At 66.3% G+C, this 57,671-nt stretch carries 47 protein-coding genes and 1 riboswitch (1 of these 48 running past the window's edge); of the genes, 13 read left to right on the forward strand and 34 right to left on the reverse strand.

Going from position 1 to position 57,671, the window contains the following annotated elements; all coding sequences use genetic code 11:
- The coding region (gene uvrA, locus AC1D3B_RS26835; protein WP_478193712.1) for an excinuclease ABC subunit UvrA at window positions 1–4,732 on the reverse strand (4,732 nt) is incomplete at its 3' end.
- Window positions 4,733–4,953: 221 nt separating this feature from the next.
- Here uvrA and AC1D3B_RS26840 point away from each other — a divergent pair.
- Complete coding sequence (locus AC1D3B_RS26840; RefSeq protein WP_478193713.1) at window positions 4,954–6,249, forward strand: acetyl-CoA hydrolase/transferase family protein; 1,296 nt, start codon at window positions 4,954–4,956, stop codon at window positions 6,247–6,249.
- On the opposite strand, the gene AC1D3B_RS26845 is transcribed toward AC1D3B_RS26840, so the two are convergent.
- The 8 genes from AC1D3B_RS26845 to AC1D3B_RS26880 form a co-directional block, all read right to left on the reverse strand.
- Window positions 6,236–7,330 (reverse strand): DnaJ C-terminal domain-containing protein, encoded by a 1,095-nt coding sequence (locus AC1D3B_RS26845; RefSeq protein ID WP_478193714.1) that lies wholly within the window; start codon window positions 7,328–7,330, stop codon window positions 6,236–6,238. The two genes, AC1D3B_RS26840 and AC1D3B_RS26845, sit on opposite strands and share 14 nt — an antisense overlap.
- A gap of 329 nt (window positions 7,331–7,659) precedes the next feature.
- The gene (locus AC1D3B_RS26850) at window positions 7,660–9,354 is read right to left on the reverse strand and encodes an MFS transporter (RefSeq protein ID WP_478193715.1); all 1,695 of its coding nucleotides are present in this window, start codon (window positions 9,352–9,354) and stop codon (window positions 7,660–7,662) included.
- Window positions 9,355–9,519: 165 nt separating this feature from the next.
- On the reverse strand, window positions 9,520–12,765 hold the full coding sequence (locus AC1D3B_RS26855) for an autotransporter family protein (protein WP_478193716.1): 3,246 nt from the start codon (window positions 12,763–12,765) through the stop codon (window positions 9,520–9,522).
- Window positions 12,663–14,069: an ESPR domain-containing protein gene (locus AC1D3B_RS26860; protein ID WP_478193717.1), complete on the reverse strand. Its 1,407-nt coding sequence runs from the start codon at window positions 14,067–14,069 to the stop codon at window positions 12,663–12,665. Before AC1D3B_RS26860 ends, AC1D3B_RS26855 begins: the two co-directional genes overlap by 103 nt.
- A gap of 172 nt (window positions 14,070–14,241) precedes the next feature.
- Entirely contained in the window at window positions 14,242–14,880 is a 639-nt protein-coding gene (locus tag AC1D3B_RS26865) for a 2-hydroxychromene-2-carboxylate isomerase (RefSeq protein WP_478193718.1), read from the reverse strand.
- Complete coding sequence (locus AC1D3B_RS26870; protein WP_478193719.1) at window positions 14,877–15,131, reverse strand: DUF1289 domain-containing protein; 255 nt, start codon at window positions 15,129–15,131, stop codon at window positions 14,877–14,879. The genes AC1D3B_RS26865 and AC1D3B_RS26870 overlap by 4 nt, the downstream gene beginning before the upstream one ends.
- Window positions 15,128–15,616 (reverse strand): YbaK/EbsC family protein, encoded by a 489-nt coding sequence (locus tag AC1D3B_RS26875; RefSeq protein WP_478193720.1) that lies wholly within the window; start codon window positions 15,614–15,616, stop codon window positions 15,128–15,130. Before AC1D3B_RS26875 ends, AC1D3B_RS26870 begins: the two co-directional genes overlap by 4 nt.
- On the reverse strand, window positions 15,616–16,536 hold the full coding sequence (locus AC1D3B_RS26880) for a hydroxymethylglutaryl-CoA lyase (protein WP_478193721.1): 921 nt from the start codon (window positions 16,534–16,536) through the stop codon (window positions 15,616–15,618). Before AC1D3B_RS26880 ends, AC1D3B_RS26875 begins: the two co-directional genes overlap by 1 nt.
- A 174-nt stretch (window positions 16,537–16,710) precedes the next feature.
- On the opposite strand from AC1D3B_RS26880, the gene AC1D3B_RS26885 reads away from it, so the two are divergent.
- Window positions 16,711–17,424 (forward strand): Crp/Fnr family transcriptional regulator, encoded by a 714-nt coding sequence (locus AC1D3B_RS26885; protein WP_478193722.1) that lies wholly within the window; start codon window positions 16,711–16,713, stop codon window positions 17,422–17,424.
- A 16-nt stretch (window positions 17,425–17,440) separates the two neighbouring features.
- Here AC1D3B_RS26885 and AC1D3B_RS26890 read toward each other — a convergent pair whose 3' ends face one another.
- Entirely contained in the window at window positions 17,441–18,370 is a 930-nt protein-coding gene (locus AC1D3B_RS26890; protein ID WP_478193723.1) for a 2-hydroxyacid dehydrogenase, read from the reverse strand.
- A 102-nt stretch (window positions 18,371–18,472) separates the two neighbouring features.
- Here AC1D3B_RS26890 and AC1D3B_RS26895 point away from each other — a divergent pair, with 102 nt between their 5' ends.
- Window positions 18,473–19,930 (forward strand): NCS1 family nucleobase:cation symporter-1, encoded by a 1,458-nt coding sequence (locus AC1D3B_RS26895; RefSeq protein ID WP_478193724.1) that lies wholly within the window; start codon window positions 18,473–18,475, stop codon window positions 19,928–19,930.
- A gap of 4 nt (window positions 19,931–19,934) precedes the next feature.
- Here the strand turns inward: AC1D3B_RS26895 and AC1D3B_RS26900 are convergent, their stop codons facing one another.
- The 7 genes from AC1D3B_RS26900 to AC1D3B_RS26930 all read right to left on the reverse strand — a co-directional run bounded on the left by AC1D3B_RS26900 (window position 19,935) and on the right by AC1D3B_RS26930 (window position 28,644).
- Window positions 19,935–21,929 (reverse strand): acetyl/propionyl/methylcrotonyl-CoA carboxylase subunit alpha, encoded by a 1,995-nt coding sequence (locus tag AC1D3B_RS26900; RefSeq protein WP_478193725.1) that lies wholly within the window; start codon window positions 21,927–21,929, stop codon window positions 19,935–19,937.
- Window positions 21,922–22,593, reverse strand: a complete 672-nt coding sequence (locus AC1D3B_RS26905) for a DUF4126 domain-containing protein (protein WP_478193726.1) — start codon at window positions 22,591–22,593, stop codon at window positions 21,922–21,924. Before AC1D3B_RS26905 ends, AC1D3B_RS26900 begins: the two co-directional genes overlap by 8 nt.
- Before the next feature lie 124 nt (window positions 22,594–22,717).
- Window positions 22,718–23,506: an enoyl-CoA hydratase/isomerase family protein gene (locus tag AC1D3B_RS26910; RefSeq protein ID WP_478193786.1), complete on the reverse strand. Its 789-nt coding sequence runs from the start codon at window positions 23,504–23,506 to the stop codon at window positions 22,718–22,720.
- Between the two features lie 5 nt (window positions 23,507–23,511).
- Window positions 23,512–24,021, reverse strand: a complete 510-nt coding sequence (locus tag AC1D3B_RS26915) for a DinB family protein (protein WP_478193727.1) — start codon at window positions 24,019–24,021, stop codon at window positions 23,512–23,514.
- Window positions 24,022–24,031: 10 nt separating this feature from the next.
- Entirely contained in the window at window positions 24,032–25,642 is a 1,611-nt protein-coding gene (locus AC1D3B_RS26920) for a carboxyl transferase domain-containing protein (RefSeq protein ID WP_478193728.1), read from the reverse strand.
- Window positions 25,643–25,727: 85 nt separating this feature from the next.
- Window positions 25,728–27,431, reverse strand: coding sequence for an AMP-binding protein (locus AC1D3B_RS26925; protein ID WP_478193729.1), 1,704 nt, complete (start codon window positions 27,429–27,431; stop codon window positions 25,728–25,730).
- A 40-nt stretch (window positions 27,432–27,471) separates the two neighbouring features.
- Window positions 27,472–28,644 carry an isovaleryl-CoA dehydrogenase gene (locus AC1D3B_RS26930; protein WP_478193730.1) on the reverse strand — a complete coding sequence of 391 codons (1,173 nt, stop codon included), beginning with the start codon at window positions 28,642–28,644 and terminating at the stop codon, window positions 27,472–27,474.
- 127 nt (window positions 28,645–28,771) lie between these two features.
- Here AC1D3B_RS26930 and AC1D3B_RS26935 point away from each other — a divergent pair, with 127 nt between their 5' ends.
- A complete protein-coding gene (locus AC1D3B_RS26935; RefSeq protein ID WP_478193787.1) occupies window positions 28,772–29,824 on the forward strand; it encodes an AraC family transcriptional regulator in 1,053 nt (350 codons plus the stop codon).
- Window positions 29,825–29,887: 63 nt separating this feature from the next.
- Window positions 29,888–30,088 carry a hypothetical protein gene (locus AC1D3B_RS26940; RefSeq protein WP_478193731.1) on the forward strand — a complete coding sequence of 67 codons (201 nt, stop codon included), beginning with the start codon at window positions 29,888–29,890 and terminating at the stop codon, window positions 30,086–30,088.
- Between the two features lie 3 nt (window positions 30,089–30,091).
- Here AC1D3B_RS26940 and AC1D3B_RS26945 read toward each other — a convergent pair whose 3' ends face one another.
- From AC1D3B_RS26945 to AC1D3B_RS27010, 14 genes are all read right to left on the reverse strand, one after another.
- Window positions 30,092–31,471: a patatin-like phospholipase family protein gene (locus AC1D3B_RS26945; RefSeq protein ID WP_478193732.1), complete on the reverse strand. Its 1,380-nt coding sequence runs from the start codon at window positions 31,469–31,471 to the stop codon at window positions 30,092–30,094.
- Between the two features lie 10 nt (window positions 31,472–31,481).
- Complete coding sequence (locus tag AC1D3B_RS26950; RefSeq protein WP_478193733.1) at window positions 31,482–32,174, reverse strand: HAD family hydrolase; 693 nt, start codon at window positions 32,172–32,174, stop codon at window positions 31,482–31,484.
- Window positions 32,175–32,244: 70 nt separating this feature from the next.
- On the reverse strand, window positions 32,245–33,171 hold the full coding sequence (locus tag AC1D3B_RS26955; RefSeq protein WP_478193734.1) for a glycosyltransferase family 2 protein: 927 nt from the start codon (window positions 33,169–33,171) through the stop codon (window positions 32,245–32,247).
- Window positions 33,172–33,256: 85 nt separating this feature from the next.
- Window positions 33,257–35,143: a phosphomethylpyrimidine synthase ThiC gene (gene thiC / locus AC1D3B_RS26960; protein ID WP_478193735.1), complete on the reverse strand. Its 1,887-nt coding sequence runs from the start codon at window positions 35,141–35,143 to the stop codon at window positions 33,257–33,259.
- Window positions 35,144–35,225: 82 nt separating this feature from the next.
- Window positions 35,226–35,331, reverse strand: a riboswitch (TPP riboswitch).
- Window positions 35,332–35,358: 27 nt separating this feature from the next.
- Window positions 35,359–36,336, reverse strand: a complete 978-nt coding sequence (locus AC1D3B_RS26965; protein ID WP_478193736.1) for a rhodanese-like domain-containing protein — start codon at window positions 36,334–36,336, stop codon at window positions 35,359–35,361.
- A 9-nt stretch (window positions 36,337–36,345) separates the two neighbouring features.
- Entirely contained in the window at window positions 36,346–37,164 is an 819-nt protein-coding gene (locus AC1D3B_RS26970; protein WP_478193737.1) for a DUF3047 domain-containing protein, read from the reverse strand.
- A gap of 202 nt (window positions 37,165–37,366) precedes the next feature.
- A complete protein-coding gene (locus tag AC1D3B_RS26975; protein WP_478193738.1) occupies window positions 37,367–37,804 on the reverse strand; it encodes a YchJ family protein in 438 nt (145 codons plus the stop codon).
- A gap of 79 nt (window positions 37,805–37,883) precedes the next feature.
- Entirely contained in the window at window positions 37,884–39,401 is a 1,518-nt protein-coding gene (gene iaaH, locus AC1D3B_RS26980) for an indoleacetamide hydrolase (RefSeq protein ID WP_478193739.1), read from the reverse strand.
- Window positions 39,402–39,487: 86 nt separating this feature from the next.
- Window positions 39,488–40,618, reverse strand: coding sequence for an acyl-CoA dehydrogenase family protein (locus AC1D3B_RS26985; RefSeq protein WP_478193740.1), 1,131 nt, complete (start codon window positions 40,616–40,618; stop codon window positions 39,488–39,490).
- Window positions 40,619–40,628: 10 nt separating this feature from the next.
- A complete protein-coding gene (locus tag AC1D3B_RS26990; RefSeq protein ID WP_478193741.1) occupies window positions 40,629–41,876 on the reverse strand; it encodes a glutamate carboxypeptidase in 1,248 nt (415 codons plus the stop codon).
- A gap of 60 nt (window positions 41,877–41,936) precedes the next feature.
- Window positions 41,937–43,121: an acetyl-CoA C-acyltransferase gene (locus tag AC1D3B_RS26995; protein WP_478193742.1), complete on the reverse strand. Its 1,185-nt coding sequence runs from the start codon at window positions 43,119–43,121 to the stop codon at window positions 41,937–41,939.
- A gap of 24 nt (window positions 43,122–43,145) precedes the next feature.
- Window positions 43,146–44,957: a bifunctional isocitrate dehydrogenase kinase/phosphatase gene (gene aceK / locus AC1D3B_RS27000; RefSeq protein ID WP_478193743.1), complete on the reverse strand. Its 1,812-nt coding sequence runs from the start codon at window positions 44,955–44,957 to the stop codon at window positions 43,146–43,148.
- 28 nt (window positions 44,958–44,985) lie between these two features.
- On the reverse strand, window positions 44,986–45,696 hold the full coding sequence (gene can / locus AC1D3B_RS27005) for a carbonate dehydratase (protein WP_478193744.1): 711 nt from the start codon (window positions 45,694–45,696) through the stop codon (window positions 44,986–44,988).
- Window positions 45,697–45,742: 46 nt separating this feature from the next.
- On the reverse strand, window positions 45,743–46,138 hold the full coding sequence (locus AC1D3B_RS27010) for a MerR family transcriptional regulator (RefSeq protein WP_478193788.1): 396 nt from the start codon (window positions 46,136–46,138) through the stop codon (window positions 45,743–45,745).
- 91 nt (window positions 46,139–46,229) lie between these two features.
- Between AC1D3B_RS27010 and AC1D3B_RS27015 the strand changes: the two genes are divergently transcribed.
- The 6 genes from AC1D3B_RS27015 to AC1D3B_RS27040 all read left to right on the forward strand — a co-directional run bounded on the left by AC1D3B_RS27015 (window position 46,230) and on the right by AC1D3B_RS27040 (window position 52,902).
- The gene (locus tag AC1D3B_RS27015; protein ID WP_478193745.1) at window positions 46,230–47,291 is read left to right on the forward strand and encodes an MBL fold metallo-hydrolase; all 1,062 of its coding nucleotides are present in this window, start codon (window positions 46,230–46,232) and stop codon (window positions 47,289–47,291) included.
- On the forward strand, window positions 47,288–48,628 hold the full coding sequence (locus tag AC1D3B_RS27020; protein ID WP_478193746.1) for a leucine-rich repeat-containing protein kinase family protein: 1,341 nt from the start codon (window positions 47,288–47,290) through the stop codon (window positions 48,626–48,628). Before AC1D3B_RS27015 ends, AC1D3B_RS27020 begins: the two co-directional genes overlap by 4 nt.
- A 13-nt stretch (window positions 48,629–48,641) precedes the next feature.
- Window positions 48,642–49,541 (forward strand): pseudouridine synthase, encoded by a 900-nt coding sequence (locus AC1D3B_RS27025; protein WP_478193747.1) that lies wholly within the window; start codon window positions 48,642–48,644, stop codon window positions 49,539–49,541.
- Between the two features lie 81 nt (window positions 49,542–49,622).
- Window positions 49,623–50,243, forward strand: coding sequence for a response regulator (locus tag AC1D3B_RS27030; protein WP_478193748.1), 621 nt, complete (start codon window positions 49,623–49,625; stop codon window positions 50,241–50,243).
- Entirely contained in the window at window positions 50,236–52,077 is a 1,842-nt protein-coding gene (locus tag AC1D3B_RS27035) for a sensor histidine kinase (protein WP_478193749.1), read from the forward strand. The genes AC1D3B_RS27030 and AC1D3B_RS27035 overlap by 8 nt, the downstream gene beginning before the upstream one ends.
- 54 nt (window positions 52,078–52,131) lie before the next feature.
- A complete protein-coding gene (locus AC1D3B_RS27040; protein WP_478193750.1) occupies window positions 52,132–52,902 on the forward strand; it encodes an SDR family oxidoreductase in 771 nt (256 codons plus the stop codon).
- Between the two features lie 176 nt (window positions 52,903–53,078).
- Here the strand turns inward: AC1D3B_RS27040 and AC1D3B_RS27045 are convergent, their stop codons facing one another.
- From AC1D3B_RS27045 to AC1D3B_RS27055, 3 genes are all read right to left on the reverse strand, one after another.
- Window positions 53,079–54,026: a LysR substrate-binding domain-containing protein gene (locus AC1D3B_RS27045; RefSeq protein ID WP_478193751.1), complete on the reverse strand. Its 948-nt coding sequence runs from the start codon at window positions 54,024–54,026 to the stop codon at window positions 53,079–53,081.
- 226 nt (window positions 54,027–54,252) lie between these two features.
- Entirely contained in the window at window positions 54,253–55,179 is a 927-nt protein-coding gene (locus AC1D3B_RS27050) for a LysR family transcriptional regulator (RefSeq protein WP_478193752.1), read from the reverse strand.
- Window positions 55,176–56,141, reverse strand: coding sequence for a LysR family transcriptional regulator (locus AC1D3B_RS27055; RefSeq protein ID WP_478193753.1), 966 nt, complete (start codon window positions 56,139–56,141; stop codon window positions 55,176–55,178). Before AC1D3B_RS27055 ends, AC1D3B_RS27050 begins: the two co-directional genes overlap by 4 nt.
- A gap of 169 nt (window positions 56,142–56,310) precedes the next feature.
- On the opposite strand from AC1D3B_RS27055, the gene paoA reads away from it, so the two are divergent.
- On the forward strand, window positions 56,311–56,955 hold the full coding sequence (paoA, locus tag AC1D3B_RS27060; protein ID WP_478193754.1) for an aldehyde dehydrogenase iron-sulfur subunit PaoA: 645 nt from the start codon (window positions 56,311–56,313) through the stop codon (window positions 56,953–56,955).
- Window positions 56,952–57,671: the 5' portion of an FAD binding domain-containing protein gene (locus AC1D3B_RS27065; RefSeq protein WP_478193755.1), read on the forward strand. It continues 231 nt past the right edge of the window; 720 of the gene's 951 nt are visible here — the first part of the coding sequence; it begins with the start codon at window positions 56,952–56,954; the stop codon falls past the right edge of the window. The genes paoA and AC1D3B_RS27065 overlap by 4 nt, the downstream gene beginning before the upstream one ends.

Here is a 57,671-nt window from a genome sequence, read left to right on the forward strand (position 1 = left end):
CTCCCCAGCCCTCCCCCAGAGGGGGAGGGAGCAAGACCGGGCGGCGCGCCTGCAGCGGGTGCTTGATGGCATCGCGGAGGTAGCGGCCGGTCTGCGAATCCCCGGCCCCCTGGATGTCGGCCACGGTGCCCTCCGCCACCAGTCGACCGCCGCGCTTGCCCGCGCTCGGACCGATGTCGATGATGTGGTCGGCACGACGGATCGTGTCCTCGTCGTGCTCCACCACGACCAGCGTGTTGCCTTTGTCGCCCAGCTTGTGAAGAGCATCCAGCAGGATCTGGTTGTCCCGTGCGTGCAGGCCGATGGTTGGCTCGTCAAGCACGTAGCAGACGCCTTGCAGGTTGCTGCCCAGTTGTGCAGCCAGTCGAATCCGCTGCGCCTCGCCGCCGCTCAGCGTCGGCGCGCCACGGTCGAGCGTGAGATAGCCGAGCCCCACTTCCTCGAGGAATTCGAGCCGGCTCCTGATCTCCGGCACCAGGTCGCGCGCGATCTCGGCCTCGCGACCGGTGAGCCGCAATCCCTCGAACCACACACGGATGTCGCCCACGCTCATCCGCGCCAGCTCGGTGATGCCGATGCCGCCGTCGCCATCCGCGTCGGATCTACCGAAGCTCACCGCGCGCGCCGTCGCATTGAGCCGCGTGCCTTCGCAGGTCGGGCACGCCACGTCGCCGACGTCTTCGGCTTCCGGCTCTGCAAAGGTTTGCTCGCGCCCCTTCTGGTCATTGGCCATCACGGAATCGTCATAGACCTTGCGCTGCTCCTTCGTGAGCTTGACGCCGGTGCCTACGCAATCCGGACACCAGCCGTGCTTGCTGTTGTAGGAGAACAGGCGTGGGTCGAGTTCGGCATAGCTGGTGCTGCACACCGGACAGGCGCGCAACGTCGAGAACACGTGCGCCCGGCCGATCCCCGTGGTTGGCGCGCCCGCCATCATCGCGCCGCGCAATCCTGTGAGATCGCTCAGCACATGCACCACGCCCTTGCCATGTTCCAGCGCGCGCGTGAGCGCCTCGCGCAGATCGGTTTCCTGCGACGGGAGCACGTCGAGACTGGCCACGGGCAACTCGATGCTGTGTTCCTTGAAGCGGTCGATGCGCGGGAAGTTGGTGGTCGGCAAGAACTCGCCATCGACCCGCAGGTGCGTATAGCCACGCGGCCGCGCCCAGTCGGCCAGCTCGGTGTAGACGCCCTTGCGGTTGCTCACCAGCGGTGCGAGCAGGCCGATGTGCTGGCCCTTGAAGTTCTTGAGCAACTGCGCCGCGATGCTGTCGGGCGTCTGCGGCTGCACCGTCGATCCGTCGTGGATGCAGTGCTGGATGCCGAGCTTGACGTAGAGCAGGCGCAGGAAGTGCCACACCTCGGTGGTCGTGCCCACGGTGCTCTTGCGCCCGCCGCGCGACAGGCGCTGCTCGATCGCCACGGTTGGCGGAATGCCGTACACGGCATCCACCTCCGGGCGGCCCGCGGGCTGCACGATGCTGCGCGCATAGGCATTGAGCGATTCGAGGTAGCGGCGCTGCCCCTCGTTGAAGAGGATGTCGAAGGCCAGCGTGGACTTGCCCGAGCCGCTCACGCCGGTGACCACGCTGAACTTGCCGCGCGGAATATCGACCGACAGGTTCTTGAGGTTGTGCTCGCGCGCGTTGACGATCTGGATCGCATCGCGACCCGCAGCCGGCTGCGCGCGCGCGGCATACGAGCGCGCCGCGCGTTCCGCCACCTTGTAGGCGCCGGGGCCGATGGCCAGTTCGTAGTCTGCCAGCGCGGCGCCGGTGAGCGACGCGCGGTTCTCGCGCACCTGCTCCGGGGTGCCCACCGCGACGATCTGCCCGCCGCCCTCGCCACCTTCGGGGCCCAGGTCGATCAGCCAGTCGCTCGCGCGGATCACGTCGAGGTTGTGTTCGATGACGACTAGCGAATGCCCCGCGTCGAGCAGCTTGCGCAGCGCGCGCATCAGCCGCGCGATGTCATCGAAGTGCAGGCCGGTGGTCGGCTCGTCGAAGAGGAAGAGCGTTCCCTTGCGCGCCAGCGGCTGCTTGCTCGCGCTGCCGCTCTTCGCGGCCTCGGCCAGAAAGCCCGCCAGCTTGAGGCGCTGCGCCTCGCCGCCGCTGAGCGTGGGCACAGGCTGGCCGAGCTTCACGTAGTCGAGCCCGACGTCGACGATGGGCTGGAGCATGCGCAGGACGTCGCGATCGCCCTGGAAGGCGGAGGCCGCTTCGGCCACCGTGAGGTCGAGCACATCGGCCACGTTCATATTGCGTCCGCCGCGCTCGATCTTCACTTCGAGGATCTCGGGCCGGTAGCGCTTGCCGTCGCAATCGGGGCAGCGCAGGTAGACGTCGGAGAGGAACTGCATCTCCACGTGCTCAAAGCCCGAGCCGCCGCAGGTCGGGCAACGGCCGTCGCCGCTGTTGAAGCTGAACTTCGACGCCGTATAGCCGCGCTGTCGCGAGAGGCCTGCCGTGGCGAAGATCTCCCGGATCGCGTCCCACGCGCCCACGTAGCTCGCGGGATTGGAGCGCGCCGTCTTGCCGATCGGCGACTGGTCGACGAAGACCACGTCGCTCAGGTGATCGGCGCCGAGCATGCGGTCGTGCGCGCCGGGCGTTTCGGTCGCCTTGCCGAAGTGCCGCATCAGCGCCGGTGCAAGCACGTCCTGCACCAGCGTCGACTTGCCCGAGCCGCTCACGCCGGTGATACAGACGAGCCGTGACAGCGGAAGCTCGACCGTCACATCCTGCAGGTTGTGCTCGCGCACACCTTCGAGGATGAGGCGCGGCGTGTTGTCGGTCACCATGCGGCGGAAGCCCATGCCGATCTGCTTGCGGCCGCCCAGGTACTGGCCGGTCAGTGTCTCGGCATCGCGCAAGGCGTCCGTGCTGCCGTCGAAGACGATTTGCCCGCCACGCACGCCCGGGCCGGGGCCCATGTCGATCACGCGATCGGCGGCCAGCATCACGGCCGGGTCGTGCTCCACCACCACCAGTGTGTTGCCCGCGTCGCGCAGGCGCAGCATGGCCTCGGTGATGCGGTTCATGTCACGCGGGTGCAGGCCGATGCTCGGCTCGTCAAGCACGAAGAGCGTGTTGACGAGCGAAGTGCCAAGCGCCGTCGTGAGGTTGATGCGCTGCACCTCGCCGCCGCTCAGCGTGCGGCTCTGGCGGTCGAGCGTGAGGTAGCCGATGCCGACGTCGTGCAGGTAGCGCAGCCTTGTCGTGATTTCGTCGAACAGCAGCTTGAGCGCCTGCGCATCTCCGTGTCTTGCTCCTTCCCCCGCCGCGTGCCCCCAACCCTGCCCTCCCCCAGAGGGGGAGGGAGTTGAATCCAGGCCGTCGAAGAAACGGCGCAGGCGCTCGATCGGCAGCAGCATCAGGTCGTGCAGGCACAGGCCGGGCAAGGCCTCCAATTGCTCACGCGACCACTTCGTGCCGACAGGCATGAAGCGCTTCGACGGGTCGAGCACCGCATCGGCATCTTCCTTGCCGCCGATACGCCACAGCAGGCTTTCGAGCTTGAGCCGGGCGCCAGAGCACACGGGACACGGCGTATAGCTGCGGTACTTCGACAAGAGCACGCGAATGTGCATCTTGTACGCCTTGCTCTCCAGGTAGGCGAAGAAGCGGCGCACGCCGTACCACTGCTTGCTCCAGTTGCCTTCCTTGTAGTTGGGCGTACCCTCGATCACCCAGTGCTTCTGCTCGTCGGTGAGCTTGTTCCATGGCGTGTCGCGCGGAATGCCAGCCACCTCCGCATGGCGCATGAGGTCGTCCTGCGCTTCTTTCCAGGCAGGCGTCTGGATCGTCTTGATGGCGCCGGCGCGCAGGGTGAGCTTGTCGTTCGGAATCACGAGGCCGAGATCGACACCGATCACGCGACCGAAGCCGCGGCAGGTCTCGCAGGCACCCACTGCCGAATTGAACGAGAACATCGACGGGATGGGGTCGGTGTAGCGGATGTCGCTTTCGGGGCAATGCAGCCCCGTCGAGAACTTCCAGATGTCCGGCGCCGCACCTTCGTCCGCCGACAGCGCGTAGACCGTCAGCCGCCCGGTGCCGCGCTTCAACGCCACTTCGATCGCCTCGATCACGCGCGCCCGCTCGGCGCCGGCCATGCGGAAGCGGTCGGCCACCACGTCGAGCACCTTGCGCGGACCGGTCGGCGTCGCGACCTCGCGCTCGGCCTGCACGCGCGTGAAGCCGCTCGCGGACAGCCATTGCGTGACCTCCTCGGTGCTGGTGCTGGCGGGCAGCTCGACCGGGAAGGTCAGCACCACGCGCGGGTCACCCGCCGTCGCGGCACGCGCGAGCAGCTCGGCGTAGATCGAGTCCGGCGAATCGTGCCGCACGGACAGCGCCGTCTCGCGGTCGAACAACTGCGCCGCACGCGCGAAGAGCAGCTTCAGGTGGTCGTTGAGCTCGGTCATCGTGCCGACGGTGGAGCGCGACGAGCGCACCGGGTTCGTCTGGTCGATGGCGATCGCGGGCGGCACGCCCTCGACCTTGTCGACGGCCGGCTTGTCCATGCGATCGAGAAACTGGCGCGCGTAGGCCGAGAAGGTTTCGACGTAGCGCCGCTGGCCTTCGGCGTAGAGGGTGTCGAACACCAGGCTCGACTTGCCCGAACCGCTCGGCCCGGTGACCACGGTCATCTCGCCGGTGCGGATGTCGAGGTCGAGGTTCTGGAGGTTGTGCTGACGTGCACCGCGTATCCGGATGGAGCCCTGTGTCATGGATGCCTTGGGGGTGGGGCAGACATTCTAGAAACACGGCCGACGCTTGGTGCGAGGCCCCGGATGGTCGGTCGCGGAGCAGGGGTTTCTCCGCTTCGGGTTGCAGGCTCCAGCGTTTACACACGGACACACCTGCCCTTGACGGTCCCGTCGCGCCATCGCGGCAAGATGGGCGTCAAATAGGGCAACGCGAATCGTCCCACCTCAAAGGAAGCATCAGAATGTCGCCTCGCGAGTTGTACCAACAGCGGCGGACCACGCCCTCGGAAGCCGTGCGCCTTGTGCGCGACGGCGACTTCATCGTCGTACCGACCGGAGTTGGTGAGCCGCCGACACTGCTGACCGCGTTGTCGGAGCAGCGCACGAGTTTCCGGGACGTCAAGGTCGGGCAGATCCTCGCGATGCGGAAATACGGCTACATCGATCCGGCCACCGTGGACCACGTGCGGCACGTCGCCTATTTCTTCGGCGGAGCCACGCGCGCGGGCGGGCAGGCCGGGTGGATCGACTTCATCCCGAACTACTTCTCCGAAATCCCGGTGCAGATCGAACGGGGCCTGATGCCTGCGGACGTGGTCTTCAGCATGGCATCGCCGATGGACGACGAGGGCTTCTTCGCCCTCAGCCTCGGCGCCGACTACACCATGGCCGCGGTCGCCAAGGCGCACGCGGTGGTGCTCGAGGTGAACCCGAACGTGCCCTTCGCCTTCGGGAACTGCCGCGTGCATGTCTCGAAGGTCGCGGCCCTGGTCGAAAGCGAAGAGCCGGTGCTCGAGGTCGGGCTGCCGAAGATCGGCATCGTTCAGGAAGCCATCGGCAAGTACGTCGCCGACATGATCGACGACGGATCGACGCTGCAGATCGGCTACGGAGGCATCCCCGATGCGGTGGTCATGCAGCTCGCGCACAAGCGCGACCTCGGCGTGCATACCGAAATGATCGGCGACGGCATCCTGTCGCTGGTGGAGTGCGGCGCCGTCACCAATCGCCGCAAGAACTACCTGCCGGGAAAGATGGTCGCCACTTTCGCGCTGGGCTCCGGGAAGCTCTACCGCTACATGGACAGGAACCCCGCGCTGGAAATCCATCCCGTCAATTTCACCAACGATCCGGCCCTGGCGGGCATGAACGACAACCTCGTTGCGATCAACGCCACCTTGCAGATCGACCTGCTGGGCCAGTGCGGCTCGGAGAGCCTTGGATGTGCGCCGTTCTCGGGCACCGGCGGCCAGTCCGACTTCGTGCGTGCGGCCAACCGGTCGCGCGGCGGCAAGGCGTTCATCGTGCTGCCGTCCACGGCCAAAGACGACACCATCTCGCGCATCGTGCCTGTGCTTTCGCCGGGCACGCATGTCACGACCAGCAAGAACGACATCAACTATGTCGTCACCGAGTACGGCGTCGCGCAACTGCGCGGAAAGTCGGCCAGGCAAAGAGCGCGGGAACTCATCGGCATCGCGCATCCCGCGTTCCGCGAAGAGCTTGCCGCGCAGGCCGCGGGCCTCAAGCTCCTGTAGCGCCGCGATCAGACTGCCCGCGTTCCCACGCGCGCAGCTTTCTGTTCCAGGCGCGAAGGCGTTCGTCGGCGGCGTGTGCGCCCGCGCCCGAGGTCGTCGCCAGGAGTTGGTCGAGCAGGATCTGCTGATCGATGCTGAGGGAATCCGGGAAGATCGGCCGAAGTGTGACCCACTGGTCGCCGCGCGCACCGCGACGCGCCACCGGGAACCCCTGGCCCTTCAGGCGGTAGGACAACTGCTCCCGGTCAAGCTGCAACGCGTGCAGGCCGGTGACGGTCGGCACCTGGATCGACCGGTTGGCGATCCACGCGAAGCCGTCGACCGGGATCTCGCAACGGATGGTGCCGTCGTCGTCGAGGTGGAAGAACGCATGCTCGGCCACCTCGACGCGAATTTCGAGGTCGGCGGGAGGGCTGTCCTGGCGCGAGCGGCGCCCGGCGACATGGAGCAGGTCGCCATGGCGCACGCCATGCGGAATGCGGACATTGATCTTGTACGTGCGCGCGTTCATCTTTCCGGCGCCGTCGCAGGTCGGGCACGGCTGCCTGGCGATGCCGCCGCCCAGGCACGCATCGCACTCGAAGTAGCCGCTGGGCCAACCGAAGAACGAGCGCTTCGGAATCGCGCCCGAGCCGCCGCACTGGCCGCAATTGCCGCCGAGCACCTGGTGCCCGGCGCCCGCGCAGGTCGCGCAGACGTCGGTGACCTTGCCACGCAGCACCTTGATGCAACCGACCGCGGCCTCCTCCAGCGTCATCTTGACCTTGCGGTAGATGGGACGGCGCTGCCGGACTGCGGCGTCGCGCGACGCGTCACCGTCCTCGTCGAATCCGGGGTTGTTTTCATCCGTCGTGGCGGAAGTGGCGCCGTCGGCCGCCGGGGTATCAACCCGGACGCGGTTTCCCCCACGGCGGATTTCCTCGAAAGCCCGGTTGATGCGTTGCATCTTCGCCACCGCATCGGAGCTGTCATTGCGGTCCGGATGCCATTGCGAGACGAGTCGGCGCCATGCCGCCTTGACCTCGCTGTCGGTCGCATCGGGTGCGAGGCCCAGTTCGGCGAAAGCGTTCTCGGTGCCCAAAATTCGAATGTCCTTGTCCTGTGAAGCCGTTTGGGACGCTGTCCCGATGGCAGCAATGGCGTACGGAGTGAATGTTAGTCGAAGGGACGGCCAGCACGAACAAGACCACGATCGCAAACACTGCGAACCCGATACCAGTCTTCCACATGGACCCGGTTTCCTTGGCTCTAACAAAAAGAAAAAGGGCCCCGCGCCAAAAAGCCGCGAGGCCCTGAAAAAGTCCCCATTCCCTTTTCGGGGAATACCGCGGAACCGGCTTCGCCGGGCCGCAGGTATTGCCCCCTGCAAGGGGGTGGGCGTTTACACGAAGTGAAAAAGCCTGGGGTCAGTCAGTCATTCGCGTAGATATCCACATCCTTCGTCTCGCGGATGAAGATCGTGCCCACCACCAGCGTCATCGCGGCGATGACAATGGGGTACCACAGGCCGTTGTACATGTTGCCGGTGGTCGCCACGATCGCGAAGGCGGTGGTCGGCAGCAGGCCGCCGAACCAGCCGTTGCCGATGTGGTACGGCAGGCTCATCGAGGTGTAGCGGATGCGGGTCGGGAAGAGTTCGACCAGCATGGCAGCGATCGGGCCATAGACCATCGTCACCAGCAGCACCAGCCAGAACAGAAGCACCACCGTCATGAACTTGTTCATCTTGGCCGGGTCAGCCTTGGTCGGGTAGCCGGCGGTCTTCAGTTGTTCGCCGACGCTCTTCTTGAAGGCGGCGATTTCCTTGGTGGAGGCTTCGTCGAACTTGTGGTTGACCACGTTGCCGGTCGGTGCGGTGATTGCCACCTCGCCGATCTTCACGATGGCCGCGGAGCCGGGTGCGCCGACGATGTTGTCGTAGCTCACCGAGTTCTGCACGAGGTAACGCTTGGCGATGTCGCAAGAGCTGCTGAAGTCGATTTCGCGTGCCACCGGATTGCCCTGGAACGAGCACGAGCGCGGATCGGCCGTCACCGTCACACCGGCCGTGGCCTGCGCGTGCGCGAGGGCGGGGTTGGCGGCTTCGGTCAGCATCTTGAAGACCGGGAAGTAGGTCACCACGGCGAGCAGGCAGCCGGCCATGATGATCGGCTTGCGGCCGATCTTGTCCGAGAGCGTGCCGAACACGACGAAGAAGGGCGTGCCGATCAACAACGCGGCCGCGATCATCAGGTTGGCGGTGGTCGCATCGACCTTGAGCTGCTGCGTCAGGAAGAACAGCGCATAGAACTGGCCCGAGTACCAGACCACGGCCTGGCCGGCCGTCAGGCCGACGAGCGCCAGGATCACGATCTTGAGGTTCTTCCACTCGCCGAAGGATTCGGACAGCGGCGCCTTCGAGGTCTTGCCCTCGGCCTTCATCTTCTGGAAGGCGGGGGATTCCGACAGCGACAGGCGAATCCACACCGACACGCCGAGCAGCAGGATCGACACCAGGAAAGGAATGCGCCAGCCCCAGTCGGTGAAAGCGGCCTCGCCCATGCCTTCACGCACGCCGAGAATGACGATCAGGCTCAGGAACAGGCCGAGCGTTGCGGTGGTCTGGATCCACGAGGTGTAGGCGCCGCGCTTGCCGTGCGGCGAATGCTCGGCCACGTAGGTGGCTGCACCGCCGTACTCGCCGCCGAGGGCCAGGCCCTGCAGCATGCGCAGTGCGATCAGGATGACTGGCGCCGCGACGCCGATGGTTGCGTAGCTGGGCAGCAGGCCGACGATGAAGGTCGACAGGCCCATGATCAGGATGGTGACCAGGAAGGTGTACTTGCGTCCGATCATGTCGCCGAGCCGGCCGAACACGATGGCGCCGAAGGGCCGCACCAGGAAACCCGCCGCGAAGGCCAGCAGCGCGAAGATGAAGGCTGCGCCGGCATCCAGGCCACTGAAGAACTGCTTGGCAATGATGGCCGCGAGCGATCCGTAGAGGTAGAAGTCGTACCACTCGAACACGGTACCCAGCGACGAGGCGAAGATGACTTTCTTCTCCTCGGCGGTCATGGGCCGGGGGGCGCTGGAGGGCGCTCCCCGTGAATCTAGTGTGGCTGCCATGTCATCTCCTTTGGAATATGCGCCCACGGCGTGGGACGTGACGCATTCTTGGAGCGCCGACTGACCCGAGGCTGTCGCCAAACTGAACGCCCGCTGACGACTTAAGGTGAAACCCGCGGCTTGCGTTTCAGCCTGTAGGAAATACCCCTGCGCACGAGCTCACCATCAATCCCACTTGACCCGAATGCCCAGGCTGCCCTGCACGGAGGAGCGCACACGCGTGTTCCCTGAGACGTCGAACACTCGCCCGACTTCACCGTAGAGGCTGGTGGTCGGGTTCAGCGCCAGGGTCATGCCCGCCGCGACCTCGGCCGAGGTGTGGCCGGTGGGAGTGGCGATATCGGTGACGGCCGCCGGCGAGATGAAGCGCGCGACATCGGTGCCCGAGCCTGCGTAGTACAGGTTGAGTCGCCCGTAGGGCTGCAAGCGCCCGGCACCCGTCATCATGTCGCCCTTGACGCGCACGCCCAGGCGACCGATCCAGGCGGCGTCGGTCTGTTGCTGCACCAGGGCGCCACCGAGCTGCAGATCATCGGACCTGCTCTTCTGGTACGCCAGTTGCGCTTGCGGCTCGACGGTCCAGCCCTCCGCGAGTGCGAAGGACTGCCCCACTTCGACAGATGCGGTCAGGCTGCTGCTCTTGCCCGAGACTTCGGGGTTGAGATCAGGACGCAAGGTGTAGCGATGGCTGCCCCCCTGCAGCACGAAGTCGGCATAGCGTCCATAAGTGTCCGTCCACGTCGCGTAGCCGCCCAGGTAGCGCGACTGCACGTCGTTGTGGCCGACCCGTCCGACCACGCCGCTGGCGTTGCCCGTGATCTCGGCACCGCCCTGGAGGTAGCCGACGTAGACGCCGGCGCGCCATGAAGGGTCGGACCACAGGTCGATGCCGGCCTGGAAGCCGCTCAGATGGCCGTTGCTCCCGGCCTGTGCGACGCCTCCCTGGCGAATGTCCAGATCGGTGTAGACGCCACGGCCCCATGCGCGCCGCTCGAGCCAGTCGGGTGTGGAGGGGGTCTCTGGCCTGGCCACGTCGTCATCGCCCACCCTGAGATGCAGGTTGCCGAGCATGGCCATGTCGCCCTGGCGCGTCTGGGAAGAGAGCGCTGAAGCCATCGGGACTTCGGCCCGGTAGGTAGGCACGGGCTCGGGCGGTGGCGGTGGGGGCGGCGCTACGTCGCCCACGGGGGGTGGCGGCGGTGGTGGCGGAGCGACGACGTTGCTGGTCGAGCGCAGGTACCAGTTCTCCCCAGTGCCGTCGGCATCGGCGGCATAGAGGCGGTACTCGTAGGCGCCGGCGTCGACGTGCGGCGCCTCGCGGACGGCACCTCCCTTGGCGAGTCCGGCGACGGCCACGCCACCGGCGAGCACGAAGGCGTCCTTGGTGGTCTGCGCCGTCGTGGTGGCGCCGTTGCGCGCGCTGACCACCTCGATGCCGTTGCCGGTGGTGAGTGCGCCCAGGCCACCACGGTTGGTGATTTCCACGTTGGTCGTACCGCTGGCACTCGCGCCGGGGCCATCAAGCACGAGGCGATCGCTCGCGCTGGCACTGCCGCCGAGCACGGTGCCCATGCGCAGCGTGCCACCGCGACCGACGTAGGCGCCGGTGACAGTCAAGGTGCTGCCCGGCGTGGCGCTCAGCAGGTTGACAGTGCCGGCGTTGTCGAGGGCCGAGACGGTCTGGTTGAACCCTCCGGTGTCGAGCATGGCGCCGCTCGCCACGGTGTGCGCCGAGCCCGCGCTGAAGGTGTTGGCGGCGCCCGCCTTGAGGGTGCCGGCCGCGACGCTGGTGGGGCCGCTGTAGGTGTTCGCTGCGCCGAGCTTGGTGATGCCGGTGCCGGCCTGCGTCAGAGAGCCGCTGCCGCTGATCACGCCGTCGAGCGTGAGCACGTCCGAGCGATCGACGACCAGCGCAGCGTCGTTGGCAATGTTGCCGACGATGCTCCCGGTCGTGCCGCCGTTGCCGATCCGCAGCGTGCCCGCGCTGACTGTCGTGCCGCCTGTGTAAGCGCTGTCGCCGGTCAGCGTCAGCGTGGACGCCCCGGTCTTGACCAACTGGCCGGTGCCGCTGATCGGGCCGTCGAATGTCGTGTCGGCCGTGTTGTTGGCCGTCAGCGCGGCAGTGCCCAGGGTCACGCTGCCTGCGCCACTCAGGTTGTGGGCGGTCTGGTCGAAATTGTTCAGGTCCAGGGTGGCGCCGGCCGCGACGTTCACCGCGCTGCTGGTGGCGAACGCATTGGCGATGCCGCCTTGGAGCGTGCCGGCGTTGACGTTCGTCGCGCCCGTGTAGGTGTTCGCGGCGGACAGCACCAACGTGCCGGCGCCGTTCTTCGTCAGGGAGGTGCCGTCCCAGCCTGTGGCGGAAGCGGCCTGGTCGGAGAGCACCACATCGGCGTTGAAGGTGTCGGCTGCATTCGCAAGCGTGAAGCTGCCGTTGCCCTGCGTCGCACCCCCTAGCCAGGTCAGGCCGAAGCCCACGTTGTAGTCCCGCGCATCGGCGGACTTGCCTGCCGCCAAGGTCAGGAAATCGACTGAGCTTGCGGCTCCGCCGAACCCGACCGACGCGAAATCGTTGGTGATGCCGCCGGTCGTATGGATGACATTGAATTGCGAACCGATCGCAGCGCTGGCGGTGTTCGGCAGTCTCGCGCCGAAGCCGGTGATTTCGAGGCTGCCACCAAGGTTCGCGCTTGCGGCGGTGATGACGGGTTGCGCGGCGCCAAGCCCGACGTCGAGCGTGCTGCCCGCGGCCTGCGTCAACGCGCCGCCGACGTTCAGGGTGGAGTTGGGGGCGATGTGCGTGGTGGCGCCGCTGGCGGTGGTGTAGTTGCTCGTGGTGGTGAAGGCGCCAGTCTGAGCGAGATCCAACGTGCCGCCTGCGACGTTCACGCTGCCGACCGAGGAGCCGGTGCCTGTCAGCGTGGTCGTGCCCGCACCGGCCTGCGTCAGGGAACCATTGCCCGTGATCGTGCCTGCATACGCCAGCGCATCGCCACGGTTGAAGAGCAGCGCGGCGTTGTTCGTGATGTTGCCTGCAACGCTGCCGGTAGTGCCGCCGTTGCCGATCTGCAGGGTCCCTGCAGTGATCGTCGTGCCACCCGTGTAGGTGCTGTCGCCGGTAAGGGTCAGGGCGGAGGCACCTGTCTTGACGACGCTGCCGGTGCCGCTGATGGCGCCGTCGAATGTCGTGTCGGCTGTGTTGTTGGCCGTCAGCGCTGCGGTGCCCAGCGCCACGCTGCCTGCGCCACTCAGGTTGTGGGCGGTCTGGTCGAAGTTGTTCAGGTCCAGGGTGGCGCCGGCCGCGACGTTCACCGCGCTGCTGGTGGCGAACGCATTGGCGATGCCGCCTTGGAGCGTGCCGGCGTTGACTGTCGTCGTTCCCGTGTAGGTGTGGTGCCCAGCAACCGCCAAGTGCTGGCGCCTGTCTTCTGGAAGCTGCCGATTCCCTGATAGGCCCAGCCGATCCCCTGATAGGTACCGATCTGTGAAGCATCGAAGATCGTCGACACCGACAAGCCCAGCGGATCGCTGGAAAGATCGGTTGCGTCGCCACCCAGAATCAGCGTGTTCGTGCTGCCGCCGGAACCGATCACGTGGCCGGTGACATGCCAGCCCTGAAGCAGGGTCAGACTGTTGGCACCCCCGGTAAAAGAGATTGCATTCGCGCGCACGGTGCCGTTGCCGTTCATGCCGCCCGCGATCGTTCCCGCGTTGATGATCTCCAAATTGGTGCCCCGGACGCCCGCACCGCCGGCGGCGATGGCGCCCGGCGCCCCGGCGTTGGGGTTCAGGCCCGTGGCACCGCCGTCGCCGCCCTGAACGACGCCGGTGTTGTTTAGCGTGAGCGAGGTACCGACGATGCCGGCCCCTCCAACACCGCCGCTCCGGCCATGCGTGGCTTGGGCGCCACTACCGCCGTTGCCGCCATTGCCGCCCTGGACCGTGAACGCGTTGGTGAGGCTCACACCATCGCTGACCAGGCCCGAGCCGCCACCACCGCCGAAACCGGCCCCTCCTCCTCCCTGGGAAACGCCGCCATTACCGCCCGAGCCACCGGTAATGTTTGCGCTGGTGTTCGTGCTGCCGCTACCCGTGATCACGGCGCCGGCACCGCCGCCGCCGCCGCTACCACCATCCGCGCCGCCCGCGTAGGTCAAGGGTCTCCCACCGTTGCCGCCGTTTCCACCGATGATCGGAGCAGTCAAGCCGTTCAGGTTGGCACCGTTGAATCCATCGCCGCCGCCACCGCCGCCGCTGGCGCCGATACCGCCCGTGCAGGCACCGCAATCCGCGTCGCCGCCATCGCCGCCATTGCCGCCAATGGGGATGGCAGCAGTGCCGACCGAGCCTCCGGCACCGGGGGGGCCGCTCGTTCCGCCATTCGGCGTGGCACCGGCGCTGCCGCTACCGCCATTGCCGCTGGAACCGTTCTGCCCGGCCGCGACCTGGCCGTTTCCGGAGCCACCAACACCGTTGGTGCCGCCACCGCCCCCTGCACCGCCGGATGCTCCGTTGCCGCCGAGAAATGCGGCGTTGTCGCCGCCGCGGCCGTCGGCGAAGGCATCGGGTGCGACGAAGAGCAGCATCGCTGTCCCTACTGCCGTTACGCAGCATGCGCCAGTTTGCGATCCTCTCCCAACTCTTCGCGCCTGCTCCGAGACGACCACCATCCGCCCCTGGGCTGCATTCCAGATGACGTTGAAAATCTTGTTCATGATTCCTTCTCTTCTCCAAGCAGGCGACTCGCAAAGGCGCGGCCTGCGGTTGTATGAGAAGGGCAAGGGGGCAGCAAGGCGATCGATTTCGTGCGACCCGATCTGCGATGGCAGCGAGCAACGGAACGTCTTGGAGTGTCGGCAGGATGCCCGCAGGGGGGCTCGGCGGGATCTATCGCCTGCGGATCAGCGAAGGCCGCTGGTCGGCCCCGACCCAGTCAGGGCCGTTGAACCAGGCATCGCCTTCGAGGTAGGCGCGCAGCATCGACAGGCCATCGAAGCCCCAGAACAAGCGGCCATCGACGACGAACGCAGGGACGCCGAAGACACCTTGCGCGATGGCTTCGTCGGTGTTGGTCTTGAGTTGTGCCTTGGCTTCGTCGCCGCTGCTGTCGCGCACCAGTTTCAGTTGGGCGGCCAGCGCTGCGAGCCGGGCAGCATCGCCCGCTTCGCCGCCGGTGCGCCACACGTCGCGAAAGATCGTCTCTGCCGCATGCCGGTTGATGTCGCCGTCCCCCGTGGTCGCGAGCGCAAGCCGCAGGTGAGGCAGCGGGTTGTAAGGGTGCGTCGCAGGCATCTGGATCGGAATGTCGTTCGCTTGGCCGAGCCACAGCACATGGCGATAGGTCCAGGTCCGCTTCGCAGGGATCTCCCCCGGCCCGAGCTGTCCATGGTGCTTGAGCAGCGCGCCGAGCAGCACGGGCCGGTAGGACACGACGTAGCTCATGCCCTCGAGCACCTGCGGCAGCTGCTCGAACGCGAGGTACGCATAGGGCGAGATGAAGTCGAGATGGAAGGTGATGTGTTTCATCGCTTGTCTCCCTCGGGGACGAGGAACCCCGCCACCGAGCGCAGTTCGATCGCGCGCCACACGCGGCGCTTGTCCGCATCGCCCATGCGGCTCCATGCGGCAATCTCGTCGATGGTGCGCAGGCAGCCCTGGCAGAAGCCGCTCTCCGCGTCCATGCGGCAGATGGATATGCAGGGCGACGGCACATCCACCGTCACTGCACGCGCGGCAACGGCGCGGTCGACCAGCGATGGCGCGGTATCGGCCGTCACACCACGTCCGCTATCGGTGCACCGGTGAGGGCTTCGAGGTCCTGCGGCCGCAGGCGCACCACGGCGTGCGGGTGTCCCGCGGCTGCCCAGATGTCGTCGAAGCGGAAGAGCTCGCGATCGATCAGCATCACGGGAGGCGTGGCATGCGCGAAGGGCGACACGCCACCGATCGAGAAACCGGTGCGCGACTTGACGAATTCCGCGTCGGCGCGGCCGAGCTTGCCGACCAGTTCCGCAACCTTCTTCTCGTCGACGCGCTTGTCGCCCGATGTCACGACCAGCACGGCGACATCGTCGGTCTTGCGACGGAAGACGATGCTCTTGGCGATCTGGCCCAGGTCGATCCCCAGCGCGTCGGCGGCCTGCTGCGCGGTGCGGGCCGCGTCGTCGAGCATTTGTGGCGCATGGGGATGACCCTTGTCCTGCAGGAGCCGCGCGACGCGCTGCACGCCATCGGGCAATGAATTCAGTTCAGCACCGCACATCAGGGTGCCCTCTTGGCACGGATCGCCTTCGACGCACGCGAGTTCGGCTCGCGGCCCAGTGCCTCGCTGATATAGACGCCCGCATCGATCAGTTTGTCCAGGTCGATCCCGGTCTCGATGCCCATGCCGTGCAGCATGTAGACCACGTCCTCGGTCGCGACGTTGCCCGTCGCGCCCTTGGCGTAGGGACAGCCGCCAAGCCCGGCCGACGAGGTGTCGTACTGCCACACGCCCATCTCCAGGCTCGCGAGCGTGTTGCCCAGCGCCTGCCCATAGGTGTCGTGGTAGTGGCCCGACACGTCGTCGATTCCGTAGTGCTTGAGCGTGGCCTCCAGCGCGCGCTGCACCTTGAGCGGCGTGCCGACGCCGATCGTGTCGGCCACGCCCACGTGCTGCACGCCGATCTCTTTCATGAGGCCGGCGAGCATGTCGACGCGCGACGGCGCGACTTCGCCTTCGTAGGGGCAGCCGACCGTGCACGACATCGCGCCGCGCACGTAGATGCCCCTCTCGCGTGCCGCGTCCACCACGGGCCGGAAGCGCTCGATGCTCTCGGCGATCGAGCAGTTGATGTTGCGCTGGCTGAAGGCCTCGCTGGCCGCGCCGAACACCACGATCTCGTCGGGCCATTCCTCGCGCGGCGCGGCGATGGCGGCCTCGAACCCCTTCATGTTCGGCGTGAGGACGGAGTAGCGTACGCCGGCCTTGCGCCGGATGCCGTGCATGACCTCGGCGTTGTCCGCCATCTGCGGCACCCACTTGGGCGAGACGAAGCTGGTGACCTCGATCTCCTTGAGCCCCGCATCCTGCAGCCTGTGCACAAGGCCGATCTTGGTCTCGGCCGGGACCGGCTGCTTTTCGTTCTGGAGGCCGTCGCGCGGGCCGACGTCGACGATCTTGACTCTGGAGGGAAGTTTCATGGAAGGTCTCGTTCGAAGAATGGGGAGTGCCTCGTGGCAGAGGCTCCATTTTCTCCGCCTTCCGCTCAACCCGCGCGGATCAGGGTTTGTCCGGCACGGGCCCGGGACTTGCTGGACACACGGCTGTGGCACATTGCATCAGGCCTTCACGCCGGGCCGCCAACAGGAGCAGGAATGCTGTCAACGCAAGCACTGATCGACACCGCCAACGCGGGCCTTGCGCAAGCGCTCGCCACGCCTTCGGGGATCATCGCACTGTGCTCGGCCGGGATCGCGGGAGCGCTGGTGGTCGTCAGCTCCCTGGTCAAGACGATGATTCCGCTGCGCTGCCTGGCCGTGGGCAGCAACCTGGGCTTCCTGGTCTACGGCGCCTTGCACCCTTCGCTGCTGATGGTGCTGCTGCACGGGGCGCTGTTGCCGATCAACATTGTCCGTACGGCACAGATGGTGCGGCTGACTCGCCGGGTGAGCGCCGCGGCGGCGGCGAGCGACCTGTCGGGCGTCTGGCTTCGGCCCTACATGCGCAGTCAACGCCTGAAGGCCGGGCATGTGCTGTTCCGCAAGGGGGATGCCGCAACGCATCTGTACTTCCTTGCTGCCGGCCGCATCGAGTTCGTGGAGATCGGCGAAGTGATGGAAGAGGGTCGCCTGTTCGGCGAGATCGCTTTCTTCGCCCCCGACAAGTCCCGCTCGCTGACCGCCCGCTGCGCGACGGACTGCAACGTGCTGCGCATCGACGAGATGACCTTCAAGCAGCTCTACTACCAGAACCCGGCATTCGGCTTCGAGGTGGTGACGCTGGTCGCCGGCCGGCTGCTGGCCGACCGGCAGCGGCTGGAGGACCAGATCGCTCAGACGCAGCTGCGCACGATCACTCACGCCAGCTGAGCGCGCCCGCGGCCTTTCAGTATCCGCGCGTGACGTCGACGACGCCGGCGATCGGCTCGCCCTGCTCCATCGCGCGGATCTTGCTGGCAATCTGCGCGATCGACGCCTCGCGCTCGGTGCGCGCCGACCCATGCGGCGTGACAGTGATCTTCGGATGGCGCCAGAACGGATGATCGGCCGGCAGCGGCTCGACCTCGAACACATCGAGCGTGGCGCCGGCCAGCTGGCCGCCGTCGAGCAGCGGGATCAGGTCGGTATCCACGAGATGTGCGCCGCGCGCCACGTTGATCAGGTAGCCGCCCGGCTGGCCGCCATTGAGCTTCGAGAGCGTGTCGCGGTTCAGGATGCCGCGGGTGGCCGGCGTCAGAGGCAGCAGGTTCACGAGCACCCGGCTCGCGCCGAGGAAGGCGTCGAACGCCGACTCACCCGAGAAGCAGCGCACGCCTTCGATGGCCTTGGCCGACCGGCTCCAGCCGTTGACCGGGAACTCGAACTGACCGATCGCCTTCGCCACGCGCTCGCCCAGCACGCCGAGCCCCATGACGCCGACCGTGAAGTCCTCGCGCTCGCGCGGCTTGCGATAGCTCCAGCGGCCCTCGCGGGACTCGGCCTCATAGGCATCGAACTCGCGGTAGTGCCGGATCAGGAAGTGACAGACGTACTCGGCCATCTGCACCGACATGCCGGCATCGTCGAGCCGCACGACCTGGGTCTGCGGCGGTACGTTGAGCTTGAGCAGCGCGTCGACGCCGGCGCCGATGTTGAACATGCCGCGCAGCCCGGGCTGCTCGTCCAGCAGCGCCTGCGGCGGCGCCCAGACCACGGCATGGTCGGCCGGCGCGGCGCCCGGCTCCCAGTTTTCGACTTCGGCTTCAGGCAAGGCGGCACGAAGGCTCGCGATCCATGGTTCGGGACGGTTGTCGGTGAGGCTGACGATGATTCGCATGAACGGATCTTAGAACCTGCCGGCGGGCATCCGGGAAGACCCTAGGACCCCAATCCATGAAATGCGTCCAAAACGGATCATCGACTCGTCCAGGAGGCAATCATGGAGATCAAGAACCCTTCGCCCGGCCTCTACAACGAAGACCTCGCGCCTGCGAAAGCGCGAAACTGGGGCGCATTCAGCATCTTCAACGTCTGGACCTCGGACGTGCACAGCCTCTGGGGCTACTATCTTGCGGCCAGCCTGTTCCTGCTGTGCGGCAGCTTCGTCAACTTCCTGATCGCGATCGGCCTGAGCTCGCTGGTGATCTTCGCGTTGATGAACCTGATCGGCTATGCCGGCGAAAAGACCGGCGTGCCGTACCCGGTGCTGGCGCGTGCCTCGTTCGGCGTATGGGGCGCCAATCTCGCAGCCCTGGTGCGCGCGATCGTGGCCTGCTTCTGGTACGGCGCGCAGACGGCCGCGGCCTCGGGCGCGGTGCTCGCCCTGTTGATCCGCAACGACAGCATGATGGAGTTCCACAAGGGCACGCATCTGCTGGGCCACTCCGGACTGGAACTGGCCTGCTATGTGGTGATCTGGGCGCTCCAGTTGCTCATCATCCAGAAGGGGATGGAAACCGTGCGGAGGTTCCAGGACTGGGCAGGTCCGGCAGTGTGGGTGGCGATGCTGATCCTGGCCGTTGGCCTGTGCGTCAAGGCCGGCGGTTTGTCCTTCGGGCATGGCATCCCGATGGAAGTGCTGCTCGACAAGACCAAGGACGCGGGCGTCTCTGGCGAGCCCGGCTCCTTCTGGGCGCTGATGGCGGTCGGCGCCACCTGGATCACGTACTTCGCGGCCCTGTACCTGAACTTCTGCGACTTCTCGCGCTACGCGAAGAACAAGGACGCGGTGCGCGTAGGCAACCTGTGGGGCCTGCCGGTGAACCTGATCGCCTTCTCGCTGGTTGCCGGCGTCACCACCATCGCGGCCTTCAAGGTGTATGGCGAAGTCCTGCTGCATCCTGAACAGATCTCCGCCAAGTTCGACAGCTGGGTGCTGGCGCTGATTGCCGCGATGACCTTTGCCGTGGCGACGCTCGGCATCAACGTCGTGGCCAATTTCGTCTCGGCCGCGTTTGACATCTCCAACACCTTCCCGCGCCGGATCAGCTTCAAGAAGGGCGGCTTCATCGCGGCGGCGATCGCGCTGGTGCTCTATCCGTTCGCGCCATGGGAAGGCAACGCCGCCCATTTCGTGAACGCCATCGGCGCGACCATGGGGCCGCTGCTGGGCATCATCCTGGTGGACTACTACCTCGTGGCGCGGGGCAACATCAACGTGGCGGCGCTCTACCAGGAGCATGGCGAGTACCGCTACGAAGGCGGATGGAACACGAATGCGCTGATCGCCACCGCGGTGGGCAGCGTGTTCTCGACCTTCCTGCCGAACTTCACCAATCTGCTGCCGGTCTGGTGGAACACCTACGGCTGGTTCTTCGGCGTGCTGATCGGCGGCAGCATCTACTACGTGATGGCGATGCTGCGGCCGCGCGCCGCCACGGTGGCGGCGCGGGCCTGAAGGCTCAGGCCGCGATACGCAGCAGCTCAGCGCCTTCGGTGACCTGGTCGCCCGGCGCATAGAGCAATTCCTCGACCGTGCCGTCGGCCGGCGCCGCGATCGTGTGCTCCATCTTCATCGCCTCCATCACGGCCAGCGGCTGGCCGCGGCTGACCTTGTCGCCGGCCTTGACCGCGAAGGACACGACCTTGCCGGGCATCGGTGCAGTGAGGCGGCCGCCCTCTGCCTGCGTGTCGCCCGCATGGGCGAGGCGATCGATGGCGGTGATCTTCGTGGCGCCTTGCGCGCCGAAGACATAGGCGGTCGCCTCGTCTTCGTAGACGTTGAGCGTGTGACGCTGGCCGCCGAACTGCACTTCGAGCTCGCCCGACGGGAAGCTTCCGATCTCCAGCGGCCCCGACACGTCGCCGACCTGCAGCGACAGCGCACCGTCGTGCAGATAGCGCAGCGCCGCACGCTTCGTCTCGCCACGGAACTCGAACTCGAAGGGCCGCGCCGCGACGCCGTGCGACTGCCAGCCATCGCGGCGGCTGAACGGGTCGGCGCTGGACGTCGCCGTTTCCGCAAGCAGCGTGCATGCGATCGAGGCGGCAGCGGCGAGCGGCAGGCCCAGCGGCTCCTGGTCGAACAGAACCGCGCGCTCGCGTTCGATGAGCGCGGTGTCGAGCTTTGCATTCGCGAACGAATCCGTGCGCAGGATGCCGCGCAGGAACTGCACGTTGGTCGCGACGCCGACGATGTGCGTCTGCGCCAGCGCCAGGTCGAGCCGGGCCAGCGCTTCCTCGCGCGTCGCTCCGTGGACGATCAGCTTGGCGATCATCGAGTCGTAGAAGGGCGAGATCACGCCGCCCTCGCGCACACCATCGTCGATGCGCACGCGGCTGCGCTGGAACGCGGTCGCTTGCGGCTTGCGGTAGACGTGCAGGGTGCCGGTCGCGGGCAGGAAGTTGTTGTCGGGGTTCTCGGCGCAAATGCGTGCCTCGATCGCATGGCCGTGGATCTGCAATTGCTCCTGTTTCAACGGCAGCGCTTCGCCCGAGGCCACGCGCAGTTGCCATTCGACGAGATCGAGCCCGGTGATGGCTTCGGTCACCGGATGCTCGACCTGCAGCCGCGTGTTCATCTCCATGAAGAAAAAGTTCATGCTTCCGTCGGCCCGCTGCTCGACGATGAACTCCACCGTGCCCGCGCCGACGTACTTCACGGCGCGCGCCGCCGAGACTGCCGCCTCGCCCATCTCTTGGCGCATCGCCTCGGTCATGCCGGGCGCCGGTGCCTCCTCCAGCACCTTCTGGTGCCGACGCTGCACCGAGCAGTCACGCTCGAACAGGTAGACGTAGTTGCCCTGCGTATCGCCGAAGACCTGGATCTCGATGTGGCGCGGGCGCTGCACGTACTTCTCGATCAGCACCGCATCGTCGCCGAAGCTGTTGATCGCCTCGCGCTGGCAGGAGGCGAGCGCTGCCGCGAAGTCGGCCGCCTTCTCGACGACGCGCATGCCCTTGCCGCCCCCACCCGCGCTGGCCTTGATGAGCACCGGATAGCCGATGCGGTCGGCCTCGCGTTGCAGCAACGCAGGGTCCTGGTCGCTGCCGTGGTAGCCCGGCACCAGCGGCACGCCGGCCTTCTCCATCAACTGCTTGGACTCGGCCTTCAGGCCCATCGCCTTGATGGCCGAAGGCGGCGGGCCGATGAAGACCAGGCCGGCGTCGGCGCAGGCCTGTGCGAACTCCTCGTTCTCGCTGAGAAAGCCATAGCCGGGATGGACGGCCTCGGCGCCCTTGGCCTTGGCCGCTTCGAGGATCTTCTCCCAGCGCAGGTAGCTGTCCTTGGGCGCGCTGCCGCCGAGGTAGACCGATTCGTCGCAGGCGCGCACATGGTTGGCATGCGCATCGGCGTCGGAGTACACGGCCACCGTGCGGATCGCCATGCGACGAGCGGTCGCCGCCACCCGGCAGGCGATCTCGCCACGGTTCGCGATCAGGATCTTCTTAAACATTCGATGAGTCTCCAGGAGAGTTCTTCTTGAGCTGGAACGCGGAGACCACGCCAGGATCGGGCCGGCCGCTGAAGATGCGGGCCACGCGGCCAAAAAGGGATTTGAGGAAGCGCCAGCTCTTGCGGATCAGCCACACGCTCAGCACCAGCACCGCGATGAAGAACACGCCGAACACCAGCGGATGCGCAACCGCCAGCCACAGACCGGCAGGCACCATGCCGTCCTCGATCAGCGAGGCGCCGACGTTGCTGAAAGGCTCCGGCGAGGTGTTGATCGCCGCGCGGGTCGTGGCCTTGGCCGCATGCGCAGTCGCCGCGAAACCGCCGCCGAGCAATGCTGCGACCAGTGCCATCGCCGCGTGGTCGGCGCCGAACACACCGGCCGCGAGCGCAGCCCCGGCGGGGATGCGGATCGCCGTATGGACCATGTCCCAGATCGAATCGAGCCCCGGGATCTTGTCCGCGAAAAACTCGACGAAGACCATGAAGCCGCTGGCCGCAATGACGACGGGGTGCGCAAGCAGGTGCAAGCCGCTCGGCAGCGGCACCCAGCCGAAGTAGCCGGCAAGGCCGGTGAGCAGGACAACCAGGTAGAGCCGGACACCACTCGCCCAGCCCAACGCGGCCGCCAGCGCCAGCAGTTGGGGCATGTCAAGGCTGCTCAACGCTCACCCCCAGCCTCGCCCACTTCGTGTGGCTTGGACACCCCCTTCCAGGGGGCAATCCCGGCGGCCCGGCAAAGCCGGTTCCGCGGGCTTTCTGGTACTGGCCAACCGTTCGCCACCTTCGTCACCTTATCCAACTGGGCTTGCGCTTCTGCAGGAAGGACTGGACGCCTTCGCGTCCTTCCTCACTGGCGCGGATATCGGCGATGCCTTGCACGGTCTTCGCCACCAGGGCATCGTCGATCTCGCGACCGGCAACGTCCGCGATCAGCGTCTTGCAGGCACGCACGGCCGCCGGGCTGGCGCTGGTGAGCGCCTTCACGATCTCCGCGACCTTGGCATCGAGCGCGTCCGCGCCCACCACTTCATGCACGAAGCCGATGCGATGCGCCTCGGTCGCGGTGAATCGCTCCGCGGTCAGGAACCAGCGCTGCGCGGCGCGCGTGCCCATCGCACGCAACACGTAAGGGCTGATGGTCGCGGGGATCAGGCCGATCTTGACTTCGCTGAGGCAATACCAGGCGGTGTCGACGCTCACCGCGATGTCGCAGGCGGCGACGAGGCCCATGCCGCCCGCATAGACATCGCCCTGCACGCGTGCGATCACCGGCTTCGGGCTTTCATGGATCGTGCGCAGCATCGCGGCGAGGCCGCCCGCGTCGGCGAGGTTCTGCTCGTGCGTGAAATCGGCCGCGCGACGCATCCAGTTGAGATTGGCGCCCGCGCAGAACGCCGGGCCGTTCGCGCCGAGCACGATCACGCGCACTTCGGCCGCGGCGCTCGCCTGCGCAAAGGCCTCGCCGAGTTCGCGGATGACGACGTCGTCGAAGGCATTGCGCAATTCGGGCCGGTTGAGCCAGATGCGCGCCACGGCGCCTTCGATCGCAAGTTCGAGAGTGGTGAAGTCGCTCATTGGCGTCATTCCCGTGATTCCTGTTGAAGGAGATAGACCCAGTCGAGCTCGGGCCCTGGATGGGCCATGGCCGTCAATGCGGCAGCCACCTGCCCGCGATGGTGGGTCGCATGGTTGAAGACATGGCCGAGCGCAGGCGCGAAGGGAATCAGCACCTTCTCGCCGTTGTTGCGGGTGTAGGCCAAGTCACCGTCGTAACGTTCCGGCGCCAGGGTCTCGAGCCACGGGCTCCAGCGCTTGACGGCCGCGGCGAGCGCGTTGCACACCTCGGCGCGGTCCGTGTGCAATTCGGTGTCGAGCGACATGCGCAAGGATTTGCCCTCCGCGAAGCGCGCGAACCAGATGTTGTCGGTCACCAGCAGGTGATTGACGGTACGGTGCACGGACCGGAAGTACAGACCGCAGTCCTTGTTCCAGTCCTCGTCGGACAGGCCCGCGAGGTTCGCATCGATGAGCCGGTTGGTGGCCCATACGTGGTAGCGGCCCAGGCTGGCGAAGTAGTTGGTGAGCGACATGGTCCGGCCCTCACATGCGGAAGATGCCGAATTTCGGCTCGGGAATCGGCGCATTGCGCGACGCGGCCAGACCCAGCGCCAGCACGCGGCGCGTGTCGGCAGGGTCGATGATGCCGTCGTCCCACAGCCGCGCCGTCGCGTAATAGGGGTGGCCCTGCACCTCGTACTGCTGGCGGATCGGTGACTTGAAGGCTTCCTCCTCCTCGGCGCTCCACTGGCCGCCCTTGCCTTCTATGCCGTCGCGCTTGACCGTCGCGAGCACGCTCGCGGCCTGCTCGCCGCCCATCACGCTGATGCGCGCGTTGGGCCACATCCAGAGGAAGCGCGGCGAATAGGCGCGGCCGCACATGCCGTAGTTGCCCGCGCCGAAGCTGCCCCCGATGATGATGGTGAACTTCGGCACATTGGCCGTCGCCACGGCCGTCACCATCTTGGCGCCATGGCGCGCGATGCCTTCGTTCTCGTACTTGCGGCCGACCATGAAGCCGGTGATGTTCTGCAGGAACACCAGCGGGATCTTGCGCTGGCAGCACAGTTCGATGAAGTGCGCGCCCTTCTGCGCCGATTCGGAGAACAGGATGCCGTTGTTCGCGACGATGCCGACCGGCATGCCCTCGATCTCGGCGAAGCCGCAGACCAGCGTGCTGCCGAAGCGCGACTTGAACTCATGGAACTCGCTGCCGTCGACGATGCGCGCGATGATCTCGCGCACGTCGAAGGGCTTGCGCGTGTCGACGGGGATCACGCCGTAGAGTTCGTCGGCGGGGAATTCGGGTGTTCGTGGTGCGCTCGACGGCGTCTCGGCTGCGGAGCCATTGCGCGCGTTCAGGTTGGCGACCGCCGATCGCGCCAGCGCCAGTGCGTGCAGGTCGTTCTGCGCCAGGTGGTCGGCCACGCCCGACAACCGTGTGTGCACGTCGCCTCCGCCCAGGTCCTCGGCCGTCACGACTTCGCCCGTGGCGGCCTTCACGAGCGGCGGGCCGCCCAGGAAGATGGTGCCCTGGTTCTTGACGATGATGCTTTCGTCGCTCATCGCGGGCACGTAGGCGCCGCCGGCCGTGCAGGAGCCCATCACCACGGCGATCTGCGCGATGCCCTGCGCGCTCATGTTGGCCTGGTTGTAGAAGATGCGCCCGAAGTGGTCGCGATCGGGGAAGACCTCGTCCTGGTTCGGCAGGTTGGCGCCGCCCGAGTCGACGAGGTAGATGCAGGGCAGGCGGTTCTGCTCGGCGATCTCCTGTGCACGCAAGTGCTTCTTGACGGTCATCGGGTAGTAGGTCCCGCCCTTCACCGTCGCGTCGTTGCAGACGATCATGCAGTCGACGCCGCTGACCCGTCCGATGCCGGCGATCAGGCCCGCGCCGGGCGCGGCGCCGTGGTACATCGCGTGGGCGGCGAGCGGTGCCACTTCGAGGAAGGGCGTGCCCGGGTCCAGCAATTGCGCGACGCGATCACGCGGAAGGAGCTTGCCGCGCGCGGTGTGCTTGCTGCGCGCCGCCTCGCCGCCGCCGGCCTCGACCTTGGCGAACTGCGCGTGCAGGTCGTCGACCAGTGCACGCATGGCGGTCGCGTTGGCCTGGAATTCGGCCGAACGGGCGTTGAGCTTGGTCTCGAGTTTCATTGAGCCCCCACGCTCGGCACTGTCGTGTCCTCGCTGCCCCCCGAGGGGGCGCGAGCTTGCTTGAAGCGGTTCTGCGCTGCGCTCATCATGCTGTCTTGTCCTCATCCAGACCAAGCTGGTGTTTCATCGCTTCGCGAATCCTGAATTTCTGAATCTTGCCCGTGACGGTCATCGGGAAGGCGGTGACGAACTCGATGTACCTGGGCACCTTGTAGTGCGCGATCTGGCCCTTGCAGAAATCGCGGATCTCGTCGGCGGTGACGGTATGCCCCGGCTTTGGAATGATCCATGCGCACAGCTCCTCGCCGTACTTCTTGTCGGGCAGGCCGACGACCTGCACGTCCTGCACCTTGGGATGGCGATAGAGGAATTCCTCGATTTCGCGCGGATAGATGTTTTCGCCACCGCGAATGACGAGGTCCTTGATCCGTCCAACGATGTTGACGTAGCCCTCGGTGTCCATCGTCGCGAGGTCACCGGTGTGCATCCAGCCTTCGCTGTCGATGGCCTCGCGGGTCTTCTCTTCGTCTTCCCAGTAGCCGTGCATCACCGAATAGCCGCGCGTGCAGAACTCGCCCGAAACGCCCGGCGCGACGATCTCGCCGGTCACCGGATCGATGATCTTGATCTCGAGGTGCGGCTGCACCGTGCCTACGGTCGACACGCGCTTGTCGAGCGGCGTGTCGGTCGAGCTCTGGCAGCTCACGGGGCTGGTCTCGGTCATGCCGTAGGCGATGGTGATTTCGCGCAGGTGCATCTGGTCGACCACGCGCTTCATGACTTCGGTCGGGCATGGCGAGCCGGCCATGATGCCGGTGCGCAGCGTCGAGAAATCGAACTCACTGAAGCGCGGATGGTCGAGCTCGGCGATGAACATCGTCGGCACGCCATGGAGGCCCGTGCACTTCTCCGCCTGCACCGTCCGCATCACCGTGAGCGGGTCGAAGCCGTCGTTGGGGTAGACGATGGTCGCGCCGTGCGTCATGCACGCAAGGTTGCCCAGCACCATGCCGAAGCAGTGGTAGAGCGGCACGGGGATGCACAGGCGATCGACCGGCGAGAGCTTCATGCACTCGCCGATGAAGAAGCCGTTGTTGAGGATGTTGCGATGCGTCAGCGTCGCGCCCTTCGGGAAGCCGGTGGTGCCGCTGGTGAACTGGATGTTGATCGGGTCGGTCGCTTTCAGCGTCTTGGCAATGGCGGCGACCTGCGGGTCTTCGGCCGTGCCGCTGTCGAGCAGGGCCGAGAAGCGCAACAGGCCCGGCAGTTCGCCGGTGTCGACCGGCGTGTCGATCCACGCCACGGTGCGCAGGTTCGGCAGACGCGCGGCCTGGAGGGCACCGGGCTTCGCATCCGCCAGTTCGGGCGCCAGTTCGCGCAGCATGCCGACGTAGTCGCTGGTCTTGAAGCTCTTCATCGTGACCAGCGCCTTGCACGCCACCTTGTTGAGCGCGTATTCGAGCTCCGAGGTGCGGTAGGCCGGATTGATGTTGACCAGGATGATGCCGACCTTCGCCGTGGCGAGTTGCATCAGCACCCAGGGGGCGTTGTTGTGCGACCAGATGCCGACGCGGTCGCCCGGCGAAAGGCCGAGCCCCAGCAGGGCGCTGGCGAGCCGGTTGGCTTCGCGCTGGAGTTCGAGGTAGCTGAAGCGCTTGCCCTCATGCGCGCTGACCAAGGCTTCGTGATCGCCCTGCCGCGCAGCCATGTCATCGAAGAAGTCGCCGATGGTCTGTTCGATCAGCGGCACGTCGGTGGCGCCTTTTGCGATGCTTTCCGTCAGTGGCACGTCGTCTCCTTGTCTTGCGCCTTCTGCCGTCCCGTCCATGCTATGCCGTCTCGGCAAACAGTTCGCGACCGATGAGCATGCGACGGATTTCGCTGGTGCCTGCACCGATTTCATAGAGCTTCGCGTCGCGCCAGAGTCGCTCGACCGGGAAGTCCTTGGTGTAGCCCACCCCGCCCAGCGCCTGGATCGCTTCGCCAGCCATCCACGTCGCCTTCTCGGCCGAGTAAAGAATCGCGCCCGCCGCGTCCTTGCGGAAGGTGCGCGCGTGGTCGTTGCGGTCGCAGGCCTTGCCGACGGCGTACACATAGGCGCGCGTCGCCTGCCAGGTCGAATACATGTCGGCCAGCTTGCCCTGCATCAGTTGGAACTCGCCGATGCTCTGGCCGAACTGCTTGCGCTCGTGCACGAAGGGCAGCACCGCATCCATGCAGGCGGCCATGATGCCCAGCGGTCCACCGGAGAGCACGGCGCGCTCGTAGTCGAGGCCGCTCATCAGCACCTTCGCACCCTGGCCCTCGCCACCGAGAACGTTCTCTTCAGGCACTTCGCAGTTGTCGAAGAACAGCGGGAAGGTGTTGGAACCGCGCATGCCCAGCTTGTCCAGCTTGGTGCCGGCGGAGAAGCCCTTGAAGCCCTTCTCGACGATGAAGGCCGTCATGCCGCGGGCGCCCATCTCGGGCTCGGTCTTGGCGTAGATCACCAGCGTGTCGGCGTCCCCGCCGTTGGTGATCCACATCTTGCCGCCGTTGAGCACGTAGCGATCGCCCTTCTTCTCGGCACGCAGCTTCATGCTGACGACGTCGGAGCCGGCATTGGGCTCGCTCATCGCCAGCGCGCCGACGTGCTCGCCGCTGACCAGCCCGGGCAAGTACTTCTTCTTCTGCGCCTCGCTGCCGTTGCGGTGGATCTGGTTGACGCAGAGGTTGGAATGCGCGCCGTACGAGAGGCCGACCGAGGCCGAGGCCCGCGAGACTTCCTCCATCGCGACGATGTGCGCGAGGTAGCCGAGTTCGGTGCCGCCGTATTCCTCTTTCACCGTCATGCCGTGAAGGCCGAGGTCGCCGAGCTTCTTCCAGAGGTCGTGGGGGAACAGGTTGTCGCGGTCGATGTCCGCAGCGCGCGGTGCGATTTCCTCGGTCGCGAAGGTCTGGATCGCGTCGCGCAGCGAATCGATGGTGTCGCCCAGGTCGAAGTTCAGGCCGGGATCGTGCATGGGTTGTCTCCTCTGTCGGGGTCGGCCGCGCCGGGAATCTGCGCGCGGAAAACCGCAGCTTACGCTGTGTGCCGTTGCAATTGGCGCCACAATGGTTGCAAATCCCGCCACCATCTTCCGCCCTGTCATGTCGTCGTCCCCGCTCCGGCACAGCAGCCGTGCTGCCACGCCGATGGCCTTTGTGCAAGCTATTGTCCGGGGTTATGAACGCTACGGCATCGACCCTTCCGGGGCGCTGGCGGAGGCACAGATCGCGCCGCATGAACTCGAAAATCCGCAGGCCCGCGTCACGGCGGCACAGTTCGAGGCGCTGTCGGGCTTTGCGATGCAGGAGCTCGACGACGAGGCGCTCGGCTGGTTCGGTCGGCGCCTCCCCTGGGGCACCTACGGGATGCTGTGCCGCGCCTCGCTGAGCTCGCCGGACCTGGGCGTGGCGATCAAGAGATGGTGCAGGCATCACCGGCTGATGACGGAAGACATCACGCTCGACCTGTCGGTGGCGGGCGGCATCGCCACCGTCTCGATCACCGAGCATCGCGCGCTGGGGGTCTTTCGCGAGTTCTGCCTGGTCTCGAGCCTGCGCTTCCTGCACGGCTACGCCTGCTGGGCGATCGATTCGCGGGTTTCGTTGAGCGCGGCGTCGTTTCCGTTCGAAGCGCCCCCGCACCGCGACGCCTATCCGCTGATGTTCGGCGGCGAGCTTCACTTCGGTGCCGCGAAGGCCAGCTACAGCTTCGACGAGCGCTACCTGGCGCTACCACTCCAGCGTGACGAGCGCGCGCTCCGGACGATGCTGCGCCGCGCGCTTCCGCTCACCGTACTCCAGTACCGTCGCGACCGGCTCCTGGGCCAGCGCGTTCGGGAGCTGCTGCGCGCCCGCAGCGGCGAGGTCGCCACGGCCGACGCCCTCGCCGGATACCTGAACGTGTCCAGCCGCACGCTGCACCGGCAGTTGCAGGAAGAAGGCATCTCCCTGCAGGCGCTGAAGGACGAAGTGCGGCATGAGTGGGCCGCCGACCAGTTGCGCCGCACCGACCGACCGATCAAGCAAGTGGCACTGGCGGTGGGCTTCCGCAACGAGAAAAGCTTCTCCCGGGCCTTCCGGAGTTGGGCGGGGGTGACACCGGGCGCTTTCCGGCGTGGCGAGCAGCCTGTTACAGACTGGACCCTCAATCCGTGAAAAAAACACGTCCTGGTGCGCATCGAGCCCTGGAGTGCCCTCGGAGCGCCCTAGGATCGCCGGATGCAGCAAGTTCCCGACACCGACACCTCCGAGTTCGCCGCCCTCATGGACTTCATCGCCACTTCAGGGCGCGTCCGCAGCCACCCGTTCGTGAACGAGAACGCCGACAAGCTGGTCTCCCAGATGTGGTCGGGCCGCGCCAAGGCGATGACCCAATCGCTGGCTGCCATGGCCAAGGCGGCCGTCCGCGGCAACCCCTGAAGCTCAATCCCGGCGCTCGTGGGCGCCCAGTGAATTCCGCAACGCTTGGAATTCGGGCGAGCGTTGCAGTGCGCTGCGCCCCGCGGCGATCAACCGGGTGACTTCCTCGTCGGTGATCGAGAACGCCGTCGGCACCTGAAGCAGCCTGAGCCGCAATTCGCCATCGGCGGCATCGCGCAGGTTGACCTGCACCACGTGAATCTCCGCCTCGGACGCGAAGGCATCGGCGCCTTCCGAATTGCGGTTCTTCAGGTCCTCCCGCCACTGGCGGGCGGTATCGAGCAGGAATTCCTGCGTTTCCAGCGTCGAGCGCGCGCCCGCGCCGAAGAGCAGCGTATCGGCCACCTCCCTGACGCGCGGCAACCTGTCGCTCGTGTCGACATTGTTCGACGGGTCGCGTGCGGAGTTGACACTGATCAGGACCAGCTTGCGAACGCTGCCGCGCGGGATCCCGACCTCCTCGAAACTCTCCCGCAACCCGCCGCCGAAAAGGGCACGATCGAGCAATCGGCGAACCGCCAGGTTGTCCGCGACGCCGCCGTCCACGAGATGGATGAAGGGACGGGCCTGTGCATCGAGGTAGCTGTTGGCCTGCATGCGGAACATGCGCGCGCGGTAGTTGCCCTGGGCGCGCACGGTCAGCCTTGGCACGATGCCGCGGTCGCGGCACTCCTGGGCATAGTTCTTCAGCGTCATCGGGCTCAGCAGCACCGGCACCGCGGACGACGCCGCCACGGCGAAAGACAGCGGGACCGTCTGCAAGTCCGAGCAGATGAGTTCGAACTGGTCTGCCGTGAACTCGAAGGGCGTACCCAGCGACATGTCGGTCGCGGCGATCACGAGCTGCGGATGCCGCGGGTTGCGCTCCACATCGGCGTAGGTCTTGCCCTCGTAGATCTCGTCGAGACGGCGCGCCAGCAAATGCGTGCGGCCGTACCAGGGCGAGGTGAGGTCGTGCAGGCTCCGGGGCCGCAACGCCTGCAGGATCAGGCTGTTCTGGAAGTTCTGACGCAGGAAGTCTCGTTCGAAGTCCGGCAGCTTGGCGGCGCCGAAAGCGGCATAGTAGGCCGCGAGGATGCTGCCGCCCGACACACCGCTGATGACGTCGGTGGCCTCGAGCAGGTCGGTATGGCGACCGTTCCACTCGAATTGGGTGCGGTGCAGTTCGGCCAGCACGCCATATCCGAAGGCCGCCGCACGCGCACCGCCGCCGGACAGCGTGACGGCGACGAGGATGGTCGGGTCGCGGCCCGCTGTGGCGACGATGGAGGCGCGCGGAGCGGGGTTTTCGGGCAGCGGATCGTTGAGCCAGGGCCGCAGCGACGAACAGCCCGCGACGCAGGCCGCGATCAGGAGGCCACAGGCTGCGCGGAGGCCTCGCATGTCGATGGGCTCAGGCGAACGCGGGGCGCCATTCGGCCAGCAAGGCCGGCAACTGCGCCATGTCGGTGAAGATCTGGACAACGCCGACGGCACGCAGGGCGGCGGGCCCGCTATGGCCCAGGTCGGAAGGGCTGTAACCGAAGACGGTCGCACCCGCCGCGACGCCGGCCGTGGCGCCGGTGGCGGTGTCTTCCACCACTGCGCAGCGGGCGGGGTCGACACCCAGCGCCGCGGCTGCGGCCAGGTACACATCGGGCGCCGGCTTCGAGCGCGGCGTCTCGTGGCCGCTGAAGATGCGGCCCTCGAAGCAATCGAGGATGCCGATCTTGTCGAGCTGCAACTCGACCTTGATCCGATCGGCGCCCGATGCACAGGCGATGCGGCCGTCCAGCGCAGCGTGCAGCGCGCGCACAGCCTGCGCAGCATTGGGAATCGCCAGCAGGTCGCGCTCGAGGGCTTCGTTGCGACGACCCCGAAAACCTTCGAGCCACTCGTCGGTGATCACGAAGCCGGTCTTCGATTCAATCAGTGCGACCTCGTCCTTGACCGCCTTGCCGACGAACAGCCGCATCGACTCCTCGACGCTGAGCTTCCAGCCGAGTTCGCCGAGCATCTCCGCGAGCACACGGTTGGTGATGGGTTCGGAGTCGACCAGGACGCCGTCGCAGTCGAAGAGGACGGCGTCGAAGGGGAAGGCTTTCATGGGGCGATCGTATCAACGAACCCGATTGCAACGGATCGCCTCACAAAGCCGGATTGCTCTCCTCGAACTCCTACGCCGTTGGCGCGGGCCCCTTCATCCTGGCAATCGCTTCTTGCCAACGCCTTTGACAAGCCTGCAAGTAACCTTTGACCTGCAGATTGCCCTCGCCGCAATCGGATGCTTTGCAGGCCATGGCTTTGGGAATTAGCGCCAAGCCGGCCTCAAGTTGTTGCAACTGAATACCAGGCGGCTGGATCCATTGCAGCAAGGGTTCGAGCACCCCGACCTCGGAAACGGTCAGGACGGGGAAGAACTTGGCCATGATCTTTCGTCTGACGATTGCAAACTGAGGGCGCATGTCAGACATATTCTTGGATTGCTGACCTTGGTGGACCCGGTATCGCAGAACGACCCGGGGTAGGTTGGCGAACTTGACCCTTCGCAGCATGGCCTCCACCCAGAAATTCCAATCACACGCCCAGCTCAAGGCAGGATCCAAGCGCAAACCCGCTTCCTTGATCAACGCGCTGCGCATCATGACCGTGGGATTGTTGATATTGGAAGTTCCGGACAGAAGGTTGGCCTTGATCGTGGCGTCGTCCGGAGGCATCGATATTGTTGCTTCAGCGGCGCCAAAGGCTTGCATGCCCCCGCCAAGGATCATGATCTTCGGATTCTTTCTCAGGAACCCGAGCTGAGCTTGCAGCCGATCTTTCAGGGCGATGTCGTCATGGTCGATATGAGCGATGTACTCGCCTTGCGCAGCCTCATAGCCGAGATTGACTGCCGCTGCTGTCCCCGAATTCACCGGCTGTTGCAATAGGCGGATGCGCGGGTCCGAATACGAACCCACCACATTGACCGTCTCATCTTTGGAGGCGTCATCGACAATGAGAAATTCGAAGTCGCGGAAATTCTGCGCCAGAACGGAGTCGATGGTTTCTCTGACGAAAGACGCCGCGTTGTAGGTGGGCATGACGACTGAAACGCAAGGCATGGACGATCCTCTGGCGGTGGACTCACGGGGCCGCGGATGATACGAAGGGGCGCGCCACTTCGAGGCGCGCCGCCCCTTCAGCACATCATTCCGAGACCGATCTCACGGGAATATAGATACTTCCCCCCATCGCCTGGAACTCCGCCGATTTGCCCGCCATGCCGTCCTGCACCGCCGCGGTCTCGTCCAGCCCGCGCTGCGCGGCGTACTCGCGCACCTCCTGCGTAATCTTCATCGAGCAGAACTTCGGCCCGCACATGGAACAGAAGTGCGCGACCTTGCTGCTGTCCTTGGGCAGTGTCTCGTCGTGGAATTCGCGCGCGGTGTCGGGATCGAGGCCCAGATTGAACTGGTCCTGCCAGCGGAACTCGAAGCGGGCCTTGGAGAGCGCGTCGTCGCGGGCGCGTGCGCCGGGATGGCCCTTGGCCACGTCGGCTGCGTGCGCGGCGATCTTGTACGCGATGATCCCCTGCTTCACGTCGTCGCGGTCCGGCAGGCCCAGGTGCTCCTTGGGCGTGACGTAGCACAGCATCGCCGTGCCGGCCCAGCCGATCATCGCGGCGCCGATGGCGCTGGCGATGTGGTCGTAGCCCGGCGCGATGTCGATGGTCAGCGGGCCCAGCGTGTAGAACGGCGCCTCGTGGCAGTGCTTGAGCTGCTCGTCCATGTTGGCCTGGATGAGGTGCATCGGCACGTGGCCCGGGCCTTCGATCATGGTCTGCACGTCGTGCTTCCACGCGATCTTCGTGAGTTCGCCGAGCGTGCGCAGTTCGGCGAACTGGGCCTCGTCGTTGGCATCGGATGCGCATCCCGGGCGCAGGCCGTCGCCGAGCGAGAAGCTCACGTCGTAGGCCTTCATGATGTCGCAGATGTCCTCGAAGTGCGTGTAGAGGAAGCTCTCCTTGTGATGCGAGATGCACCACTTGGCCATGATCGATCCGCCGCGCGAGACGATGCCGGTGCGGCGGTCCGCCGTGAGGTGGATGAAGGGCAGCCGCAGGCCCGCATGGATGGTGAAGTAGTCGACGCCCTGTTCCGCCTGCTCGATGAGCGTGTCGCGGTAGATCTCCCAGGTGAGGTCTTCGGCGACGCCGCCGACCTTCTCCAGCGCCTGGTAGATCGGTACCGTGCCGATCGGTACCGGGCTGTTGCGCACGATCCAGTCGCGCGTGGTGTGGATGTTCCGGCCCGTGGAGAGGTCCATCACGTTGTCCGCTCCCCATCGGATGGCCCACACGAGCTTCTCGACCTCTTCCTCGATGCTGGAGGTGACAGCCGAGTTGCCGATGTTGGCATTGATCTTGACCTTGAAGTTGCGGCCGATCGCCATCGGCTCTACTTCGGGGTGGTTGATGTTGGCCGGGATGATGGCGCGGCCACGCGCCACCTCATCGCGCACGAATTCGGGCGTGATGATCTTCGGAATCCGCGCGCCCATCGGGTTGCCGGCGAGCCGCTTTTCGCGCGCTTCGTCGGCGAGGTATTCGGCCATCCATTCGCGGCGGCCGTTCTCGCGCAGGGCGACGTACTCCATCTCGGGCGTGACGATGCCGCGGCGTGCGTAGTGCATCTGCGTCACGTTGGCGCCGGACCTGGCGCGGCGGGGTGTGCGCTGCAGTGCGGCCGCGCCCGCGCGCAATTCGGCGATGCGTTGCGCGTCGCGATCGGCGTGCGTCGCGCCGTCGTCGAGCGCCAGGTGCATGCGGCCTTCATAGCTTTCGGTGTCGCCGCGCTCGGCAATCCATGCGTCGCGCACGCCGGGCAGGCCGCGCCGGACGTCGATGTCGGCGGCGGGATCGGTGTACGGCCCGGAGGTGTCGTAGAGCGATACGCACTCGCCGTTGGTGAGCGACACCTCGCGCACCGGCACGCGCAGGTCGGGCCTGCTGCCGGCGATGGCGTTCTTGGTGGAGGCGGGAAAGGGTTCACGCGTGAGCGTGAGCAGGGACGCGAACTTGTCGATGGCATTCATGCGGGGCACTCCTGATGAGGGACTAAGGGTGCTCCGCAATCGCTCCAGTGGAGGGTGATGCCCTGTCGAGGACGGAACATCACCTTGGAGTCGCAGCTCTTCTTACGCTGGTATGAACCAGATCAAGTTCGCGGGTTCGGCCGCTTGGCCATCTCAGCACACATCTGCGTGCACCCCGGAGCGGGGTCGATTCTAGGCCTCGTTCGACGAAAGGATCAAGTCGCGCGGGCGGCAACCATGGTCGGGACTGCCTGCAACTCTTCGGCATCGGACTCAGCCGCCACCGCCGCGGCCCAGGCGTCGAGGCCGCCGGCCAGCACGCGCACCCGCGGCAGGCCCGCTGCCATCAGCACGCGCGCGGCCGCGATGGCGGACTCGTCGTTCGGGCAGTCGCAGAACACGACGAGCTCGCGCCCATCGGAGAAGCTGCCGAGCCGCTTCGGCAGATGACCCAACGCGATGCCGATGGCGCCGGGGATCACCCGCTCGTCCAGCGCGCGCGCTTCGTCCGAACGCACGTCGATCACAGTGGGGCTCGCGCCGGCGGCGATGGCTTCGCGCAACATCCGGACTTCCATCAGCTCGATGTCGTCGGCACGCTGCGCCATGCGCCGTTGCCGATAGCGCCAGAGGATGAACCCGGCGAGCAGCACTGCGAACAGGACCAGGGCAGTCAGGCCGATATCGGAAATCACCGTCAGCACGTCCTGGATCGCGGCGTGGAAAATGCGCCCGACAAGCAGGAAGCCCAGTGTCCAGATGAGCGCGGCCACGATCTCGTAGGACAGGAAGCGAAGATTCGACATGCCCAGCGCGCCGGCCATCGGCGGCGCCACCACCGACACGCCCGGCACGAACTTGGCCGCGATCAGCGACATCCCGCCCCAGCGCCCGAGGATCGATTCGCTGCGCTTCACGCAGGTGTCGGTCGACAACGAAATCCGGCACAGCAGCCGCATCACCCGATAGCCCCAGCGCCGTCCGGCCAGGAACCACACGCCGTCGCCGATGATGTTGCCGATCACCGCCGCCGCCACAACGCTCGTCAGGGACAGTTCCCCGCCTACCGTCAGCCCACCCGCCACGATCACGAAAGGCACGGCCGGCACCGGCGCGCCAAGGCGCGTCGCCAGCGTCACGAGGAAGACCAGCAGCGACCCCTGGCTGGCGAGGAGCGAGACGAATTCGTTCATGGTGGGATGCTATTGCGCAGGTTTCGGTGCGGCCGGGGCAGGCGCTGAAGCGACGGCGCCACTCAGGTCGATATCGGAAAAATAGGAGACGCCGTGCGCCTTGGTGTTGTCCGCATCGGCCTGGATCGCAATCCCCACCACGTCCGGCAGCGTATCTCCGGCCTCGGCGCCGAAGGCTCGCTTGTAGTCGGTCACCAGTTTGCGCTTCTCGGTCAGCCAGCCGCCGGACTTGTCGGTCGCACCCGATTCGATCACGTCCATGCGTATGCGCTTGGTGAAGGCGTTGTCGAATTCGCTGCCCTTGCTTTCCTTGACGTCCCAGACGTAGCAGAGGGTTTGGGTTGGCACCGATTCACCGGTGGAGCTTTTCGCCAGCGCGAGCTTGGCGCGCTCGCCCACCGACAACCGATCGGCAGGGAAGTCGAAGAAGACGCAGACCTTGGCCGCGCCGTCGTCGCCGCCCTTGGTGCGCAGATTGGCACCTTCCACGAATTCCTCGACCTTCCAGCGCCAGGAGAGTGTGGCTTCGTCGTCGAGCTGAATCCGGGTGGGATGGACCAGGTTGCCGTAGGACTTGTCGGCATCGACCTTGAGGACCTTCTGGCCATCGAGTTGGGTGATCTCGAACTTCGTCGGCGCCTTGTTGGGCAGGGTCGAGAAGCGCCACGGCGCGGGCGCCTGCGGGCCCGGCGCGGTCGAGAACGGCGTCAACACGCTGTCCGCGTACGCGGCCGGGGCAGCCATGCAGAGCAGTGCGGTCGCCAAGGGGAACGCCGCCGCGGCGAGCGAGCCCAGTCCCTGTCCACAACGGAATCTCGTGTCGTCCATGGCTGGTCCCCTTCTATTGGCTGTCGGTTTGGAAACGGGCGCGGTGCGTCCTCCGACACGCAGTGTGATCCAGGCGCGCCACAAGATAAATACCCCAAAGGGAATCGCTCTGTCTCCCGCCCGCGCACAATCGCCCGGCGCTACGCAATCGATAGCACCTTCCGCAGGCGCGACGCCAGTGCCGGCCTGTTCACCCGATCGATCAGTGCGGGTCGCCGTCCACGTAGTACCACCGATGGAGGAGCCCGCTCTCCTCCCGGACGAAGCGGCTGCGCTCGTGCAGCCGGGTGGCCACGCCGGCGCTGCTGCGCTGCCGGGCGACGAATTCGACCTCCGCATGGTCGGCGTCGAGCACCGACCGGGAACGCACGTCGAGCCCCAGCCACTTCACGCCAGGTTCGAAGTCCAGTTCGGCGGGGCGCGTGGACGCGTGCCAGGTCGCCAACAGGTAATCGGCCCTCTCCAGCACGAAGGCGGTGTAGCGCGAGCGCATGAGCGATTCGGCGTCCGTTGCGGGCGTGTTCTCGAAATCGTCCACATAGCGCCCGCAGCACTGGGCATAGGCCAGCGGCAACTCACGGCGGTCGCGGCGCCCGCAGGGACAGGGAACACGGGCGGGGCTGGCAGAAGATGCGGACATGAAGGGGTATTGGCAAGGAATCCAGTGCGTATTGTGCAGACCCTCGCACAAACCCTGAATTCGGCCGGTGGCGCGGCACCTATTTCGTCGGGGCAGGCAGCCGGCCCAGCAAGGGCTCGATGGCCAGGCCGAGCGCCAGCAGCTGGCGATCGCTTCCGGCCGGACCGTCGAGCTCCAGTCCGACCGGGAGGCCGCTCGTGGCGCCAAGCCCCGCCGGCAATTGCAGGCCCGGAAGACCGGCGTTGCTTCCGGGGTCCGTGTTCTGGATGAGGACGACGAAGTTCTCTACGCTGCTGGCGTCCGGCGTCGCTGCGAGCGCCACGCGCGGGACCGTCGGGAACACCAGCGCGTCCAGCCTGTTCTTCGTGAAGGTGTCGCGATAGAGCTTTTGCAATGCGGGCCGCGCCACGCGCATCGCGTTGTCGTAGGCGGGTTTGGCATCGACCACACCGTTCGGCGCCGGCAGCTTGCGCGGGATGATCAGCCCGTCGAAAGTGCCCTTGACGTCCGGACTGGCGACGGCGGCGGCCAGTTGCGCGAGGTCGACCCCGGTGCGGTATCGGGCCAGGTAGGTCGCGATGTCGTCGTGCGCCTCGTACAGCGCCACCGGGAAGCCGATGGCGCCGTTCAGCTCCATCAGCTTCGGCATCTCCACGTCCACCAGGGTCACGCCGGCCGCGCGCAGCTTCGCCAGCGCGGCGTCCGTGGCGGCGCGCGTGTCGGGATCGAGATTGGCGTAGAAGGCCGGAACCACCCCGAGGCGCACGCTCTTCAGCCTGGCGGGCTTGATCGGCGTGCCGCCGACGATTACACGGTCCATCAGCGCAAGATCCGCCACCGACAGGGCCATCGGGCCGGCGGTGTCGCGCGTGTGCGAGATCGGCGCGATGCCATCCTGCGAATAGCGGCCGACGGTCGGGCGCAGCGATGCGCAGCCGTTGAAGGCGCAGGGAATGCGCACCGATCCGCCCGTGTCGGTTCCGAGCGCGGCCGGCACCATGCGCGCGCCGAGTGCCGCGCCATTGCCCGAGGACGAACCGCCTGCGATGCGACTGCTGTCGTACGCATTGCGTACGCCGACTTCCGACCCGGTCTGGAACGCGGGGTTGTAGCCGGTGACGCCGAAGGCCAGCTCATGCATGTTCGTCTTGCCCATCACGATGGCGCCCGAGGCGCGGAGCTTGGCAACGACCGGTGCGTCCGCGGATGGAACAAATGTCCTGAGCGCCGGCGTGCCGGCGGTCGCGGGCAGGCCCCTCACCTGGATGTTGTCCTTGATCGCCACCGGCACGCCGCCGAGCGGCTTGCAGGGGCCACCCTTCCTCCGCGCCGCGTCGGCCTCGCGCGCCTCGCGCAAGGCGCCGGCTTCGTCGAGCGTGATGAACGCGTTCAGCTGCATCTTCGCCTTGGCTCGTGCGAAGTAGGCCGAAACCAGCTGCTCGCTGCTGAGCGAGCCTGCACAGATCTGCTGCGCAGCCTCGCTGGCTGTCAGGGTGGCGAGATCCGGGGCGGCGGATTGCGCCAGCGCGGGCGCGCCGAAGGCAGCGACGGAAAGAATCGCCGCCGCGCGCGCGGTGCAGATGAACGAAATGTGCATGGCAGAAACCTCTCCGATGGGATGCCGCCATCCTGCAACGTTGCCCTTCGCTTGTCTGTCATCCAAATCGATGACAGCGCGGTGATTCAGGCCAATGCGCGCTGGATCAGCAGCTTCTGGATGTCCGAGGTGCCTTCGTAGATCTGGCAGACGCGCACGTCGCGGTAGATCCTCTCCAGCGGGAAGTCGTTGACGTAGCCATAGCCGCCCAGCGTCTGGATCGCCGCGCTGCACACGCGCTCGGCCATTTCGCTGGCGAAGAGCTTGGCCATGGCCGCTTCCTTCAGGCAAGGCTGGCCGGCATCGCGCAGGCTCGCGGCATGCCAGATGAGCTGCCGTGCCGCTTCGAGCTGCGTCGCGCATTCGGCCAGCCGGAAACCCACCGCCTGCTGGTCGAAGATCGAGCCGCCGAAGGCCTGGCGCTCCTTGGCGTAGGCCAGCGCCACCTCGAAGGCGCTGCGCGCCATGCCCACGCTCTGCGCGGCAATGCCGATGCGCCCGCCTTCCAGCGCGCCCAGCGCGATCTTGTAGCCCTCGCCTTCCTGGCCGATGAGGTTTTCGGCCGGAATGCGGCAGGCGTCGAAGTTGATCTGCGCCGTGTCGCTCGAATGCTGGCCGAGCTTGTCCTCCAGCCGCGCTACGTTGTAGCCCGGCGCGTCAGTCGGCACGATGAAGGCGCTCATGCCGCGCTTGCCCGCCCCCTTGTCGGTGACCGCGATCACGATCGCGACCTGCCCGTTCTTGCCGCTGGTGATGAACTGCTTGACGCCGTCGATGACCCAGCCGTCGTCGTCCTTGCGCGCCGTCGTGCGCAGCGACGAAGCATCGCTGCCCGCCTGCGGCTCCGTCAGGCAGAAGGCGCCGAGCATCCGGCCCTGCGCCAATGGCTGCAGCCACTGCTTCTTCTGCTGCACGTTGCCGTAGCGCATGAGGATGGCGTTGACCGGGCAGTTGGTCACGCTGATCGCGGTGCTGGTGCCGCCGTCGCCGGCTGCGATTTCCTCCAGCACCAGCGCAAGCGTCAGGTAGTCGAGCCCGGCGCCGCCGTCTTCCTCGGGCACGCAGATGCCGTAGGCGCCGAGCGCCGCCAGCCCGTCGTGCGCCTCCTTCGGGAAGCTGTGCTCGCGGTCCCAGCGCGGTGCGTGGGGCCAGAGTTCCGCTTGCGCGAACGCGCGCACGGCATCGCGAATCGCTTCCTGGTCGGCGCTGAGCAGCATGGGGGGTTCCTTACTTTCCTTGACCGAGGTCCATGATCAGCTTGCTGGCCATGTAGAGACGGCGCGGGATCGCGCTGGTGTCCACGTACTCGGCCTTGTCGCTGTGATAGCCGAAGCCGGGCAGGCCCAGGCTTTCGATGACCGGCTTGCCCGACAGCGCTGCATAGGCCGCGTCGGTGCCGCCGCCGGTGCGCTCGACGATCTCGAGTTCGCCGCCGGCTTCCTTGTAGTAGGCCACGGCCTTGTCGACCAGCTTGCGGCCGGCGTCGCCCGCGTTGAATGCGGGGCGACCTCGCGTGACGAGCACCTTGACGTCGGCCTCGGGCAGCTTCTTCTGCTGCGCCTTGGCTTCGAGCGTCTTCATCGCGGCCTCGAAATCCTCGTTCTTCGCGTAGCGCACGTCGGCGTTGAGCGTGGCCCCTGCCGGGATGATGTTGGAGACGTTGCCGGCCTTGGCCATGGTCCAGTTGAAGCGCAGGCCCTTGGCCTTGTCGTCGATGCTCATCGTGCGCAGCACCAGGTCCGATGCCTCGACCAGCGCGTTCACGCCAAGCTCGGGCGCGGCGCCGGCGTGCGAGGCCTTGCCGGTGACGTTGACCTGCACATAGGCGATGCCCGAAGTGCCGAGCGAGAGGTCTTCCTTGCCAGCGCCGGTGGGCTCGAAGGAGAGCACGTAGTCGGCCTTGGCGGCTTCTTCCTGGATCACGTCGCGCGAACCGAAGGAACCCTTTTCCTCGTCGGTGTTGAACAGCACGGTGATGGTGCCGAAGTCCTGGAAGCCGCGCGCCTTGAGCAGCTTGAGCGAATGCACGATGACCGCGTTGCCGCCCTTGTCGTCGGCGATGCCGGGGCCGTAGGCCTTGTCGCCTTCGACCCGGAACGGCGCCTTGGCGAGGATGCCCTTGAGGTAGACCGTGTCCATGTGCGAGATCAGCAGCAGGTTCTTGCCGCCCTTGCCCTGGAGCTTGCCGACGATGTTGTCGCCGACCACGATGCCGGCCGACTTGCTGCGCGTGACGTTGAAGCCCAGCGACTTCAGTTCGTCCTCGAGATACTTGCCGGCCGAGGCCATGCCTTCGGCGTCGCCGGTGCCGGTCTCGATGTTGACGAGGTTTTCGAGCGTCTTGATGACGGCAGGCTTCTCCGCCGTGGCGGCGGTAAACAGGGCCTGGTCGCGCGACTGGCTCCAGGCTGCGGGTGCGACGAAGGCGGAGGCGAGCAGCGCGGCCAGCGCGCTGCGATGAAAGACCGGATGCATGTGGAACTGGATCTCAGGAACGGAAGAAGCCTTCCATTCTAGGGAGCCGCACCTCGCCGATCAGATCAGTTCCAGCGCGACCGCCGTGCCTTCGCCACCACCGATGCACAGCGTCGCGACGCCGCGCTTCATGCCGCGCTGCTGCAGCGCGTGGATCAGCGTGACCATGATGCGCGCACCGCTGGCACCGATCGGATGGCCCAGCGCGCATGCGCCACCATGCACGTTGACGATGTCATGCGACACCGACAGTTCGTGCATCAGCGCCATCGGCACTACCGCAAAGGCTTCGTTCACTTCCCAGAGGTCGACGTCCTTCACGCCCCAGCCCGTCTTCTTGAAGAGCTTGGAGACTGCGCCGACCGGAGCGGTCGAGAACCACTCGGGCTGCTGCGCGTGCGTGGCATGGCCGACGAGGCGTGCGATCGGCTTGGCGCCGTACTTCTTCGCGGTGCTCTCCGTCATCATCACCAGCGCGGCGGCGCCGTCGTTGATCGACGAGCTCGACGCCGCGGTGATCGTGCCGCCGTCCTTCTTGAACGCGGGCTTGAGCGTCGGGATCTTGTCGAGCTTGACCTTGCCCGGGCCTTCGTCGATGTCGATGACCGTCTCGCCGCCGCGGCCCTTGACGGTCACCGCGGCGATCTCGGCCTTGAAGGCGCCGGAGCTCGTCGCCGCCTTGGCGCGCTCTACGCTGGCGATGGCGAAGGCATCCTGCTGCTCGCGCGTGAACTTGTACTTGGCGGCGCAATCCTCGCCGAAGGTGCCCATCGAGCGGCCCGGCTGGTAGGCATCCTCGAGGCCGTCGAGCATCATGTGGTCGAAGATGCGGTCGTGGCCCATGCGGTAGCCGCCACGGCCCTTGAGCATCAGGTAGGGCGCGTTGGTCATGCTCTCCATGCCGCCGGCCACCATCACTTCGTGCGTGCCCGCCAGGAGCATGTCGTGCGCGAACATCGCCGCCTTCATCGCGGAGCCGCACATCTTGCTGAGCGTGACGGCCCCGGCGCTGTCGGGCAGGCCGCCCTTGTAGGCCGCCTGGCGTGCAGGTGCCTGGCCCTGGCCCGCCATCAGGCAGTTGCCGAACAGCACCTCGCCGACGCTGTCGGCCGTGATGCCCGCGCGCTCGACGGCCGCCTTGATGGCCACGCCGCCCAGGTCGTGCGCGGCAAGAGAAGAAAAGTCGCCCTGGAAGCCGCCCATCGGGGTACGGGCTGCGCCGACGATCACGATCGATTCGCTCATGGAAGTTGCTCCTTCAGTGGTAGTTCAAAAATACGGCGCGTGGCCATCGTGGCGAAAGCGCTGCGCCTCGTCATAGGGGAATACATCCAGCATCTGGCCCGCTTGGATGCGTTGCTTGTGGCTCTGCCAGAAAGCGGCATCGAGCAGATCGGCGTGGTGGGACATGAAGGCTTCGCGCACCGACGCATTGCCGAGAAGAAAGGGCTCGAAGGTCTCGGGGAACACATCCTTCGGTCCCACCGAATACCAGACCTCGCCGCTCATCTCGTCTTCCTCGTTGCGCGGCGTGGGTACCTTGCGGAAATTGCAGTCGGTGAGGTATTCGATCTCGTCGTAGTCATAGAACACGACCTTGCCGCCGCGCGTGACGCCGAAGTTCTTGAACAGCATGTCGCCGGGGAAGATGTTCGCCGCCACCATGTCCTTGATCGCATTGCCGTATTCGACCACCGCATGCTCGAGCTGCTTGCTCGCGCGCTTGGCATGCTCGGGCTGCTCCATCTGGTCGAACGCCTCCTGCAGGTAGATGTTGAGCGGGATCATGCGTCGCTCGATGTAGACGTGCTTGACCACCACCTCCATCTCCCCGTTGCCGTCGCGGTCGCCGATCTCGAGCTGGCTGGGCGCGAAGCGCCTGATCTCCTCGATCAGCTCGGGCTCGAAGCGGTCCAGCGGGAAGCCGACGTCGCTGTACTCCAGCGTGTCTGCCATGCGCCCGACGCGGTCATGCTGCTTCACCAGCATGTACTTGCTCTTGATCTGCTCCCGCGTGGTGTCCTTCTGCGGCGGATAGAAGTCCTTGATGACCTTGAACACGTACGGAAAGGAGGGCAGGTCGAACACCAGCATCACCATGCCCTTGATGCCGGGTGCGATGCGGAACTTGTCGGTCGAATAGTTCAGGTGGTAGAGAAAGTCGCGGTAGAACAGCGTCTTGCCCTGCTTGGCCAGCCCCAGCGCGTTGTAGATCTCGGCACGCGGCTTCTTCGGCATCAGCGAGCGCAGGAACTGCACATAGGCCGAGGGCACTTCCATGTCGACCATGAAGTAGGCGCGCGCAAAGCTGAAGAGCATCTGCAGGTCCTCTTCGCCGAACAGCACCGCGTCGATGTAGAACTTGCCCTCGCTGTCGTGCAGGATCGGTAGCGAGAAGGGCAGTTCGACGAAGCCGTTGATGATCTTGCCGACCACGTACGCGCCCTTGTTTCGATAGAACAGGCGGGACAGCACCTGCATCTGGAAATTGGCGCGCAGCTTGATCTGGTGAAAGCGCCCCAGGATCGCAGCCGCCACGCGATCGGCATCGCGGCGCCTGTTGGCGTAGCCGCCCTGCAGCGCATAGTCCTCCAGCATGCGTTCGACGGTGTCGGCCAGCGTTTCGCGCTCCGGGTAGTAGGCGCGGTAGGTCGGCGCATCGCGCGGCTCGATGTACTCGGTGCTGATGGCCGGCCGCACGAAGATGAAGTCGTTCTGGAAGTACGTGCGGTGCAGGATCTTGGTGGTCACCGAATTGAAGAAGGTCTCGGCCAGCTCGGGCTGGTGGTGGTCGACCAGGAGCCCGATGAAGTGCAGCTTGACCTGGTGCCACACATCCATCGGCTGTTCGCCGGCCTTGAATTCCTTTTCGAGCCGGGCGACCGCCTCGTTCACCCGCAGGTCGTAGAACTCGATGCGCTCGCGCTGCGCGCGCTGCTGGCCGTGCCAGTCGGCCGTCTCGAAGCGATGCTTGGCGCGGGCCGATTCGGCCCGGAAGAGCTGGTAGTGCCGGTTGAAGCCGTCCCGCATCGCCTTGGCGATGTCGTACGCAAGCGGTGAATCGAGGCGCTGCGGGAACATGGCTTCAGAGGTTCAGGGGCTCAGGGCTTCAGTCCGCTTCCTTGACAGGCTCGCCGCTGGTTGCCGCAGCGTCTTCCGCCGGCTTGCTCCACTTGTAGCGGATGCGCTGGACGGCGGCCTTGTACAGCGCGTCGAGGGGCTTGGAGCCGTCGACCGTCATTCCCAGGTCCTGCAGCAGCCCGTCGTGCACGCCGAAGGCCCAGCCATGGATGGTGACCTTCTGGTCGCGGCTCCAGGCATCGCACATCACCGTGCTGACCGCCACGTTGACGACCTGCTCCGCCACGTTCAGCTCGCACAGCGCATCGGCGCGCACCGCCTCTGGCAGGGTCTTGAGCAGCACGCGATGCCGGTCGCGCACGTCCTGGATGTGACGGATCCAGTTGTCCGCGATGCCGATGCGCGCGCCTTCGAGCGCGGCCTGCACGCCGGAGCAGCCATAGTGGCCGACCACCATGATGTGCCTCACCTTGAGGCGCTCGACCGCGAACTGGATCGCCGACAGTGCATTCAGGTCGGAGTGCACCACGATGTTCGCCACATTGCGGTGCACGAACACCTCGCCCGGCTCCAGGCCGGTGATCTGGTTGGCGGGCACCCGGCTGTCGGAGCAGCCGATCCACATGTAGCGCGGCGTCTGCTGCTTCACCAGGCTGGTGAAGAAGCCGGGGCGGTCGCGCTCCATCCGGGCGGACCACGTCCGGTTGTGGGCGAACAGGTCGTCGAGGGATTCGGGCATGTTTTCCATTGTCGATGAGAGATAGGTGTGTGGGGCGGTCTGACGCTCAACGTGCCTTGGGCTTGGTGGCACGCGCGAGCGCGGCGCGTGCCTGCTTTTCCTGCGCCCGGACTTCCGCGATGTTGGCCTGCAGCTCGGCCAGCTGGGCCTCGAGCTGCTCGCGATGGGTGCCGAGCACGCCGAGGAAGCGCTGCAGTTGCAGCGCCGTGTCCCTCGGGCTGTCGTACATGTCGAGTATCTCCTTCACCTCCGTGAGCTTCAGCCCGAGCCGCTTGGCGCGCAGCGTGAGCGTGAGGCGCGTACGATCGCGCGGGGTGTAGATGCGTTGCTGCCCAGCGCGCTGGGGCGTGAGCAGGCCCACGTCCTCGTAGAAGCGGATCGCCCGGGTGGTGAGATCGAACTCCTTGGCGAGTTCGCCGATGGTGAAGGTCTGCGGCGACATGACGGTGGTTGCGGGTGCGACAGCGCGTTTGAACCGCACTGCCTACAATGATGGCTCCTAGCCATGACGTTAACGTAAACGTCAATCGTACATGAACCTCCTCGAACGCGAACTCCACTACCCCCTCGGCGACACCTTGCCGGCTCCCGGCGAGGCGATCGAAGTGGCGCCCGGCGTGCGCTGGATCCGCATGGCGCTTCCCTTTGCGCTCGACCACATCAACCTCTGGCTGCTGCGCGACACCATCGACGGCCTGGAAGGCTGGACGGTGGTCGACTGCTGCATCTCGCACGACGCCTCGCGCGCGCAGTGGGAACAGATCTTCGAGACGCAGCTGCAGGGCCTGCCGATCCTGCGCGTGATCGTCACGCACATGCATCCCGACCACATCGGCCTGGCCGACTGGCTCTGCCAGCGCTGGAACGCACGCCTGTGGATCAGCGCGACCGACTACCACGTCGCCCGCGTGATCACCACCGCCGGCGACACGTTGGCCGGCGGCGACGCGGCGGCGGACTTCTTCGCCCTGCACGGCCTGACCGACGCCGATTCGATCGCCAGGATCCGCGCGCGCACCAACTACTACGTCAACATGGTGCCGTCGGTACCGGCCGAATTCGTGCGCATGCTCGACGGCGACCGCATCGCGATCGGCGGCAGGGAATGGCGCTGCATCAGCGGCTACGGCCATGCGCCCGAGCACATCGCCCTCTACTGCGACGAACTGCACGCGCTGCTCGGCGGCGACATGATGCTGCCGCGCATCTCGACCAACGTGAGCGTGCATGCCGGGGAGCCGGAGGCCAATTCGCTGCGCCTCTTCCTCGACAGCATCAAGCGCTTCAAGTCGCTGCCCACCGACACGCTCGGCCTGCCGTCGCACGGCAAGCCCTTCACCGGCATCCACCGCCGGGTCGAGCAACTGCAGGAGCATCACCGCGACCGCCTGGCCGAACTGTTGGAAGCCTGCATCGCCAAGCCCCATAGCGCGGTGGAGGGCCTGCCGATCCTGTTCAAGCGGCCGCTCGACCTGCACCAGATGACCTTTGCCATGGGCGAGACCGTGGCACACCTGCACTTGCTGTGGTTCTCGGGCCAGGTGCAGCGCCGGCTGGGCGAGGACGGGATCTATCGTTTCGGCGCATTCGCATGAACGTGTTGAGCCAGCTGCGCGCGGGCCGGTTGGCCGGATCGCAACGGCTCGATCTGTCCTGCGGGCTCACGGAATTTCCTCGCGAGATCTTCGACCTGGCGGACACGCTGGAGGTGCTCAACCTGTCCGGCAATGCGCTGAGCGCGCTTCCGGACGATCTGCACAGGCTGCACCGCCTGCGCGTGCTGTTCTGCTCGGACAACCAGTTCACCGAGTTGCCGGAAGCGGTCGGCCAATGCCCACAGCTCGACATGGTGGGATTCAAGGCGAATCGCATCCGCAACGTCCCGGCCGCATCGCTGCCGCCTGCCCTGCGCTGGCTGATCCTCACCGACAACCAGATCGAGTCCTTGCCTTCCACACTGGGCAACTGCGCCCGGATGCAAAAGCTGATGCTGGCGGGCAATCGCCTGCGCTCGCTGCCGGAAGCGCTGGCTGCCTGCCGCGCGTTGGAATTGCTGCGCATCTCGGCCAACGAGCTCGATGCGCTGCCTGCGTGGCTGTTGTCGCTGCCGCGGCTCGCCTGGCTGGCCTTTGCGGGCAACCCGTTCGACGAATCGCCCGAGGAAGCGGCGCTCGCCCGCCCTGCAGCCGTCATCGACTGGCCGCGGCTCTCGCTGAAGCAGAAGCTGGGCGAAGGCGCCTCCGGCGTGATCCACGAGGCCGACTGGCAGCTCGACGATGGCAGCCTGCGCCCGGTAGCGGTCAAGCTGTTCAAGGGCGCGGTGACCAGCGATGGCTGGCCGCACAGCGAGATGGCCGGCTGCATCGCGGCCGGCGCGCATCCCGGCCTCATCGCGGTGCTGGGCCGGGTCGAGAGCCATCCCGAAGGCACGCCGGGCCTGGTGCTGGAGCTGGTGGACGCCGGCTTTCGCAATCTGGCCGGCCCGCCGAGCCTGCAATCCTGCACGCGCGACGTGTACGGTGCCGATGCGCATTGGTCGATCGAGACCGCATGGCGCATGGCAGGCGGCATCGCTTCCGCCACTGCCCAGTTGCATGCACGCGGTATCCTGCACGGCGACCTCTACGCCCACAACATCCTGTGGAACGGACAAGGCGACTGCCTGCTCGGCGACTTCGGCGCGGCTTCTTTCCTGCCGACGGATGACGAAGCCCGTTTGCAAGCGCTGCAGCGCATCGAGGCGCGCGCGTTCGGATGCCTGCTGGAGGAGTTGCTGGCCCATTGCGACCCCGTCGGCGACCAGGACGAGGCCACGCGGACGATGCTCTCCCATCTCCAGTCGCGCTGTGTCGACCCTGACGTTCCATCGCGCCCCGCGTTCGCAGAAATCGCTTCCCTCCTGAGCGCGGCACCCGCCCCCGCGGGACGCTGAGAGACGCCACGCCATGCGCGCCCTGCCGCTGCCCCTTCGTGACGGCGTCGGCCCGAGTTGCGTCGCCCTTCCCATGGGCGATTGGCCGACGATCACCGAGTTTCTCGTTCAACGCTTCGCCGCGATTCCCCGCTCGACGTGGGAGGCTCGAATCCAGGCCGGCGACGTGATGGACGAAAACGGCGTCCTGGTGACAGCCACACGACCCTTCGAGCCGAGGCTGCGCGTCTACTACTACCGTTCGCTCGAATCGGAGCCACGCATCCCCTTCGAGGAAGCCGTCCTTCATCGGGACGAGCACCTGCTGGCCGTGGACAAGCCCCATTTCCTCCCGGTCACGCCCGTAGGCAAGTACGTGCAGGAAAGCCTTCTCGTGCGCCTCAAGCGCAAGCTGGGCCTCCAGGATCTCGCGCCGCTGCACCGCATCGACCGCGAGACCGCCGGCATTGTCCTGTTCTCGGTGCAGCCCGCCACGCGCGGCGTCTACAGCGCGCTGTTCGCGGATCGCGCCATCAGCAAGCACTACGAGGCGATCGTTCGATGGCCCGGCAACCAACCACTCCCCGCCATCCACCGGAGCCGTCTGGCTGCGGACGATCACTTCATGCGGATGAGAGAGGTCGCAGGCGAGCCGAACTCGGTGACGCACTTCAGGCTGCTTGCGCAGCGCAACGGATGGGCACACCTCGACCTGTCGCCCGTTACCGGGCGCAGACACCAGTTGCGCGTGCACTGTGCCGCGCTGGGCATGCCGATCCTGAACGACGCGATCTACCCCGAGCTCCGCCCCGAAGGCACGGACGATTTCGAGCACCCGCTGCAACTGCTCGCCAGGGAGATCGCCTTCCGCGATCCGGTCAGCGGGATCGACCGCCGCTTTACCAGTCCGCGGTCGCTCGCCCTCCCGGCCTGAGCACTTCGGCCAGAATCGGATGTCGCTCCTTCGGCCGCTTTCGGAGGACGACTCACCCGAAAGGTATGGATGAACGTACTGATGGTTGATGATCACGTGATGTTCCTGCAGGGCATGAAGCAGCTGCTGAACGTCCTGGCGCCCGAGCTGCGCCTGGAAACGACGGGCGGGATCGCCCAGGCCGTGCACCTCGCGCGGCATGCCGATTACGAACTCGTGTTGCTCGACTGGCATCTCGACGAATGCGATGGCGAGGAATCGATCCGCAGGCTCCGCGATGCCGGTTGCATGGCGCGCATCGTGGTGCTGTCGGGCGAGACCGACCCGAGCCTCATCCGCAGGTCGGTCGAGCTGGGCGCCGCCGGCTTCATCCCGAAGAAGTACAGCTCGGAAATGATGGTGAGGGCCATCGGCCATGTGCTGGCCGGCCGCATCTACCTGCCGCAGCAGAGCCTCGAAGCCCCCGCGGCGCCTCCCGACGATGTCGACACCGATCCCCGGCTCTCGGCCCTGACCGCGCGCCAGCGGGACGTCTATCGCGCGGCAGCGCGCGGGCTGCCCAACAAACTCATCGCGCGCCAGCTCGACATCGCCGAGTCCACGGTCAAGGCCCACCTCACGGCGATCTTCGCGGCGCTGGGCGTGCGCAACCGGACCGAGGCCGCCTACCAGGCCTCACGCCAGGGCCTGCGCGTTGACTGACCTGGTCGCGAGCCACGCCCTGCTCGCGGGCGGTACGCGCGAGATGCGCATCGAGCGCCGCATTCTCGAGCGGCGCCTGACGCTGATCCTGCAGTACTCGCGACGCCTTCCGCTCAACTTCCTGGGCTACATCCTTGTCGCCTACATCGCCGCCCGCCAGGGCCTTGCGTTCTGGCCGTGGCTCTGGCTCGCCGCCACCGGCGCGGTGATGGTCTATCGATGGCGGCTCGGTTTCGCCGTCGAGCGGACGCCGCCCGAGGAACAGCTCGCGGCGCTCCCCGAACTGGTGCGCGGCTTCGGCCTGAACGGCGTGACGACCGCGAGCATCGTGCCTTTCATCTTCACCGTTCCCGGGGACTTCGCGCCGTTGGCGGTGTCTGCCGTGCTGATGGCGGGCTGCACCATCGGCGCGGCCTCGGTCGCGGGATCGCAGCGCGCGTTCGCGGGCTTCTGCACGCTGACCTTCTGCTGCCTGGCCGGCGGCTGGGCATGGCGCGGGGGGGCTGTGGGCTACCTGTTCGCGGCCGGCATCGGGCTCGTCTATTTCATGCTGCTGGCGACGGTGAAGGACCAGGGCCGCATGCTGCACACGCTCATGAGCGTGGTCGACGACAACGCGGTGCTGTCCGTGTCCGTCACGCAGGAACGCGACCGGGCAACGGCGGCCAGCGAGGCGAAGACGCGCTTCTTCGCCGCCGCCAGCCACGACCTCCGCCAGCCTCTCCATGCGCTGTCGATCAATGCGACCACGCTGGATGTCCTGGCCCGGCGCTCGCACGATCCCTTGCTCAGGGAGGTGAGCCGCGGCATCAACAGCGCATTGCGGCAAAGCAGCGGCCTGCTCGATGGGCTGCTGGATATCTCGCGCCTCGACGCCCGCTCGGTCGAGGCGAAGCTCGTATCGACCGACATCGGCGCCGTGCTGCGCGCCTCGCGCGACGAATACGCGGCGCTGGCAGCCCAGCAGGGCTTGTTCCTCAAGGTGGCGGCGCCGGAAGCGCCGCTCTGGGCTCTGACCGACGGCGACCAGCTCATCCGCATCATCGGCAACCTGACCAACAACGCGATCAAGTTCACGACGCAGGGCGGCGTGACGCTGTCGGCGCGGCAGATGCCCTCCGGCGAAATCGTCGTGCAGGTCGCCGACACGGGCCCCGGTATCGCCGAGGCAGAGCGCGAGCGCGTCTTCGAGGAGTTCTATCAGATCGGCAACCCGTCGCGCGATCGCGCACAAGGCCTGGGACTCGGGCTTGCGATCGTGCGGCGCACCGCGGCGCTGCTGAACATCGTCCTGAAACTCGACAGCACCCTGGGCCGCGGAACGACCTTCGAGCTGCGCATCGCATCGGCCGGCGCGCCGGTCGAGCGGCGCACCGATGCAGGCGCCGTGCCGGCTCGCCTGGTCGATGGCACGCGCCTGGCGGTGCTGCTGATCGATGACGAACTCGAAGTCCTGTCCGCGATGTGCACCTACCTCGCGCAACTCGGCTGGGCCGTCAGGGGCGCCGCGACGGGCGGCGAGGCCGAGCAATTGCTGGCAGACGACTTCGCGCCTGACGTGATGGTGGTCGATTTCCGCCTTCGCGAGGAGAGCGGGCTCGACGTGATCCGAAGACTTCGGCTGTCGCTTCCGGAACTGCCCGCTGTGATCGTGACGGGCGAGACCGCGCCCGAGCGCCTTCGCGAATTCGAGCGCGTCGCCGCGCGCATCCTGCACAAGCCGCTCGACGGCCAACGACTCGCGCGCACGCTGCAGGAAGTCGTCCTCGGGCTCGATCCCAATGCGGAGGCCGCTGGCACCCATGTGACTCGGCGCGGCGGCGCGGCGCACTAAGCTCCAGCCGCTGCGGCGTCGAATCGGCGCCGACACCTCCAGGAGACACACCACATGGACACCACCCAACTCTTCTCGCTCAAGGGGCGCACCGCGCTCATCACCGGGGGCTCGCGCGGCATCGGCCGCATGATCGCCGAGGGCTTCCTGGCGCAAGGCGCCCGCGTCTATATCTCGGCGCGCAAGGCCGCTGCGTGCGACCAGACGGCCAAGGAACTCTCGGCCTTCGGCCATTGCGTATCGCTGCCGGCCGACGTGTCGACGATCGAAGGCGCGCAATCGCTGGTCGCGGCCTATGCCAGGCACGAAGGCTCGCTGGACATCCTGGTCAACAACGCCGGCGCCGCCTGGGGCGCACCGTACGACGAGTTTCCCGAAAGCGGATGGGACAAGGTCGTCGACCTCAACCTGAAGACGCCCTTCTTCCTGACCCAGGCATTGACGCCGATGCTCAAGAAGGCGGCCACCGACCATCTCGCGAAGGTGATCAACATCGCGTCGATCGACGGGATCTCGGTCAATCCGCAGGAGACCTATTCGTACGCGGCGAGCAAGGCCGGCCTGATCCAGCTCACCCGACGCATGGCCCTGCGCCTCGCCCAGGACCGCATCGCGGTGAGCGCCATCGCGCCCGGCGCCTTCGCGTCCGACATGAACAGGGTGGCGCGCGACCACGGGGACGAGATCAAGGCCGGTATTCCCGCGGGTCGCATCGGCGAGCCGGAGGACATGGCGGGCGCAGCGATCTACCTGGCTTCACGCGCCGGCGACTACGTGGTGGGTTCGACGCTCATCGTCGACGGCGGCGTGACGCACGCACGCTGAGGCGCGGCGGGCAATAGCACCACTGCCTACGCGCGTACTTTCGGTCGACTTGCGTTGTAGGAAGGCTCCTACTAATGTCGAGCCTGGTTTCTCCCGGGCGGCATCAAGGACCGACCCCCTTAAGGCCCGCCTCGTGCGGGCCTTCTTTTGCGCAAGAGCCGATCGACTTGCTCGGACTATGCCGCCGGGCGGTCATCTCGCGCGCTATCGACCCAAGACTCCGCTTCTCCAGTGTCGACAAACTTCATGACCTGATCGCGAAACCACATGTGGGCGGCATGGCGGTGAGTGCGTTCGTGCCAAGCGAGGCAGATCTGGAAATCCGGGACGTCGACCGGCAACTCGATCTCGGCGAGCCCGTATCGGTCGCCGAACCTTGTCAACAGGCTCAGCGGCAGCAAAGCCACCATGTCCGATTGCCCCAGGACATGCGGTGCGGTCAGGTAGTTCGACGTCACGAAGCGTTTATTGCGCTGCAAGCCGCGAGCCTCCAGCGCGTCGTCCACGGCCTCCCCGAAGCAGTTGATCGTGTTGGGCACGATCACCGCATGATCGAGTGCGGCAAATTCCTCCGGCGAGAGTTTCTTGCCGACGGCTCGGTGCCCTGCGCGCGTCGCGCAAATGATTCGATCGCTGAACAGCGGCCGATAGCGCAGCTCGTGAAGGCAAGGCGGCAGCAGGCCGACACTGAAGTCGACCTCGCCTGACTCCAGCACTTTGTTGAATTCCATGGGGTGGACTGGATGCCGCAAAGACATCGCAATGCCTGGGTGGTCCGCGCCGAAAGTCTTCACAAAGCGGTCCATGAGGATGCATTCCAGATAGTCGGAGGCAACTATGCGAAAGGCGTGGTGCGTGCGCTTCGGATCGAATGCGACCGCATGGCCCAGCAACTGATCCACCTCCCGGAGGATGCGATCGGCGAACTCGCGCAACTGGATCGCCTTGGCGCTTGGGATGAGTCCGCTGCCGCCCTTTACCAGCACAGGATCTGAGGTGGCCGTGCGCAACTGGCTCATCGCGCGGCTCATGGCAGGCTGGCTGATGGAAAGCGCGTCTGCGGCGCGGGAGACCTGTGAATGATCGACGAGGGCGACCAGACATCTCAACAGGTAGAGATTCAACTCGATGGCCGGGCTTCTTTGCTGCATGCATTCACCTCATGACGAAAGCCATATGAGTGCTGCCGTGAAACATGTGGAAGCCTCCGTTTCGTTGTCGCCAACTATGGGAGATGGGTCCGAGACCGTCCAATGGATTCGCGGAATTGGGTTATCACTGATATCGATGATGTCCTGCGTGCTCATCGCGCGCTCAGGGCCTCTACGCACTGGAACAGCGCCGACCCCATCACCCAGGCACTTGTTTTTCAGCGAACATTTCGATGATGAGGTTCCTGAGCCATCGATGGGCGGGGTCGGCGTCGTTGCGACGGTGCCAGATCAGATTGACTTGCTTCGTGGGCATGGGAATCGGAAGTTCTCGCTCGCAGACCCTGGACGCATAGTTGCCCAGATCCACGAATGGCGTGGGCACGGTGGCGACAAGATCCGATTCAGCGACGATGGGCGCGATCGGCGTGTAGGGGTTGATGGTGAGCGCGATGCGGCGATGCACACCGTTCGCCTCCAGCACGGTGTCGTACCCCGCAGAAGCGGAGCCGAGTGTCAGCACATCCATGTGACGGGCCTGGAGATAGCGTTTCAGTGTGAGCCTGCCGCTGGCCAACGGATGTCCCTGGCGCATCAGACAGCGGAAACTGATAGGCCAGAGTGCATGAAACCTCAGGAGGACGTCTGCCGAGGTAGCGGAGCGCGTTCCGGTAGCCAGGTCGAGTCCGCCGCGTTCGAACAACGCCTCCAGATCGGCGACCCTGTACGGTATGACATCGATCCTCGCGCCCGGTGCCGTCGTCTGCAGTTTCAATGAGAGGCGCGGCATCATCCAGAACACCAGGTAGTCGGACATGGAGATCAGGAAGCGCCCGCCGTATCGGGACGGATCGAAGCGGCCTGACGAGAGCGCTGCCTCGATGCCTCGGCAATGAGGTTCGAGTCGCGCCCACAATTCGCGTCCCCGTCCAGTGGGCCGGATGCCGGTGGAAGTCTTCTCGAACAGCGGATCGCCCAGCGCTTCGCGCAGTCGCGCCAGCGAATTGCTGATGGCAGGCTGCGTGCGATTCAGCTTGATGGCCGCGCGCGTCACGTTGCCTTCGCTCATCAAGGCCTCGTAGACGCGCAGCAGATTCAGGTCCAGGGAAGCGAAGAGGCTGTTCACGACGAAACCACTTCCAAACTCGGACGATCAGGCGCATTCAATTCTGCATACGTTTCAACGATGAGGTTCCTGAGCCATTGATGGGCGGAATCGGCCTCGCTGCGACGGTGCCATATCAAGTTGATTTGCCTCGCGGGCACGGGAATCGGAGGGTCGCGCTCGCAGACCTGGGACGCAAAGGCGCCCAATTCCGCGAAAGGTGTGAGCGTCGTGGCGATAAGTTCGGATTCAGCCACGATGGCCGGGATCGGCATGAAGGTGCTGATGGTGAGTGCGATCCGGCGACGCACTCCGTGCGCTGCCAGCAGGGCGTCATACCCGATCGCGGAAGCCGTCGAGCCGTATCCCAGAACCTCGACGTGACGGGCCTGGAGGTAGCGTTCGAGCGTGAGCTTTCCGCTCGCCAGCGGATTCTTCAGCCCGATCACGCACCCGACACACACAGGCCGGAGTGGATGCATCCTCAAGCCGTCGACGGTATCTGCCAAGGCATCGGGGCGCGTTCCGATAGCCATGTCAAGTCCGCCGCGTTCGAACAGCGCATCAATTCCGACGACCGTATATGGCATGACATCGATCCGAATACCCGGTGCCATCGTCTGCAGCTTCCGTGAGAGGCGAGGCATCATCCAGAACAACGAATAGTCGGACGTGGAGATCAGGAAGCGCCCGCAGTGTCGCGATGGATCGAAGCCGGCTGACGAGAACGCTTCCTCGATGCCTCGGCAATGGGGCTCGAGTCGGCGCCACAGTTCGCTTCCTTGCTCGGTCGGCCGGATGCCGGTGGCAGTCTTCTCGAACAGCGGATCACCCAGCGTTTCGCGCAGTCGCGCCAGCGAATTGCTGATGGCAGACTGCGTGCGATTCAGCTTGATCGCCGCGCGCGTCACGTTGCCTTCAAGCATCAGGGCTTCGTAGACCCGCAACAGGTTCAGGTCCAGGGAATCAAAGAGACTGTCCATCGTCAATGCAGATGTTCGGTTCGGCGTTTCGCCTCTTTAGCCCTCAACTCCTTCGCCGTCAAGACGGCCGGGTTGTCGTCCTATATTCAGGCTAACAGTCGAGGCCTAGAGTTACCGAAGGCCGCCTGTTCCGGTCGGCCACATCCCCAAGGAAGGATCGGAACGCCCCATGACAACGCCCGACGAATTCACCATCTCCCGGCGCGGACTGTTGAAGGCCGGCGCAGCGACCGCATCGGTCCCGGCAATGGCCACCGTGCCCGCCGTCGCCGCAGCCCCCGCCCGCACAGCCGCCGGCCCGGGACCTTCGACCGTCACGCTCAGCGTCAACGGCAAGACCCACCGCCTCGTGCTGGACACCCGCACCACACTGCTCGACACCCTGCGCGAGCACCTGCACCTGACCGGCACCAAGAAAGGCTGCGACCACGGCCAGTGCGGCGCCTGCACGGTGATCGTCGACGGCCGCCGCATCAATTCGTGCCTGACGCTGGCCGTGATGCATGAAGGCGCCAAGGTGACCACCATCGAGGGCCTCGGCACGCCCGGCAACCTGCATCCCATGCAGGCGGCCTTTGTCAAGCACGACGGCTACCAGTGCGGCTACTGCACACCCGGGCAGATCTGCTCGGCGGTCGGCATGCTCGGGGAGATTGCCGACGGCATCCCGAGCCATGTGACCGCCGACCTGACTGGCCGGCCCCAACTCAGCACCGTCGAGTTCCGCGAGCGCATGAGCGGCAACATCTGCCGCTGCGGCGCCTACAGCAACATCGTCGAGGCGATCGGCGAAGTTGCGGGGGTGAAAGCATGAAAGCCTTCAGCTATGAGCGGGCGGCTTCACCCGAACAGGCCGTGGCCTCGGCGGCACGCCAGCCCGGCGCGCGCTTCATCGCAGGCGGCACCAACCTGCTGGACCTGATGAAGCTGGAGATCGAGACGCCCGCGCACCTGATCGACGTGAACGGCCTCGGCTTCGACAGGATCGAGAGCACACCCGACGGCGGCCTGCGCATCGGCGCCCTGGTGCGCAACACCGACCTGGCCGCCGACGCGCGCGTTCGGCGCGACTACGGCGTGCTCTCGCGTGCCTTGCTCGCAGGAGCGTCGGCCCAGTTGCGCAACAAGGCGACCACCGCGGGCAACCTGCTCCAACGCACACGCTGCCCCTACTTCTACGACACGAACCAGGCGTGCAACAAGCGCCAGCCGGGCAGCGGCTGTTCGGCGATCGGCGGTGTCAGCCGGCAGTTGGCCGTGGTGGGCGCGAGCGATGCCTGCATCGCGACGCATCCGAGCGACATGGCCGTGGCCATGCGGGCGCTCGATGCGACGGTCGAGACCGTCAGGCCCGGCGGAGAGCGCCGGACGATTCCGATTGCCGACTTTCATCGGCTACCGGGCAACACGCCGCACATCGAGACAGCGCTGCGGCCCGGCGAACTGGTCACCTCGGTCAAGCTGCCGGCCCCCGTGGGCGGCAAGCACGTCTATCACAAGGTGCGCGACCGAGCCTCCTATGCGTTCGCG

It is taken from the genome of Variovorax sp. P5_A3 (genome assembly GCF_056400665.1).

Coding starts and splice junctions, on each gene's coding strand:
- AC1D3B_RS27030 (WP_478193748.1), top strand. CDS start 49,623: ATGGTTGATGATCACGTGATGTTCCTGCAGGGCATGAAGCAGCTGCTG.
- AC1D3B_RS26895 (WP_478193724.1), top strand. CDS start 18,473: ATGGAGATCAAGAACCCTTCGCCCGGCCTCTACAACGAAGACCTCGCG.
- AC1D3B_RS27025 (WP_478193747.1), top strand. CDS start 48,642: ATGCGCGCCCTGCCGCTGCCCCTTCGTGACGGCGTCGGCCCGAGTTGC.
- AC1D3B_RS26890 (WP_478193723.1), bottom strand. CDS start 18,370: ATGCGAATCATCGTCAGCCTCACCGACAACCGTCCCGAACCATGGATC.
- AC1D3B_RS26885 (WP_478193722.1), top strand. CDS start 16,711: ATGCTGTCAACGCAAGCACTGATCGACACCGCCAACGCGGGCCTTGCG.
- iaaH (WP_478193739.1), bottom strand. CDS start 39,401: ATGCACATTTCGTTCATCTGCACCGCGCGCGCGGCGGCGATTCTTTCC.
- AC1D3B_RS27040 (WP_478193750.1), top strand. CDS start 52,132: ATGGACACCACCCAACTCTTCTCGCTCAAGGGGCGCACCGCGCTCATC.
- AC1D3B_RS26910 (WP_478193786.1), bottom strand. CDS start 23,506: ATGAGCGACTTCACCACTCTCGAACTTGCGATCGAAGGCGCCGTGGCG.
- AC1D3B_RS26935 (WP_478193787.1), top strand. CDS start 28,772: ATGTCGTCGTCCCCGCTCCGGCACAGCAGCCGTGCTGCCACGCCGATG.
- AC1D3B_RS26990 (WP_478193741.1), bottom strand. CDS start 41,876: ATGCATCCGGTCTTTCATCGCAGCGCGCTGGCCGCGCTGCTCGCCTCC.
- AC1D3B_RS26975 (WP_478193738.1), bottom strand. CDS start 37,804: ATGTCCGCATCTTCTGCCAGCCCCGCCCGTGTTCCCTGTCCCTGCGGG.
- AC1D3B_RS26950 (WP_478193733.1), bottom strand. CDS start 32,174: ATGAAAGCCTTCCCCTTCGACGCCGTCCTCTTCGACTGCGACGGCGTC.
- AC1D3B_RS26840 (WP_478193713.1), top strand. CDS start 4,954: ATGTCGCCTCGCGAGTTGTACCAACAGCGGCGGACCACGCCCTCGGAA.
- aceK (WP_478193743.1), bottom strand. CDS start 44,957: ATGTTCCCGCAGCGCCTCGATTCACCGCTTGCGTACGACATCGCCAAG.
- AC1D3B_RS26860 (WP_478193717.1), bottom strand. CDS start 14,069: ATGAACAAGATTTTCAACGTCATCTGGAATGCAGCCCAGGGGCGGATG.
- AC1D3B_RS26985 (WP_478193740.1), bottom strand. CDS start 40,618: ATGCTGCTCAGCGCCGACCAGGAAGCGATTCGCGATGCCGTGCGCGCG.
- AC1D3B_RS27055 (WP_478193753.1), bottom strand. CDS start 56,141: ATGGACAGTCTCTTTGATTCCCTGGACCTGAACCTGTTGCGGGTCTAC.
- AC1D3B_RS27010 (WP_478193788.1), bottom strand. CDS start 46,138: ATGTCGCCGCAGACCTTCACCATCGGCGAACTCGCCAAGGAGTTCGAT.
- AC1D3B_RS26940 (WP_478193731.1), top strand. CDS start 29,888: ATGCAGCAAGTTCCCGACACCGACACCTCCGAGTTCGCCGCCCTCATG.
- AC1D3B_RS26865 (WP_478193718.1), bottom strand. CDS start 14,880: ATGAAACACATCACCTTCCATCTCGACTTCATCTCGCCCTATGCGTAC.
- AC1D3B_RS26915 (WP_478193727.1), bottom strand. CDS start 24,021: ATGTCGCTCACCAACTACTTCGCCAGCCTGGGCCGCTACCACGTATGG.
- AC1D3B_RS26900 (WP_478193725.1), bottom strand. CDS start 21,929: ATGTTTAAGAAGATCCTGATCGCGAACCGTGGCGAGATCGCCTGCCGG.
- AC1D3B_RS26995 (WP_478193742.1), bottom strand. CDS start 43,121: ATGAGCGAATCGATCGTGATCGTCGGCGCAGCCCGTACCCCGATGGGC.
- thiC (WP_478193735.1), bottom strand. CDS start 35,143: ATGAATGCCATCGACAAGTTCGCGTCCCTGCTCACGCTCACGCGTGAA.
- AC1D3B_RS26920 (WP_478193728.1), bottom strand. CDS start 25,642: ATGAAACTCGAGACCAAGCTCAACGCCCGTTCGGCCGAATTCCAGGCC.
- AC1D3B_RS26930 (WP_478193730.1), bottom strand. CDS start 28,644: ATGCACGATCCCGGCCTGAACTTCGACCTGGGCGACACCATCGATTCG.
- AC1D3B_RS26850 (WP_478193715.1), bottom strand. CDS start 9,354: ATGGCAGCCACACTAGATTCACGGGGAGCGCCCTCCAGCGCCCCCCGG.
- can (WP_478193744.1), bottom strand. CDS start 45,696: ATGCCCGAATCCCTCGACGACCTGTTCGCCCACAACCGGACGTGGTCC.
- AC1D3B_RS27015 (WP_478193745.1), top strand. CDS start 46,230: ATGAACCTCCTCGAACGCGAACTCCACTACCCCCTCGGCGACACCTTG.
- AC1D3B_RS26955 (WP_478193734.1), bottom strand. CDS start 33,171: ATGCCTTGCGTTTCAGTCGTCATGCCCACCTACAACGCGGCGTCTTTC.
- AC1D3B_RS27020 (WP_478193746.1), top strand. CDS start 47,288: ATGAACGTGTTGAGCCAGCTGCGCGCGGGCCGGTTGGCCGGATCGCAA.
- AC1D3B_RS26970 (WP_478193737.1), bottom strand. CDS start 37,164: ATGGACGACACGAGATTCCGTTGTGGACAGGGACTGGGCTCGCTCGCC.
- AC1D3B_RS26880 (WP_478193721.1), bottom strand. CDS start 16,536: ATGAAACTTCCCTCCAGAGTCAAGATCGTCGACGTCGGCCCGCGCGAC.
- AC1D3B_RS26875 (WP_478193720.1), bottom strand. CDS start 15,616: ATGTGCGGTGCTGAACTGAATTCATTGCCCGATGGCGTGCAGCGCGTC.
- AC1D3B_RS26965 (WP_478193736.1), bottom strand. CDS start 36,336: ATGAACGAATTCGTCTCGCTCCTCGCCAGCCAGGGGTCGCTGCTGGTC.
- paoA (WP_478193754.1), top strand. CDS start 56,311: ATGACAACGCCCGACGAATTCACCATCTCCCGGCGCGGACTGTTGAAG.
- AC1D3B_RS26945 (WP_478193732.1), bottom strand. CDS start 31,471: ATGCGAGGCCTCCGCGCAGCCTGTGGCCTCCTGATCGCGGCCTGCGTC.